The following is a 55,367-nucleotide window of genomic DNA, read 5'->3' as shown; positions in this document are numbered from 1 at the left end:
CGCTTCAGGCTGATCTCGGAGTAGTTGCGCACGAAGTGCGGGAAGATGGCGCGATCCATGTTCCCGTCGACGAGCAGTTCGAGCATGTCGATCGGGTCGGCGTGCTCGTAGAGGTGCGTGAAGGCGAGGTGCCGCACCTCTGCGACGCGTTCGGAGGGGAGCTCGCTGAGGGCTCGGGGGCGGAGTGCGCCTGCGACGAGGGTGTGCAGCCGGAACACGGGGCGCCCGTGCTGCAGGGTGAGGCGACCGAGCTCGAGCGCATCGAAGCGCTCGAGCTCCGACCACGTCGAGGCTCCGCCGAGCTGCTCGGCGAGCGCTGCGTCGATCTCGGGCACCAGGGAGGCGGTGAGCGCGAGCTCGCGGTCCTGCGGTGTCCGGAACTCCGGGGCGAAGCCGGCGAGCATGGCCTCGACGCCGCGGGCCACCTCATCGGAGCCGGGGCGCCGGGCGCCGCTCCGCGACAGGTTCGCCATGACCGACAGTGCGAGACGCACCGCGAGGGGGTGGCCGCGCGTCGTTCTGCGGAGCGCACTGATCTCCGGTTCCGACAATCGATAGGGCAGCGTCGTCGCTGCAGAAGCGATTTCATGCCGCGTGAACGCGAGTTCCTCGGCGTGCAGCGTCGTCACGGCGAGGCCTGCTGCCGTTACGGGAGTCTCGAATCGCGTTCGCGACCGGGAGGCTGCGAGCAGCCGCAGGTTCGGGGAGCGGCGCAGCAGCGACACGAGCTGATCCTGCAGCTCATCGGGAGCAAAGTGCAGGTCGTCGATCACCAGCGTGACCGGGAGGGGGTCGCGCATCGAGGCCGAGAGGAGCAGGGCAGGCGCCTCTTCCGAGGGGACTCGGCCGCTCATGTAGTCGTTCGCGAGTGGTGCGAAGGCTTCGGGGCGAGCTGCGCTCAGGGCCTGCAACAGGCGCAGCCAGAACGCTCGCGGAACGCTCGCACCTGCATCGAGGCCGACCCATGCGAAAGCGGGCGTTCGCTGCTGCGAGAGCCACTGCGACATGAGGTCGGTCTTACCCGCACCCTGCTCGGCGGTGATGACGACGACGCGCCCGGCGTGGTCGAGTCGGTGCAGCAGGCGCTCGCGCCGCACGTGCCCGTGCGTCTCGACCGTGCCGCTCTTCTCGGCCACCATCTCCCCCGGCACTGAGATTCCCCACTTCTTCAGCCCGGTTCGATCCCGCGATCACGGGCTGAGGTGCTTCGCGAATCACCGTCTCCGGCCGAGCCGGTCACAGCTTAACCGGAATGTTACCTCAGGCGGCGCGCTCGAGAAGTCGCGGATTGCTGCGCGAATGCGATTTCAGCGACAGCCGCTCTATGGACCCGGGGAGAGACTCTGTCACAGATCCGTTACCGGAGCGCAGTAGGCTCGGGGTCGAGATTCAGACCGGACTCCCAGTCCCTTCCGAAACATGGAGACATCAATGAAGATTCGTTTCGCACTTCCCGCCCTCGCAGCGGCGGCCGTGCTCACCCTCACCGGTTGTGTGAACAACGCGGAGACCGAAGGGGGTGGAGGATCCGCCGACCCCGCTCCGGCGACCGAGATCACGGCCGACGACGCCGCAGTCGCGCTCCTGCCGCAGGAGCTCAAGGACTCGGGCGAGCTGCGCATCGGCACCGACGCGGAGTACCCGCCGAACGAGTACAAGGATGCGGATGGCAACCCCGTGGGCTGGGGCGTCACGCTCGCTGAGGCGATCGCCGCGAAGCTCGGGCTCGAGCCGAAGTGGGAGATCCTCGGCTTCGACAGCATCATCCCGCGTATTCAGGAGGGCGCGCTCGATATGGGCTCCTCGTCCTTCACCGACAACCTGGAGCGCCAGAAGTCCGTGGACTTCGTCGACTTCCTGAACGCGGGCACGCAGTGGGCCGCCGCCAGCGGATCCGACGTCGATCCCGACGACGCGTGCGGCCTGACCGTCGCGGTTCAGGCGACCACCGTGCAGGACACCGATGAGCTGCCCGCGAAATCGAAGGCCTGCACCGATGCCGGCAAGGAGGCGATCGAGATCCTGCGGTTCGACGGTCAGCCCGAGGTCACTCAGGCCGTCGTCGACGGCCGCGCCGATGCGTTCTCCGCCGACCTCCCCGTCACCGGCGATGCGGTGGCGAAGCTGAGCGACCAGCTGGAGACTGTGGGCGACGTGTTCGACGCGGCTCCGTACGGCTTCGCGACGCAGAAGGACGGCGAGACCACGAAGGCCGTGCAGGCGGCGCTGCAGTCGCTGATCGACGACGGCACGTACCTCGACATCCTCACCGAGGCGGGGATCGAGGACGGCGCGGTCGAGCAGGCCGAGATCAACGCCGGCACGGAGTAGTCGCGCAGATCATGTCGCATACGCACACCCCGGATGCGGGGCCCGACGCCCCGCATCCGGAGTCGGCGCCGATCGAGGCGATCCGACTCCGTCATCCCTGGCGAACCGTGTTCGCCGTCGTGCTCCTGCTCCTCGTGGCGCTCTTCATCTATGACGCCGCGTTCAACCGTCCGGTGTTCAACTGGGGCGAGGTCGGCAAGTACCTCTTCGATGTGCGCATCGTCTCCGGTGCCGGGTACGCGCTGCAGCTGACCATTTATTCGATGATCATCGCCATCGTGCTGGGTGTGACGATCGCGGTGATGCGTCAGTCGCCCAACCCCGTGGTGAAATCGATCGCCTGGGTGTTCCTCTGGCTCTTCCGCGGCACTCCGGTGTACGTGCAGCTCGTCTTCTGGGGCCTGGTGCCTACGATCTACAAGTCGATCAGTCTGGGCATCCCCTTCACCGAGGCCGTGACCACGCTCAACACCAAGGATCTGCTGAGCTACTTCACGCTCGCCGTCATCGGACTCGCGTTGAACGAGGCCGCATACATGGCGGAGATCGTGCGAGCCGGTCTCCTCTCGGTCGAGAAGGGCCAGAACGAGGCGGCGACGGCCCTCGGGCTCGGGTGGTGGCACACGATGAGCCGCGTGATCCTGCCCCAGGCCATGCGCGTCATCATCCCGCCGACGGGCAACGAGGTCATCTCGATGCTGAAGACGACATCGCTCGTGACGGCGGTGCCGTTCACACTCGATCTGTACGGTCGCGCGCGAGACATCTCCGCAGTGACCTACCAGCCGGTGCCGATGCTGATCGTGGCGTCCATCTGGTACCTGGCCGTCACCTCCATCCTCATGGTCGGCCAGTACTTCCTCGAGCGTCATTTCGCCAAGGGCGTGCTGCAGCGGCCCGACGTCATGAAGCCGACCGTCGAAACGCAGTCGGTCGGCGTCGTCGGTGTCGAGGATCCCGCCCACCCGACCTATCCCGGTGCCAGTGGCGGCGAGAACATCGTGCCTCCGCACCATCGACCCGGAGGAGGCGGCGCATGAGCGTGCACGCGACCGATACGCCGATGGTGAAGGCCGAGGGCGTCTCGAAGGCCTTCGGGTCGAATCTGGTGCTCAAGTCGATCACACTCGAGGTGCAGCGCGGCGAGGTGCTCTGCCTCGTGGGCCCGTCGGGTTCGGGCAAGTCGACGTTCCTCCGGTGCATCAATCACCTGGAGACCGTCAACGCAGGGCGGCTCTCGGTCGACGGCGAGCTCGTCGGCTATCGGCAGAAGGGCGACAAGCTCTACGAGATGCATCCCCGTGAGGCCGCGGCGCAGCGCCGCGACATCGGCATGGTGTTCCAGCGATTCAATCTCTTCCCGCACATGACCGCGCTCGAGAACGTGATGGTGGCGCCGACGCTGCTGAAGAAGGGTGACAAGGCGAAGCTGAAGTCCCGCGCGATGGAGCTGCTCGCGCGCGTCGGACTCGCGGAGCGGCACGACTACTACCCGGCGCATCTCTCGGGAGGCCAGCAGCAGCGCGTCGCGATCGCGCGTGCGCTCGCGATGGAGCCGAAGCTGATGCTGTTCGACGAGCCGACGTCTGCGCTCGACCCCGAACTGGTCGGCGAGGTGCTCGATGTGATGAAGGGGCTCGCCGAGAGCGGCATGACGATGATCGTCGTGACGCACGAGATGGGCTTCGCGCGCGAGGTGGCCGACAAGCTCGTATTCATGGACGGCGGCGTCGTGGTGGAGTCGGGGGACCCCGCAGAGGTGCTGTCGAACCCGAAGCGCGAGCGCACCAAGGCCTTCCTGTCGAAGGTGCTGTAGGCGCCCGAGTTTCTGCGCCGATGCTTCGGCGGAGGATCGTGGCGAGTGCCCATCGGGCCCTCGCCACGTGTGCAATACCCGACTGCGCCGGAGTACCTCGGCGCGGTCGGAGTCGATGAGGACTACACGGAAAGGCAACGATGGTTACGAAACGGTCATCAACGGCCATGATCGGTGCGGGGGCACTGGTCGCGGCGTTGTTCGCAGGGGGGATGCCCACCGCGGCCACTGCGGCACCGGGCGATGCGCCCACTCCCATCACCTATGAGATCTCCGACCGCGTGCAGGGGCCGGCGAGTTACCCGATGCAGACGCCGCTCCCCGAGGTGGCGGACGACCCGAACGATCAATCGCTCGTTCGCGGCGCGGTGCCGTACGCGGAGGTGGCGCGTACGGTGAACGATCTCATGGCCGAGAGCGATCGCGTCTCCGCGCAGGTGGTGGGCAGCTCCGTGCAGGGGCGCGACATCCAGCTGGTCACGCTGACGGCGCCCGAGACGGAGGCGGAGACTGCGCAGCAGCGGGCCTGGAAGGAGCGGATCAAGCAGGATCCGGCCGGAGCCGCTGCCGACACCGCCCTGACCGAGGGCTACAAGGTGCCGATCTGGTTCAACGGGAACATCCACGGCAACGAGTGGGAGGGCGCCGACATCATTCTCGAGTACATCGAGAAGCTCGCCACCTCCGATGACCCCGCGATCGTCGAGATGCTCGAGCAGTACCGGTTCTACTTCACGGTGACCAACAATCCCGACGGCCGCGTCAACGGCACTCGCGCGAATGCCGATGGGTTCGACGCGAACCGCGACATGATCACGGGTGCGACGCCGGAGTCGCGCGTGATCCGCGACCTCGCCGGGGTGATCCAGCCCACCTTCTACGTCGACCTCCACGGGTACACCGATGTGCTGCAGATCGAGCCCTGCGGCCCGCCGCACGGCGAGAACTACGAGTACGACCTCTTCCTGCCGCACGCCTACTCTGCGGCGCTCGCGATCGAGGAGGCCGTCGTCGGCGCGAACATCGAGGGCAACACGTACGTCGGCGCCGACGGCAATCCGACGACCGAGAACACGGGCAAGATCCTGATCCCCTACCGCGACATCCGTTCGGGATGGGACGACTGGCCTCCGCTGTTCACGCCGCAGTTCCTCGCCTACCAGGGAGCCGTGACCAACACGGTCGAGCTGCCCCTGGGCCGCGGCGGAAACCCCGACCAGGCCGAGCGCGAGCGCCGCACCGGCGTGAACGTCGAGGTGGGCATGGTCACGGTCGAGACTGCGACGGCCTACTTCGCGGAGAACTCGGGGGCTCTGCTGCAGAACCAGATGGAGATCTTCCGTCGCGGCGACGCCGGCGAGCCCCTCAAGACGATCCCCGCGGATCCGAACCCCGCCGACTACCCGGGCATGCCGCACGAGTGGATCGACATCTGGGATGAGACGGACGTCTACGGGGCGGAGTTCCCCCGCGCGTACGTGATTCCGGCGAACACCGACCAGCAGCGCTCCGTCACCGACGCCGCGCGACTCGTCGATCAGCTGATCGCGAACGGGGTCGAGGTGTCGCGCGCGACCACGCCGGTGACCGCAGGCGACACCACGTACCCGGCTGGAAGCTACGTGGTCGACATGCACCAGCCGCTCCGCGGCATGGCGAACGTGCTGCTCGCCGATGGCTCCGACATCACGGATCGTGTGCCCGACATGTACGACATGTCTGCGTGGAGCCTCGCACTGCTCTGGGGTGCGGATGTCTTCGCCGTGGGCGCGTCGCAGGACGCATCGCTCGACGGCGTGGGTCTCGAGATCGTCGCAGAGGCCGCTCCGACCGGCGTGCTGCCGGAGGAGGCCGGATACCTCGAGCTCGAGGCGCCGGGCGCGGCCGAGTACCAGGCGATCAACGTGCTGCTCGCGCAGGGCGTGTCCGTATCATCGTTCGACGACGGATCCGTCATCATCGGCGACGACGAGGCATCGCGCGCGGCCGCCCAGGCCGTTGCGGAAACGTACGGCGTGCAGTTCACAGCGACGACCGGCGTGCGCCTGCTCACGGAGCCGAGCACCCCGCTCAAGGCGCTGCGCGTCGCGTACTCGGGCACCCAGGACGACCGCGTCACGCTGAACCGCCTGGGCTTCACCGACCAGGTGCGCGTCGACGCGGCTGCACTCGCGGCAGACCCGACGCTGCTCGACGGCGTCGATGTGCTGTGGATCGGCGGAAACCTGGCGTTCACGCCGGAGCAGGCGGCCGGGTCCGAGGCCGTCGCTGCGTTCGTCGCCGCCGGCAATGGTGTCGCGGGCCGCGGCACCGCCGTCGCGAACTTCGCGAACGCGTTCGGGTTGACCGAGGTCACGGCGGGCAGCGGCACGCGGAGCTCCAACGGCATCGTGCGCGTGGAGAACGCCGAGGGCGGCCTGCTCTCGACCTATGCGCAGGACACCGCATTCGTCTCTCCGGCGGTCTGGTACACCGGCCTCGGGGAGAATGCGGAGGTCGAGCAGAGTTACGCGGCGGAGAACCTCTTCGTCTCGGGGCACTGGCGCGACGGCGAAGAGGGAACGAGCACGGGGCGGGCCGACGCGGCGGGTCAGGCGTCCGCAGTGTCGGCGGTCGCGGAGTCGGGCAGCGAGCTCGTCATGCTCGGTACGTCGGTCAACTTCCGTACGCATCCGGTGGGCAGCTACCCGTGGATCGCGCGGGCACTGTTCGAGGTGAACGCGAACCCCGGCACCGCGGTGCCGGTGACGCTCGGCGAGGAGCACCTTACGGACGACACCCGCGGCGGCGTGCAGGTGCCGGAGGAGATCGAGATCGGCGCGTCGTTCGACGTGACGTTCACCGATGTTCCCGACGGCACCGAGGTGGCGCTGCACTACTTCGGCGAAGGCGCCCCGGCGTCGGAGTCGACCGAGCCCTCCGCGCAGTCGCTCGTCGCCATGGCGGCGGTGACCGGCGGCACGCTCACCGTCGATGCGCTCCCCGAGGGCACCGAGCCCGGCGGGCTGCGCATCGCGGCGACGCAGGCCGAGGGCACGGTGCTCATCGGCTGGGATGACACCGTCGTCGTGGCGGCCGAGGTTCCCGGCGGTGACCCCGGTGCGGATGCTGCGGGCACTGCTGATGGCACGCCGGCCGGTGCCGCCGACGGCACCGCGAGCGGAGCGGCTGCCGGCGCGGCCGACGGAAGCGCGACGGCGGGCGGAGGGTCGGCTGCGGCTGATCCCGCGTCGGCCGACGGCGCTGCCGACGGGCGTCAGGGCGAGCTCAGCAACACCGGCGGCATGGAGCTCACCGGGGGCATCGCGCTTGCGCTGCTGCTGGTGCTCGGAGGCGGCGTGGTGCTGATGGCGCGTCGCAAGCGACTCGCGCAGGAGACTGCTGCGTAGTCGGTTCGCAGGATCAGAGCGGGGGTGGAAGCCGAGCTTCCACCCCCGCTCGTCATGTTACGCGCCCTCGCCGAGGTCGTTCTTGATCTTGGTGGTCGAGACGCCCTCGGTGCGGTCGAGGTAGACGACCTCGCAGTAGTCGCGCAGGATCTCGAAGCGCGGGTCGCCCTCCCAGTCGCCGCCCATCACCACGGTGTCGATCTCGTACTTCTGCACGTCGCGGATCTTCTGATCCCACGCATCTTCGGGGATCACGAGGTCGACGTAGCGCACCGCCTCGAGCATGTTCTTGCGCGTCTCGAAGTCGTGATAGGTCTGCTTGCCCTTGCCGGCGTTGAACGCCTCCGTCGATGCTGCGACGACGAGATAGTCGCCGAGCGCGCGGGCGCGTCGCAGGAGTCGAATGTGGCCCCAGTGCAGCAGGTCGAACGTGCCGTAGGTCAGGATCCGCTTCATCCTCCCAGTGTACGGTTCGCGGGGCGGCGGAAGAGAAGCGGCGTCGGTCTCGCCTCGGCGTCAGGCGACGAGCACCCAGACGCCCGCGATCGCTGAGGCGATTGCGATGAGCATGGCGAGGCCGATGAGCACGGCGTGCACGGTGAGGAAGGTGGTGGCGCGCCCCTGCTCATCGCGTGCGCGCGGATCCTTCGAGATGCGCGTCCAGAAGCGCGGCCATACGACCACGTTGTAGAAGGCGTTGACGAGCAGCAGGATTCCGGCGAAGACGACCATCATCTGTTCAGTGTAAATGCGCCGGGTCGCGGATGCAGCGGTCTTCGTCGATGCACCGTACTGACCCCTCACGCCGTTCCGGCCTTGCCGTTAGGCTGACCGCATGGACGAGTACCGCCAGATCGTGCGCAAATGGGTCAAGCCCGAAGACCTGAACCAGCACGGGGCGCTGTTCGGCGGGCGCCTGCTCCAGTGGGTCGACGAGGAGGCGGCCATCGTCGCCGTGGCCCAGCTCGGCACCATCGACGTCGTGACCCGGCACATGTCGGCGATCGACTTCTCCGCACGCGCCGATCGCGGCGACCTGCTCGAGCTCGAGTACACGATCGTCGCCTACGGGCGCACGTCGATCACGCTGGCCTGCCGCGTCGAGAACGCGGTGACCGGCGCCGAGATCCTCACGCTCGATCGCATCGTGTTCGTCGCGGTCGATTCCGCCGGCGCGCCCGTCGTGCACGGTCGCACCGCTCCGACGCCGGGAACCGAGCGCCTGCGCGAGTCGTCGAAGCTGTGAGATCCGCTATTCGGCGGGGCGCAGATCGTACGTCACCCAGGGCGTCTGCGCGGCGACCCGGTCGTAGAGTCTGCGTGCCGTCGTGTTGCTCTCGTCGGTGATCCAGCGCACGAGCGAGGCGCCCTCGTCGCGGGCGATCTCGGCGAGGCGGTGCAGGATCGCGGTGCCCGCTCCCGTGCCGCGCGCATCGGCCGCGGTGAAGAGGTCGTCGAGGTAGATGCCGCTGTCGCCGTAGATCGGTCGGGCATAGGTGCGGTAGTGGGCGATGCCGACCGGGGCGCCGTCGATCTCGGCGATGAGGCCGCGGGTCTGATGCGCGGGGTCGGCGAGCCAGCTCCAGACGGTCGCGAACACGCGCTCGTCGTGCGGCTTCTCGTAGAAGTCGCGGTAGCCGCGGTACAGCGCCGCCCACGCTTCGCGGTCATCCGAGGTGACGTCGCGCACGACGACCGTGCTGCTGCGAGGCGCCCCGCTCATGCGAGTCGCTCCGTCTCCACGAAGACGATCGGCGCGCCGTCGCCGCGGTTCTCGACCCGGTGCTCGGAGCCGGCGGGGCGTGTGTAGCTCTGACCGAACGTCAGCTCAGCCACGATCTCGCTCCCATCGGCGGCGACCACGTGCATCGTGTCGGTGACGAGCGGCACCACGACGTACTCGAAGTCGTGCCGGTGCATGGGGATCGCGCCCCCGGCTTCGATGGTCCATCGCGTCACCCTGAAGAACTCGTTCTCGAGCTGCACTTCGCCCGTCGATCCCGTGCCGTGTGCGTCGCTGCTCATGCATCCTCCTCGATCGTGGTGCGGACTTCACCTTCGGTCGGCGCCGCGGAGCCTGCGTCTCAGCCTACGCCCGGTCGGAAGCGCTCAGGCCGGATCGGATTCCGATGAGTTCGGGATAGAGGGCGAGGATGACGTTCGAGAGCGCGAACGCCGAGGTGATGGGTTGCCCGAGCACCTCCTCGATCCGGGAGAGGCGATACCTCACCGTGTTGGGGTGCACGAAGAGCACCTCAGCGGCCCGAGTGACGTTCTGATCCGCGGCGAGGTATGCGATGAGGGTCTCGCGCAACTGCGGCGCGGCGATGGGTGCGAGCGTTCTGCTGATCCGCTCCTCGAGTTGGCGAGCGTCCACGTGCGAGAGCAACCAGGTGGAGAGGTCGATCCGGTCGATGAGCACGGGGCCGAGCGCCTCGGGCGACGCCGCGGACGCCGCCCACTGGCGGGCGATGCCGAGCCCGGTCTCCGCCTCTCGCACGCATTCCGATATGCGGGAGAGGGCCGAGAACGGGGCCGAGACTCCGACGAGGTAGGTGCGGGACAGGTCGGCGACCCAGCGCTCGCTCGCCGGAGTATCCGGAACGATCGCCGAAAGCGTCGCGGGGGCGTCCATGCCCACGCGGCGGAGCATCGCGAGGAGCGGGAGATCGTCAGACCGCGCCCTCGCGTGAAGCTGCGTGACGTGCGCCTCGGTCGCCGTGGAGCCGTCGAGGGGTGAGGCCTCGACGGAGCGGATGGCGGCGTAGGCCGGGAACCGGAACTGCGCGAGCCGGCTCCAGAAGCGGTGCTCGCGAGCCGGGAGCACCCCGTCGTAGAGCGAGGAGATGAGCTGCTCGTTGTCGCGGCGATCGCGCTGCGTCGCGCCGTACTGGATGCCGTGCACCGCGCCGAGCAGACGTTCGGAGGTGTCGAGGAGGAGCTCGCCGAGTCGGTCGAGCGTCGCCGCGCCGCGGCTGGCGATCGCGATGACGTGCACGCCGTCCCTGAGCGCGACCCGTCGGGTGCGCACCGCCCACCGCCCGATCGTCAGGTGGAGCTCACGGCGGTGAGTCGCCGCGACCTCGTTCCAGATGAGCTGCGTCGGCGCTTCACCCGTGCTCGAGACGATGGCGCCCTCGAAGTCGTAGACCACGGCCGTGCCCTTGCAGAGCGTCGCGATTCGAGACGTCAGGGCGTGCACGGGGTCGGTTGACGCGACCGCCGAGAGCAGAGCGTTCGTGATGTCGAGGGTCGTGCGCAGCCGGTCGACCTCGGTGAGGGGATCGGGCGACGGTTCCATGGCATGCTCCGGGCATTGTGTGAACGGAAGGTTTCAGGAGGTGTTCCGCGATGATTTTTGGAGATTCTACAAGGGGAGGCGGAGAAAGCTTCGTATTCTCCAGTGACCTCGGCGACGACGCGCAGCAAGGTTGAGGCATCCGGAACTCAACGATGAACTCCAGGAGGAGCCTATGAGCAACGTTCGTGTCGCGGTCGATGTCGGGGGCACATTCACCGATGTGTGCATCTTCGATGACGACACGCAGCAGATGCGCATCACGAAGGTGCCGTCGACGCCGAGCGACCCGATGGAGGCGGTGATGCACGGCGTCGAGCGCGGGGAGATCGATCTCGCGCAGGTGGCGCAGTTCTCGCACGGCACGACGGTGGCGACGAACGCGCTGATCACCCGCAACTTCCCGGCCGCCGCCCTCGTCACCACCCGGGGCTTCCGCGACGTGCTCGAGATTCGAGACGGAACGAAAGACGACCTCTGGGATGCGTACAACGACGTCTCGGAGCCGTACATCAGGCGCCGGGATCGCTTCGAGGTCACTGAGCGCATCGACTACAACGGCAACACGATCACCGCCCTCGACGAGGATGAGGCTCGGGCACTCGCAGACCTGCTGAAACGGCGCGGCGTCAAGACGATCGCGGTGTGCTTCCTCAATTCCTACGCGAACGCCGCGCACGAGACGCGCATGCGGGAGATCATCGAGGAGACCATCCCCGACGCGACCGTTTCCACATCCGCGGAGGTGCTGCCCGAGATCTTCGAGTACCCGAGATTCAACACCGCTGTCGCGAACGCCGTGCTCGCGCCTCTCGTCTCGGGGTACGTGAACCGCCTGGCATCACGGCTGACCGAGGGCGGCTATCGGGGCGATCTGCTGCTCCTGCACTCGGGCGGCGGATCCATGACCCCTCGCCTCGTCGAGAAGTTCCCCGTGAGACTCGCCGCCTCGGGCATCGCGGCGGGTGCGATCTCCGCGAAGCACATCGCTCAGCAGTGCGGGTACGACAACGCGGTGAGCCTGGACATGGGAGGCACCTCCACGGACATCGCTCTCGTGGCCGACGGAGAACTGCGCGTCTCGCAGGAGTGGCAGGTCGAATACGGTCATCCGATCATCTTCCCCTCCATCGAAGTACTCACCATCGGTGCCGGAGGAGGATCGCTCGCGCACATCGACATCGCCGGGTCGCTCCGCAACGGCCCTCAGTCGGCGGGAGCGGATCCCGGGCCGGCGTGCTACGGCACCGGGGGGACGCAGCCTACGAATACCGACGCCAACGTCGTGCTCGGCAGGCTCGGAACGTCTCTCGCCGGAGGAGCGAAGCACCTCGAGAAGTCACTCGCCGAGGAGGCGATCCGCGCGACGATCGCCGAACCGCTCGGCATGGACCTCGAGGAGGCGGCTCACGCCATCGTCGCCGTCGCGAACGCCAATATGGCCGATGCGGTGCGGCTGGTCTCGATCCGTCGTGGCTACGATCCTCGCGATTTCGCCCTGCTCGCGTTCGGGGGCGCTGGCGCCCTGCACGGCGCCGATGTCGCCCGCGAACTCGGAATCCCGACCGTGGTCGTTCCGCCGAGCCCGGGCGTCACATCGGCGATGGGCTGCCTGCTCGTCGACATTCAGCACGACTTCGCCCATATGTACACCGGTCTCGCCTCGGGCGCCGATGAGGAGGGCATCGAGCAGGAGTTCGTCGCGCTCGAGAACGAGGCGTCGGCACGGCTTCGGCACGAAGGGGTCGCAGACGAAGACGGGCTGCTGCAGCGCAAGATCTCGATGCGCTACCAGGGCCAGTGGCGCTCGTTGCAGGTGCCGATGGGGTCGGGGCCGGGCGCGCTCGAGCAGGCGGTGCGCACGTTCCACGAGCAGTACGAGCGGGAGTTCGCGTTCCGCCAGGACGACGCGCCCGTCGAGGTGTACCAGCTGCACCTCACGGCGGTCGGCAAGATTCCGAAGCCCTCCTTCCGGCCCGCCGAGGTGGTGGAGCAGAAGCCGGGAGAGCCGGAGGATCGCCGCCGGGTCTACTTCGGATCCGACGGCTGGCTCGACACCCCGGTCTACGAGCGCGACGCGCTCGCCGCGGGAACGGCCTTCAGCGGCCCGGCCATCATCACCCAACTCGATTCCACCACTGTCGTACCCCCGCACACGAATGCGGAGATCGACGAGTGGCTCAACATCCGCATCCACCTCGAGGAGATCAGCTCATGAGCGACACTCTGACCCGCACAGACCGAGCTGCAGCACCGGCTCGAAGCACCCGCCTCGACCCCGTCACCTTCGAGGTGCTGAAGAACGCGTTCGCCACCAGCGTCGACCTCATGAGCGAGCAGATCCTCCGCACCTGCTACTCGTTCGTCATCTACTCGCGCGACTTCTCGTCCGCCCTCTGCGATGCGCGCGGCAACACCGTGATGCAGGGCTCCGGCGACATCGCGGTGCATGTCGGCACCCTGCATTTTCAAGCCAAAGCGGTGATCGAGCAGTTCGAGGGCGACATCCATCCGGGAGACGTGTTCGCGATCAACGACCCGTACCGCGGCGGCACGCACTTCAACGACGTCTCGTTCGTGCGGCCCGTCTTCTCGCAGGGACGGATCATCGCGTTCGCGCAGAACAAGGGGCACTGGGCCGATATCGGCGGCAACGTACCGGGGTCGTTCGACGTCTCGGCGTCCGAGCACTTCGGCGAAGGGCTGCGCATCCCGCCGGTTCGCGTGTGGTCGAAGGGGGTATTCCTGCACGACGTCGCTCAGCTGCTCGTCGCGAATACGCGAGCGCCCGAGCAGGCGCTCGGCGACCTGCATGCGCAGTCGGAGGCCACCGCGGTCTGCGAACGGGAGGTGCTCAGGCTGGTGGAGCGGTACGGCACCGAGACGGTCGAGCTCGCCATGCAGGAGACGCAGGACTACGTCGAGCGGACCGTGCGCCGCAGGCTGGCCGACCTGCCGCAGGGCCGCTGGGAGACCGTCGACTATCTCGACCTCGATCCCGGCAAGCCCGAGGGGCTGGTGCCGGTCAAGATCGTGATGACGCTCGACGGCGAGGGCATTCACTACGATCTCGAGGGCAGCGCCGATGTCGTCGACACGTTCCTGAACTCCGGGTACGGCACGACGTTCTCCGCGATCTACGCCGGCACGAAGACGTTCTTCCCAGACGTGCCGCTGAACTCGGGGTTCTACGCCGCGGTCACCGCTGAGATCGGCCCGGAGGGCACGGTCGTCAACGCCGGCTGGCCCCACGCGGTGACCGGGTTCTGCTCGGGGCCTTACGAGAAGCTGATGAACGGCATCTTCGAGATCTGGTCGCAGATCATGCCCGAGCGTGCGATGGCGTGCGCCTTCAATCTCGAGTACCTGCTCGTGGGCGGCCGGGACTCGCGGCGCGAGGAGAACCCGTACTTCATGTGGTACGACTGGATGGCCGGCGGCTGGGGTGGCCGCTCCTCGAAGGACGGTTCGACCGCCACAGCCCCCGTCTTCGGGGTGGGGCTCGCGGTGCAGGCGTGCGAGGGGCAGGAACGACTCACCCCGGTGCTCACGACGATGCACCGCATCGGCACCGACTCCGGCGGGCCCGGGCGGTTCCGCGGAGGGTGCGGCGTCGAGAAGGGCGGCACGCTCACGGATGCCGACGCGTCGGTGATGAGCTACTGCTGCGACCGCGCTCGTTCGATCACCTGGGGCATCGAGGGCGGGCTGCCGTCGATTCCGCACGGCGTGTGGCTCAACCGCGATACCGACAACGAACGGTTCCTGGGGTCCATCTTCTCCTCGGTGCCGGTGCAGCCGGGGGATACCTTCTACCGCCCGTCCGCAGGCGGCGGAGGGTTCGGGGATCCGCTCGACCGGTCGCCCGAGGAGGTGCTCGAAGACGTCATCGATGATTACGTGTCGGTCGAACGGGCGGAGGCGGATTACGGAGTCGTCGTCATCCCCGTCGACCCCGATCTCGACGCGTACGAGCTCGATCGGGAGCGCACGGCCGAGCGGCGGGCGTACATCCGCGCCCATCGCAGGGCTTGGCTGGAGGAGGACCCGGCACGTATCGCCGAGCAGTATCGAGCCGGTGAGATCGATCTGCTGGATGTGATCCGCAGGCACGGCGTGATTCTCGACTGGGGCACGGGCGAGCTCTTCAGCGAGACGACGCGACAGCATCGGCAGCAGATGATCCGCCGCTCCGCGTCCCACTGGTCGTCATAGACGCGTTCGGGACCGCGTGGCCGGTCCCGAACGCGCGGCACCCGGGCGGGAGGAGTGCCGCGCTCGCAGTTTGTGCAGATGCCAGAGAATCCGGCGATCCTTCCGGCTCCTGCACAGTACTTGATCGCCGCTCGAATAATCACAATGAGATGCGACGCTCACTCACACCAATACCAATGGAGGTACGGACAGTGACTATCAACCTCACCGGGAGCAACGACGACGTCGAAGCGACCGATGCACTCGCGCGCAAGGGCGATGACGACGATCAGATGAGCCGCGGGCGTTTGACGATGGCGTGGTACGGGACGGCGAGCGCCTTCTTCTTCGTGTACATCGGCGCCGCGATGGCTGCGGCGTACGGCACGGTGAACGCCATCATCGGCATCGTGCTGACGATCATCGCCTACGGGCTCATCAACAGCGTGCTATCGCGCTACGCAATCAACAATCGCACCACCGTGGCGCAGTTCTCGCGAACGATCCTCGGCAACGCGGGATCCGCGATCGCGATGATCATCTTCGCATTGATCGCGATCTACTACGCCGTGTTCGAGGGATCCATCGTCGCCTACGCGTTCATGACCGCGTTCGGCGGCGAGATGTGGGTCTGGAGTCTCATCGTCGTCGTCTACTCGACGCCGCTCATCATCGGCGGCGTCCGGCGCTTCCTCGACAAGATCAACGGCATTCTGATGCCGATCTACTTCTTCGGCCTGGTGGCGGCCGTGATCTGGGCGGGGGTGCAGTACGGATTCTCGGATGCGTGGATCACTCACGCACCCGAGGTGCCGGTACCCCTGTCCATGGGCGGCCCCGGCTGGCTGGCGACCTTCGCGGGGTACATGGGCGTCTGGATCATGATGATGTTCACGATGGACTTCGCCTCACTCGGCAAGCGCAAGGACATCGCCTACCACCAGCGCGTCACGTTCGGCCCGCTGTTCTACGTGCTCGCCTACGGATTCTCGGCATTCGTCGGGATCTTCCTGACCTTCACCATCCCCGGCATCGAGGCCTCGGAGACCGGGTTGGCGGGCGGGCTCGTGAGTCTCATGGGTGTTCTCGGGCTGATCGTCGTCATCGCGACGCAGACGCGCATCAACACCGCGAACTACTATCTCGGAGCCGCCAATCTCCGGGCGTTCGGGGAGAAGGTCTTCAGGATCAACATGCCCAACATCGTCTGGGTGCTGCTCTCCTCCGTCATCATCTTCCTCTTCATGCTGCTGCCGGTCGTGGAGTACCTGCTCATCGCACTGGCCTGGCAGGGTGTGCTCGTGACCGCGTGGGTCGCGATCGCACTGACCCACATCCTGCTCGGCCGCTGGCAGAACGAGGAGCATTCGGCGATCGGCGACCAGCACTACAAGGCCTTCAACAACAACGGACTGGTCGCGTGGATCGTGGCGACGCTCGTCGGCATCCTCATGCTGCAACTCGGCACGTTCAATCCGGATCTCGCCGGAATCGGGGCGACATGGGGGCCGATCCTCACCGCGGTCTCGGCGGCGCTCGTCTACGGAATCCTGTGGAAGACGAACCCGGTGAGTCGTACCGGTCTGATCAAGGTGGTCGGCGCATAGCGCCCTGAGCTGCGGCAGCGGGGCTGCCGGTCGAGCGGGCGCCGACCCACGCGGGATCGCGGAGGCCGGCACTCGCTCGTCCTCGCCCGCAGGGAGGCCTAATAGGGTTCGATCTCGACCAGCCTGAGCGCCATCAGACACGTGGCGCGGCCGTCGAGCGTATCGAGAGAGATGCCGAGCAGCTCCTCGATCCGGCGGAGCCGGTAGCTGAGCGAGTTCCGATGGATGTAGAGCTCCTCGCAGGTCCGAGACGGCTGCGCGTCGTTGCGCAGCCAGGTCCGCAGTGTCGGCAGCAGCTCGGTCGCCCGTTGTTCGTCATGGTCGAACAGTGGGGCCAGAAACCGTTCCGCAGCCTCGCGAGCACCCCGGCCCGCAGCCGCGGCGACCACTGCGCTGAGGCCGAGCACCGGCGCCATGACCGGCGCCGAGACATGCCTGATGAGGTTGAGCGCGTGCACGAGAGCGATCCTCAGCTCATCGATCGTGCGAGCGGGCCCGCGCAGCACGAGCGGCAGCACGGGCTCGATGCCCAGGAGGCGCTTCGCGACCTGATCGGACTCCTCACGGGGAAACTGCGCGAGTGCGATGAGTTGCTCATCGAGTTCGGCCACGCGAACGTCATGGAATGCGTCGTGCAGAGCGACCCGCAGTTTCCACGCCGCGGCTGCATGCTCACCGCTCATGTCCGCGACGAGTAGCGTGGTCTCGGCCCGGCGACTCAGGCCGAGCTCGTGGAATGCGTTCGCGACGTCGCTTCGCGTCGCCTCCGACCACGCCACGCAGCGGTTGACGAACCGCAGCATATCCTGATGGCTGCTCGCGTCGACCACGACCGAGCGGTTCAACTGCAGCGCGAGGATCGAGGTGACGGGGGCGAGGAGCGACTCGACATCCGCGGACGAGCCGTAGAGGCGCACCGCGAGCTGGCAGGAGTTGCTGAGTCCCATGGGGAGCGGGACGGTGACGGTGTCGGGCTGGGACGCGCGGGCACCGCCGATTCTCCAGGTCACCGACTCGGGGTACTGCGCGATCAGCGAGTCGAACGCGTCGTACACGGCGATCGGGAGCTCGAGCGCTGCGTACATCGCCGCGAGAAGCGTCGATATCTCCGCGCCCTGACTGGCGAGCCGGGCGCATTCATCCGCGAGCACCCACCCCCGGTCGAGGAGCGCGATGCGCTCCGCCTGCAGCATGCCCTCGACGTGCTGATCGATCTTGAGCAGCGGCACGGTCGTGGGTACCTCGAGGAGGGGGAGGTCGTGCCTCGTGCACGCCGCGACGAGTCCCTTCGGCAAGGAGTCGTGCGCCGCGCCCACTGCGAACGCCAGCGCCGCGACGGGCACGCGGGTCAGGCGCTCGACGTAGCCGTCCCAGATGCTCTCCTCGGAGAAGTTCATGCCGATACCCGACGTGAGCAGAAGCACATTGGCGTCGAGGAACGGGGTGGGATCCAGGTGCTCGGTCGGCGCGCACCGAACGATCTCACGGCTCAGGCGATCGGGGCCTGTCGGGGTCTCCAGGCGGAGCTGCAGGGAGTGTTCGACCAGCAGATCAGCGACGCGCATCCCGCATCCTCTCGCGTTTGCACAAATGAGAACAGAAAATTTTTGCAACTGCATAGTAACGCTCGTCGAGCATGTTGCGTAGCTTGGGCTGCATGACATCACAGCGAAGTGACTCGGTTTCGGTGAACTCGGATATGGGTGAGGCGCTCGGCCTCCACACCTTCGGCAATGATCCTGCGCTGATGTCGCTGATCGATGTCGCGAACGTGGCCTGCGGCTTCCACTCGGGGGATCCGGGAACGATGGACGCGACCGTCGCGCTGGCCCAGCAGAACGGTGTTCGCGTCGGCGCTCATCCCGGCCTCCCCGATCTGGTCGGGTTCGGACGACGGGAGATGAAGCTGACTCCCGACGAGGTGGAGAGCCTGATCCGCTACCAAGTGGGTGCACTCGCCGGCTTCCTGCGCAAGTACGACATGCCGCTGAACCACATCAAGCCTCATGGGTCGCTGTACGGCATGCTGGCGCGCGACGAGGCGCTCATGCTCGGCGCGGTGCAGGTCGCACGCGATTTCGATGTTCCGGTCTTCGGAATCGCGGGCTCGGCCCACCAGCGCGTCGCGGAGCGCGAAGGCGTCGAGTTCATCGGCGAGCTGTACGTGGACCTCGACTACAACTCCGATGGCGGGCTGATCATTCTGCGGCAACCGCATGAGACGAACATCGTCGCCGCCTCCGAGCGTGCCCGTCGCGCCCTCGACTCCGGCACGATCCTGGCGACCGACGGCACCGAGCTCCCCATTTCATTCGGAAGCATCTGCGTGCACTCCGATACGCCGAACGCTGTCGAGGTGGCGACGGCCATCCGCGCCGTCGTCGACAGCTAGGCCCACTGATCCGCGACCCCCGCACGAATCACTGAAGAAAGCAGAATCCATGAGTTCACAGATCATCGCACCTATTCCGGGCGTGTTCTACCGTCGTCCCGCGCCCGACAAGGATCCGTTCGTCGAGGAGGGGGATGCGGTCGAAGCCGGTCAGACCGTTGGAGTCATCGAGATCATGAAGCAGTTCACAGAGGTGCGCAGTGATGCGGCTGGGGTGCTCACCTCGTTCGAGGTCGAGGATCTCGGCATGGTGGGCCCGGGTGACGTGATTGCGACGATCGACTAGGCCCACCCGTTCGAACGTCGAACGCCCACTGACTCGAGTGAAGGACACACCTTGAAGAAACTGCTGATCGCGAACCGCGGTGAGATCGCCGTGCGGATCATCCGCGCAGCGAAGGAGATGGGCATCGCGACTGTCGCGGTGGCGAGTGAAGCCGATCGCGACTCCAATGCGGCGCGGTACGCGGATGAGTGCGCCGTCATCGGTCCCGCGCCGGCGGGGCTCAGCTACCTCAACCAGGAGGCGGTGATCGCCGCCGCGGTCGACACCGGTGCCGACGCCGTGCATCCTGGCTACGGCTTCCTCTCCGAGAACGCGGGCTTCGCGCGCAAGGTGCTGGAGGCCGGGCTGACCTGGGTCGGGCCGAGCCCCGAATCGATCGACCTGATGGGCGACAAGGCGCGGGCGCGGCGGGCGGCGATCGAAGCCGGAGTTCCCGTGCTCGCCGGAACAGACGGCGTGCTGGATGTCTCCGGCGACCTCGAGGCGCTCGCCGAGAGCATCGGGTATCCACTGGTGGTCAAGGCCTCAGCGGGCGGCGGGGGCCGAGGGATCCGCCGCATCAATTCGCGTGAGGAGCTCCGCAGCACCGTCGAGGTCGCGCAGGCCGAGGCGCTCGCCGCCTTCAACTCGAGCGACGTCTACTTCGAGCGCTTCGTGACCCGGGCGCGCCACGTCGAGGTGCAGGTATTCGGAGACGGCGAGAGCTGGGTGCACTTGGGCGACCGCGACTGCTCGATGCAGCGCCGTCAGCAGAAGGTGATCGAGGAGGCCCCGGCGCCCGGTCTGCCCGATGAGCTGCGCGAGCTGATGCGATCGACTTCCGTGGAGCTCGCGCGCCAGACGGCGTACACCGGGGCGGGCACGGTCGAGTTCCTGTACGACCCTCAGCGTCAGGAGATCGCCTTCATCGAGATGAATACGCGGTTGCAGGTGGAGCACCCGATCAGCGAGGCGATCACCGGCATCGACCTGGTGCGCGAGCAGTTGCGCATCGCGGCGGGCGAGAAGCTCGGCTACACCCAGGCCGACATCCGTCTCGACGGTCACGCCTTCGAGTTCCGCATCAATGCGGAGGATCCGAACAACAACTTCATGCCGAGTCCCGGGCGCATCGAATCGCTCGAGCTCTCGGGCGGGCCGGGTGTTCGAGCGGACTTCGGGTTCGGGGCGGGCCAGACGGTGGTGCCGTTCTACGATTCACTGCTCGGCAAGCTGATCGTCTGGGACGTCGACCGCGACCGAGCGATGGCGCGCGCGGCGCGCGTACTCGCCGAGACGGAGATCTCGGGCATCAGCACGACCGTTCCGCTCATGCGCCGACTCGTCGCGCTCGACGACTTCCGCTCCGCGACGCATCACACGACGACCATCGAATCGGTTCCGGGCCTGTTAGGAGAATCCGCATGACGCTCACCGACCACGCACGGTACAGCTGGGGCGGGGACGAGTTCCTGCTCGTCGAGATCGCACCCGACATGTCCCTCGAGGCGAACTTCGTCGCGAACGCCATGGCGGCGGGCCTCGGGGAGCAGGAGCTCGACGGCATCGTCGACATCTGCCCGGCGAACGCGTCGTTGCTGATCCGCTTCGATCCCGACCGGCTCGGCCACGACGCGCTCGAGAGCGCGGTCCGATCCATCGAGGCCGAGGTGAAGCAGGCGACGGTGCAGGAGCTGGAGACCCGCATCATCGAGGTGCCCGTCTGGTACGACGATCCGTTCACCAGCGAGACTGAAACCCGGTTCCGCGAGGGCTACCACCAACGACCCGAGGGGACGGATCTCGACTACTGCGCAGAGGTCAACGGTCTCGCGAGCGCCGAAGAGTTCATTCAGCGACACCATGAGACACCGTGGTTGGTCTCGATGGTCGGGTTCGTCGCCGGCCTTCCGTTCCTGTTCCAGCTGACGCCGCGCGAGCGGCAACTCGAGGTACCGAAGTACTTGAGCCCGCGCACGGACACCCCGCCCCTGACGCTCGGGTACGGCGGCTGCTTCACCGCGCACTATTCCGTTCGCGGTGCGGGCGGGTATCAGATGCTCGGAATCACTCCGAGCCCGATCTTCGATCCGGAGCAGAAGCTCGCAGACTTCTCGGACTTCATGGTGCTGTTCCGAACCGGCGACATCGTGAAGTACCGGCCGATCGACGAGGCCGAGTATCGCGAGATCCAGGCGGAGGTGGAGGCCGGAACCTACCGCTACAAGCAGGCACCGGTGCGCTTCACCCTTGCCGACGCGCTGGCCGATCCCGATGCCTACAACCGCACACTCCTGGAGGCTCTTGATGTCGCTTGAGGTACTCACCCCTGGACTGGCAACCACCGTGCAGGATCGCGGTCGATTCGGCTATTACCGATTCGGGATCCCGCAGGGCGGTGCGATGGATCAGTACGCCGCGACCCTCGGAAACCGTCTCGTCGGCAATACCGCCGATGAGGCTGTGCTCGAGTGCACGTATCTGGGTCCGCAGCTGAGAACGGATGCTGACGCGGTGATCGCCGTCACCGGCGCGCCCGTCGAGGTGCTCGTCAACGGCGAACCCGCTCCGCAGAACGAACGCATCGACCTCAGCGCAGGAGACGAGCTGTCGTTCGGAATGCTTCGAGGCGGGTCGAAGTTCTACATCGCCATAGCGGGCGGAATCGATGTTCCACGCGTACTGGGTTCGAGGTCGACCTACCCCATCGGCAGGCTGGGCGGGTTCGAGGGGCGTGCGGTGCAGGCGGCCGACGTGCTTCCCGTCGGAGCGTCGGCGCCCGGGCGACTGCCCGTGCTGGAGTCGATCCGGGAGGATCTGCTGCCGGCGTACGAGCGGGAGATCTCGGTACGCATCATGCTCGGGCTGTACGACCACAAGCTCACCGCGGCAGGATTGGCGAATCTCACCGAGGCGGAGTGGACGCTGACACCGGTGGCCGATCGCATGGGCCTGCGCTTCGACGGCCCGGGAGCGGAGTGGAAGCGCGAGGAGCAGCCGTTCGGTGCGGGGCAGGATCCATCGAACATCACTGACGCCGGGTACGCGGTCGGGTCGATTCAGATTCCCGGCGGCACGCAGCCCATCGTGCTGCACTGCGATGCCGTGTCGGGCGGGGGATACGCGCAGGCAGCGACGGTGATCAGTGCAGACATGGATGTGTTCGCGCGCATGGCTCCCGGTGCGAAGGTGCGTTTCGCATCCGTCTCGATGGATGAGGCGCTCGCGGCCCGGGCCGAGCGAAACGCCCGCTTCGCGCGGGTGTGGAAGTGAGGAGCGCCTGATGCCACTCGTGAGTGTGAAGATGTTCGAGCACCGCCTGCAGCAGGATCCCGACCTGGCGAGACGACTCGCCGTCGCCATCGACGACGTGGTGGCCGAGCACTGCACCGGCCCCGACGGCAAGCGACCCGACACCTGGGTGACGGTCGAGGGGGTGCCGCGGGAGCAGTGGACGTTCAACGGCGAGACGCGCTGACAGCCGCGACGCACTGAGCCCGCCTCGGCGCCCCGCCTCGGCACCCCTCTGCGAGAGGGGTCGCTTTCCGTGCGTGTCGCGCGGCCGACACCCACGAGAACTGACCCCGCTCGCAGAGAGGGCACCGCAGTGCGTGCCCGGCAGGTCTCGTGCTTTTCGCGTGCATCGGTCATGATGTGAGGCATACCGGCGCGCACCGGCGCCTCGTTCCTCGGTCTTGGAGGCGGTCATGTCCACGGAAACAACTCCCCAGCAGCACCTGCCCGGCGACGGGCTTCGCACCGCGCTCGGCATCGGCGGGCTCATCGCGATCGTGCTCGGCCTGCTCATCGTGTTCTTCCCGGCGGCCTCGGGAGCGGTGACCATGCAGATCGTGGCGGCGCTCGCTGCAGCGTACGCGCTGGTCGTCGGCGTGGTGTACCTCGGCACCGCCGTGTTCACGCGCACGATCGGCGGGTGGGCCCGTACCGGGCGTGTGGTGCTCGGCCTGCTCTACATCATCGGCGGGGTCGTGATGCTGGTGAACCTGGGTGCGACGGCCGCGATCCTCGCAATCTTCCTGTCGGTCACCGTCGGCGCGCTGTGGGTGTTCGAGGGGGCGCTCGCGTTCGCCACGCTCAAGCAGTCGCCGAGTCGGGCGTGGAGCATCGTCCACGGCGTCGTGAGCGTGCTCGCGGGGGCAGTGCTCATCCTCACCCCGCTGCTCGCCGCGGTGACGCTCTGGCTGCTGCTCGGCATCTCGATGCTGGTACTCGGCGTCGTGCAGGCGGTGCGAGCGTTCGGGATGAAGCCGAAGGCCTGAAGCCGGCAGCGCGACACCTCGCCGGCGCCCCTCTGCGAGCGGGGTCGCTTTCCGTGTGTGTCGCGAGTCCGACACCCACGAAAACTGACCCCGCTCGCAGAGTGGGTGCCCTAGCGCATGCCCTCCAGCAGCTCGGCGGTGATCTCATCGTCGCCGGCGGCGAGCGTGATGTACTTGCGCAGCAGCACGAGCGACGCCGAGGCCTTGTCGAATTCGGCGGCCACGAAGCGGTCGGAGCCGATGAGCGAGAGCGCGTCGCGGGCGGGCATCACCGCGCCCTTCACCTGTTCGCTCCGGCTCGCCGGGGCGAGGGCGCGCAACTCCGCCATCGACGTGAAGATCGGCAGCACGGGCTGCCCGGTGGTCGAGCGGATCATGCGCACGCGGTGCCCCTTCTTCTTGGACGGGGCGCCGGTGACATCGACGACGAGGTAGCCCTCGCGCAGTGCGTTCAAGAACGCCGCGAGATGCGCGTAGTCGGGGGTCTGCTGCAGCGCGGTCAGCGCTTCGCGCGCCCCGGCGTTCGCATAGTCGGCGTGCACGTCATCGGGGATGGGCGACTGCTCGGTCATGGAATCCAGCCTACGGGCTCATTCCTCGCCGATGCCCCGCGCTGCGAGGGCTTCCCCGGTGAGCTGAGCATGTGCGACGGTGCGCAGCACGAGCGGTACGACCCGAGCGCGGGGGTTCCGTTCGAGGCCTCGCGCTCGCGCCGCCGCCGCCGTCTCCTGCGCGATGCCGAGGATGCTCGGGATGGCGCGGATCACGAGCGAGAACGCGAGCGCGACGCGCTCGGGCTTCGCCCCGAACCGGCGGAGGGGCGCGAGCGCGCGCGTGATCGTGTCGAGCATGTCCTCGACGGCGGTGCTCGCCGTCACCGCGCTCGCGACGAGCACGAGGGCGAGGAGGTCGCCGATGACGGAGTATCCCCGAGCGAAACCCGCAGCCCACGCGGCGGCCGAGGGGAGGTCGAGGCCGTGGGCCCCCCATGCGCCATCGCGGGCGAACGCGGCGCTCGCCGCGGTGAACAGCAGCAGCGGAACCGCGATGAGGGCGAAGCGCCGCGTCACGCGCCAGAAGTCTCGGCCGCGGAGGCCGGCGATGCCGGCGATGACGACGGCGAGCAGCAGGCCGATCGTCGTCGCCGCGGCGCCGCCGGTCGCCATCGTGAGGATCGCGAACACGAACAGTCCGATGAGCTTGGCTCCGGGGCTCACCCGGTGCAGCGGCCCCGGGCGGGCGATGTACTCGCCGAGCGGCGACGCGGCGGTCACTGCGACGCCGCGTTTCGGTACTGCGCGATGGCCGCTGCAGGGTCGCCATCGAAGACGACGCGACCGCCGTCGATGACGATCGCACGATCGGTGCGGGCGGCGAGCTCGAGGTCGTGGGTCACGATGATCACCTGTTGCGGGAGCGACATGAGCAGGTCGCCGATCATGCGTGCGTTGCGCAGGTCGAGCAGGGTCGTGGGCTCGTCGGCGACGAGGATCGCCGGGTCGGTCGCGAGCACCGACGCGATGGCGAGAAGCTGCTTCTGACCTCCCGACAGGGTGTGCACGCTGTGGTCCGCGAGATCCTGCAGGCCGAAGCGTTCGAGCGTCGCCAGTACCGCTGCTCGGCGGGCTGCGGCGTCGCGGTGGCTGCGGCGGAGTGAGAGGGAGACGTCTTCGACGACGGTCGGCATGATGAGCTGCGCCGACGGATCGGTGAAGACGAAGCCGACTGCTCGCCGCACGGCAGCACCATCTCGGCGCGTATCGAGGGAGCGAGAAGTGCTGCCGCCGCGGAGTTCGACGTTCACGCCGCCCGCGCTCGGCTCGACGAGACCGTTGATGAGCCGAGCGAGCGTCGACTTCCCCGAACCGTTGCCGCCGATGATCGCGATGCGGCGTTCGTCGAGCGTCAGCGAGGTGGGGTGCAGGATCGTCGCATCGTCTTGCGAGGTGGGCGCCGTGACGACGACATTCCGCAGCTCGATCGAACTGTTCGCATCCGAACCCGCTCGAGGAGCCGTCATCGTCGGGGCAGGAGGGCGGGGAATGCCCGGTGCACCGCGGTCGCGACGAGCGCGACGATGAGCGTCTTCACGAGGTCGCCGGGCCAGAACGCCAGGTCGAAGAGGAATGCCGATCCGATGCTCATGTCGGCGCGCCAGGCGAGGCCCAGCGGCCCCAGCGTGTGCACGAATACGAGATTGGCGACGAGCCCTGCGGCGAAGATGAGCGGCACGCTCGTCGCGGTCTTGCGGCGAGGCAGTCGCTCCACGATGAAGCCGATGAGCCACGCGGCGAGCGGGAAGCTGACGAGGTAGCCCACGGTGGGGCCGGCGAACGGAGCGAGCCCGGCCGATCCGCCGCTGAATACGGGAAGGCCTGCGGCTCCGACCGCCATGAAGAGCAGCACTGCGAGCATGCCGCGATTGGCCCCGAGAACTGCCCCGGCCAGCATCACGGCGAGCGTCTGCAGGGTGATCGAGGCGGGACCGAGGCTGATGCCGGGGATGATCGAGCACACGGCGATGAGCGCCGCGAATGTCGCGATGAGTGCGAGGTCCGTGGCCACGTGGCGGCGGTACGGTGCCTGTCGCGCTTCATGCTGCGGGGTGGTGAGGTCTGCAGTGGTCACGGTGCCTCCGGGGTCTGGCCGTCTGACGGCTGGTCGATTCCGATACCGTCTCGACCGGGGCCGACGACGAACCTGAACAGTGTTCTGGTGAACGGTGTTCAGGTTAGCGCTAGGCTGAGGGGATGCGCAACACGCTCGCCGACGTGGTCTCCGCGGCGCTGCGCGTGCTCGACCAGCAGGGGCTCGAGGGCTGCTCGATGCGCAGGGTCGCGGCCGCGCTCGATGTGCAGCCGAGCGCGCTCTATCACCACGTGCCGAACAAGCAGACGCTGCTCGCGCGCATGGCCGACGTCATCGTCGGCGGAGTGGCAGCAGGCGATGCGTTGGCGACCGATGCGGATCCGCGCGCCGAGCCCGGCGCGGAGCGCGCGCGACGCGTGTGCCTCGAGATGCGCAGCGCGATGCTCGCGGTGCGCGATGGAGCCGATGTCGTCGCCACGGCTGCGGCGTTCAGGTTGGGCTCCTCCGACGTCGAGCAGCGGCTCGGCGAGTGGGTGGGTGCCGACGCCGCGCGCGCCCTGCTCTTCTACACGTTCGGGCAGGCGCAATCGACGCAGACGCACCTGCAAGCCGCGTCCCTCGGCGCACTGATCGCGCCGGAGGGCGGGCAGGCGGCGCTCGCCGCGGAAGCGGACGAGGCGGGGCCGGATCCCGCGGCCGAGCTCGACGCATCGTTCGAGCGGGGGCTCGACATCATCATCGCCGGCCTGGCCTCCGAGCGGGCCGGGATCGCGTCGACGAACGATATTCTGCACTGATGACATCGCGAGATCTCACGTACGACCTCGGCCCGGTATCGATGGCGTACACGGAGTCGCGCGAGCTCGCAGGCGGGGTCGATCGCACGTACGTTCTGGTGCACGGCATCGGGATGGGTCGGGTCGTCTTCGACGGGGTCGCCGCTGAACTCGCCCCCGAAGCGCGGGTGCTCGCGATCGATCTGCCCGGCTTCGGCGAATCGCCCGAACCCGGTTCCGCCGCGACGCTCGAGCAGACGGCGGAGGTCGTCGCGCAGTTCGTCCGCGACCGCGCCGCCGGCCCGGCCGTGCTCGTCGGGCACTCCATGGGCACGCAGATCGTCGCCGAGATCGCCTGTCGGCATCCCGAGCTCGTCGAAGCGCTCGTGCTCATCGCGCCGACGGTGAACCCCTGCGAGCGTTCGGCGATCCGACAGGGCCTGCGCATGGCTCAGGATCTGATCGGGGAATCACCGAGAGTGATTCTGCTCGGGCTGAGCCAGTACGTGAAGACGAGTCCGAAATGGTTCTTCAACAAGCTCCGGTTCATGCTGGCGCATCGACTCGAGCGAATCTGCCCGTGTATCCATGCGCCGACGCTCGTGCTCAGCGGTGAATCCGATCGCGTATGCCCGCGCGGATGGGTGGAGCAGGTGGCACGAGCGCTGCCGAACAGCGCGATGGAGCTGATTCCGGATCGCGGCCACGAAGCGATCATCCGCAGCCCCGAGCCCGTCGCCTCGATGATTCGCGAGTTCATGGAGCGCCGATCCCTGGGTGCCGCGACGTGACGCGGTCATTCTCGATCGAGACCCGGCCCCCCGCGGCACCTCTCGTCGTACAGCGGATCCCGATCTCAGCAGTGGAGCCCATCGAGCTTTCTGCCGCCTGAGCGCGGATCGCCTGCATGAGCGTCGGAGGTCGCACCTACGCTGCTGCCCGTGGTGGAACGTTCGAACCTGATCCAAGTCGCGAGTGACGAGTGGATCGTGATGCGGGAGTTCGCGCAGTACCCGAAGGCCGTGATCCGCGGAATTCGCGACACGTCGGGTGACGCCCGATATCTTCTCCTCGCGTGGCATCCGGTGCGCCATCGGCAGCGGATGGTCGGTATCTTCACGACGCGCGAGGAGGCCGAGAACGCGGTGCCCTGGCCGTCGCGCTCGCCTCGGTTGCCCGGCCTTCCGGGCACGAACGGGAGTCGATCCGCGATCCGTGAATCGCGCTGATATCGAGTACTATCGAACATATGTTCGAATCCGTCATTGGCCCGAAAATGCCGCTCCTGGACGAGACTGTGGTCGTCTGGATGGTCGAAGGGCGACCCTCGCGTCTGGTCTTCGAACGAGCTCGATGGCGCGTCGAGGGCGAACCGCGCCCGATCATCGAGGTGCCCGACGGGCACATGCATCCGCTGATCACTCACGTCACCGAGCGTCATACCGGGTGGCGGTGCACGGTGCGTCGAGACGGTGGTGCCGAACGGCTCGAGCTCGCGGTTCGGCGAGAGGGCGTGCGTTGGATCGCGGAGCGCGTGCCCGCCTGACCCCGATGGGCCGAGCGGCGCGAACGCGCAACCCCCTATTCGAGCGTGGCGATATCCCAGAAGCTGAAACTCCAATCGAAAGGAGTGCAGTATGAGCATGCTTGACGATGCGGCGGACAACACGAAGAACGCCGTGAAGCGCGCACGCAACGAAGCCGCGGACGATCGGAAGCAGGACCAGGGTGTGAAGCCGGGCGAGTCGCCGCGCGACGCGGAGTCGGAGACGACCACCGACTGACGTTCAGACCGCGCAGTGCAGTCGATTCACCGTTCACGGAAAGGAGCAGCACGATGTCCACGAACTTGAACGACCCGAACCACTCGGAGGGCGAGGGCGCGCATCTGGGAGCTGAGGGCAATGGTCCCCTGGTCGATCCTGATTCCCCGGAGCAGCCGTTGGCGCAGGAGCACGAGGAGGGCACCGGCCTTGACAGCCCGGTAGCTCCCGGAGTGCCGGACCAGCAGGATCCCGGAGCCGCAACAGAATCCGCGTAGCGCTGCGGCGCTCGCCTCGCGAGCGGCATCAGCGGAACGCATGAGTGAGCCTCCCGTCGACAGCTGTCGATGGGAGGCTCACTGGCGTTCGGCGCTGCACGCGCCGAACGTTCCGCTACATCAGATCCGGGTTCTTCTTCGCGTACTTCTCGGCATCCTCTTCGGAGATCACCACGAGTCCGCGAGGCGTGTGCGACAGCGCCATCAGCGCTTTGAGCCACAGCTGGTTGTACTCCGGCTCTCGGCTTCCGGAGAAGCGGAAGGCGATGACCGCGTACGGCGACATCCAGACGGAGACTCGTCCGCTGCCCTCGTCCGCGCCCCGCTGCCAGCTCAGGAAGAAGCACTCCTGCTTCTTCAGCTTCTGCCCCACCACGAATTTCAGGTGCAGCAGTAATCGGTCTTCGAACTCGAACTCTTGTCCCCCGTGAATCAAATACCCCATGCTCGAAGCATCGCACAGGCGGAGTCGTACGCATACGCGGATGGGCAAACTCGCGTTTCAGCTACCTATATCCATCCTGGAACATGCACTTTGTGGAGCACATTCGCCCGCTGCGCGAGCCCCGGAGCACGGTCTACTGCCGGTTCGAGGCCTTCTCCCTGAGTATTCCGACGATGCCGGTGACGAGGAACAACGCGATGCCGATGACGGCGAGCCAGAAGAGGCCCTTGATGACGAAGCCGAGTACGGCGACGACGATCCAAGCGATGAGGAGGAAGAGGAGGAGCGCGCGCATGTCAGCACCGTACACCGAGGCGCAGACGGGCGGAGCACCCTTGCCATCGACCGCCGCTTGTGTCAGCGGTGTGCGGCGAAAGCCGACTCGGGCGATTTCAGAACAGCGTGTTCTTGTCCTCCATGCCGCGCATCGCGTCGTAATCGAGCAGGAGGCAGCGGATCCCGCGATCCTCGGCGAGGGTGCGCGCCTGCGGTTTGATCTCCTGCGCGGCGAAGACCCCGGTGACCGGCGCGAGCTTCGGGTCGCGGTTCATGAGTTCGAGGTAGCGGGTGAGCTGCTCGACGCCGTCGATGCCGCCGCGTCGCTTGATCTCGATCGCGACTGACGCGCCGTTCGCATCTTTCGCGAGGATGTCGACGGGGCCGATCGCCGTCATGTACTCGCGCCGCACGAGGGTGTGCCCGGCGCCCGCGAGCTCGATCTGATCCGCGAGCAGCTCTTGCAGATGCGCTTCGACGCCATCCTTGATGAGGCCGGGATCGATGCCGAGGTCGTGCGTGCTGTCGTGGAAGATCTCGAAGAGCGAGACGACGAGCTTGTCGGAGGTCTTCTTGTGGGTGACCTCCCAAGCCTCGACGATTCCCGCACCCGTCTGCGTCTCGTCGAGCTCGACCTGAGCATGCGAGCACGGCGGGCTCATCCAGTTCAACGGTTTGTACGAACCGCCATCCGAGTGCACGAGTATGCTGCCGTCGTTCTTCAGCATGAGCACGCGCTTCGCGCGGGGGAGGTGCGCCGACAGGCGGCCTGCATAGTCGACTGAGCAGTCTGCAACAACGATTCGCACCCGCAGGAGTTTACAGCTTCGCGCTCAGTGCGACGTTCCGAAACCGCCTCGAGGCTCTCGGGCTGCGCGGGCGGCGACGAACACGAATGCGGAGAACGCGGCGAGGGGCCAGAACGCCTGGAGGAGACCGAGGTGCTCGCCGAGGAAGCCGATGCCCATGGGCCCGAGCAGGAACGCCGTGTACGCGATCGCGGAGACGGCGGCGACGTCGCGAGTCGCGGTCGCCGGGTTGTCGGCCGCCGCCGAGATGCCGATCGGGAAGCCGAGCGCGCAACCGACGCCCCAGCACACGGCACCGACCACTGACGCCCAGGAGAAGGGCACGAGAATCACCAGGACGAGCCCGGCGAGCACGAGGATCGCGCCGCCGCGGAGCACCTGGACGCGCCCGAAGCGGGTCAGCAGCCAGGAGCCGCCGATGCGCACGAGGGTCATGGAGACGAAGAAGATACCCAGGGTGAGCGCGGCCGATTCGTTCGCGAACCCGCGGCCGTCGGCGAGCGCGAGCGGCAGCCAGTCGCTCGCCGTGCCCTCCGCCAACGCCATGGACATCGCGATGAGGCCGATCACGAGAATGCGCGGTTGACGCCACGGCGAGTACGAGGCATGTGGAACCGGGATGCCGCCCGCCGCGACCGGGATGCTGGTGGGCCCGGTGTGCACGTTCGACGGGCTGTCGGGCGTCGTGTGCTCGACGTTTCCCGACGGCAGGTTCGGCAGCGCGAAGATCGCGATGATCAGAATCAGCGCGTAGGTGCCGCCGAGGTGCACGGGAACGATGATGCCGGAGGTCTCGGCGAGCGCGGAGACGCCCATCGCGCTGACGCTCCCGAGGCTGTACGCGGCGTGCAGGAGCGGCATGCGCGGCTTGCCGAGCGCTCGTTCCGCGCCTGCACCGCTCACGTTCATCGCGACGTCCGACGTGCCGAACGTGAGGCCGTAGAGCACGAGGCATGCGATCGCGGGAGCGGTCGCGTCGATCCAGAAGAGGGTCGCCGCGGTGGGGAGCATCAGGGTCTGCCCCGCGATCCCGATGACCAGTGTGCGTCGCGGCCCGAGCCACGAGACGGTGCGCCCCGAGAAGACGAGCCCGGTGAGCGAGCCCAGCGCGAGCGAGAGACCGAGCCAGCTCATCTCCAGCGTGCTGGCGCCGAGGTGGTCGCGAAGCGCCGGAATGCGTCCGAGCCAGCTGCTGAACCCGAAGCCGAGGAGCGCGAAGATCACCAGCACGCCGTAGGTCCAGCGCACGGCGAGACGGTGGTCGAACGAACGGGACACGGTGCTCCTGTGCATACGGTGCGGGCGGGAAAGGTTCAGGCTATCAACGGGAGGGGTTCGTCAGGGCTGCTGCAGGCGTGTCACACGCCGAGCCGCACCCAGCGGTCTCCTCGTGCCCGGATTCCCAGGGTGACCGCACGCGCTGTCATGAATACGACGGTGAACCCGGCGGTGAGCGCGATGAGGCCGCTCGTGCCTGCCGGGACGAGCACGGTGAGCGCCCAGAGCACGGGGAGGTAGGCGGTGAGGTTGATCAGGCTCGTCCACGCGAGGTAGCGCGCGTCGCCGGCGCCCATGAGCACACCGTCGAGCACGAAGACGTACCCCGCGAGCGGCAGCGAGATGCCGAGTACGAGAATCGCGGCGGGCAGGATCGTCAGTACCGCGTCGTCGTCGGTGAACATCCGACCGACTGCCGGGCTCGCGAGGGCGAGGGCTCCGCCGAAGACGAGGCCGCATCCGATGCCCCAGAACACGCTGCGGCGCACGACCATCCTCGCCCGGTGCGGATCGCCGGAACCCAGAGCGTCGCCGATGAGCGCCTGCGCTGCGATGGCGAGTGCATCGAGTGCGAACGCGGCGGTCGAGAAGATCGTGAAGACGACCTGGTACGCCGCGGTCGCCGCGGTGCCGTGGCTCGTCGCTGCGAACACGGTCGCGAGGAGGGCGGCGCGCAGACCGAGGGTGCGCACGAAGAGCCAGCCGCCGCTCTGACTCGCTCGGCCGAGGCCTGCACGCCGGGGCAGCAGGCGCGCGCCCGCACGTCGCGCGTGGCGCACCACCACGATCAGGTAGACCGCGACCATCGCCCACTGTGCGAGCACCGTGCCCCATGCGCTCCCGGCGATGCCGAAGCCCAGGCCGTAGATGAACCACCAGTTGAGCAGGGCGTTGAGCGCGAATCCCACGGTGGCGACCGCGAGCGGGGTGCGGGTGTCTTGCAGTCCTCGCAGCAATCCGCTCGCTGCGAAGACCACGAGCATCGCGGGAATTCCGAGGCACGAGACCGTGAGATAGGCGAGCGCTTGCCGAGTCGCCGGCTCGTCGGCCCCGAAGGACGCGACGATCGGGCCGCTCGCGAGCCACAGCGCGGCCCCGACCGCAACACCGATGCCGAGCGCGAGCCACAGCCCGTCGATGCCGTATTGCACGGCACCGCGGAGGTCGCCCGCTCCACGTGTGCGAGCGACGAGCGGGGTGGTCGCGTAGGCGAGGAAGATCATGAGCCCGACGGTGGTCTGGAGAACGGCGCTCGCGATCGCCAGGCCCGCGAGCGGGACGGCGCCCAGGTGGCCGACCAGAGCCGAGTCCACGATCAGGAACATGGGCTCCGCGATGAGCGCGCCGAGCGCCGGAATGGCGAGATGCGCGATGCTGCGATCGATGCTCCTCCGCTCCGCGCGCGTGCGATCCGGGGTCATGCCACAACGCTAGCGCCCCCCGCCGACACCACCAGTAGGGTGGTCGCATGAGCAACGCAGCGCCCGCTTCCGGCATCGACCTCACCGAACTCGATCCTGCGGTCCGGCCGCAGGACGACCTCTATCGGCACGTGAACGGCAAGTGGATCGACCGCACCGAGATCCCCTCGGACAAGGCGCGGTACGGCTCGTTCGCAGTGCTGGCCGAGAACGCCGAGGAGGCGGTGCGCGACATCATCACGGGCACCGAGTCGCCCGCACCCGGTGCCGGGGCGACGACGGAGGCCGACAAGGTCGCCGCCCTCTATGCGAGTTTCATGGACGTCGAGCGTGCAGACGCGCAGGGCGCGGAACCGATCGCGGCCGACATCGCCCGCGCGCGCGAGATCGGCACCATCGAGGAACTGCTGACCGTCGTCGCCCAGTTCGAGCGCCAGGGGCTCGGCGGGTTCTACGGCATGTACATCGACAACGATCCGGGAGATCCCGCTCGATACATCGTGTTCGTCATGCAGGGCGGACTCGGGCTCCCCGACGAGTCGTACTACCGCGAGGAGCAGTTCGCCGAGATCCGCGAGCAGTACCGTGCGCACATCGCCCGGATGCTGGGACTGGCGGGTGTCGCCGAGCCGGATCGCCTGGCCGGTCTCGCATTCGACCTCGAGCGCCGCATCGCGGCGACCCACTGGGACAAGGTGGCGAGTCGGGACATTCAGAAGCTCTACAACCTGCGCACGTTCGCGCAGCTGCAGGAGCTGACGCCGAACCTCGACTGGAAGGCGTACCTTCGCGCAATGGGGGCGCCCGAATCCGCGTTCGCGGAGGTCGTCGCCGCGCAGCCCGATGCGATCACCGGCCTCTCCGAGCTGCTGGTCGACGCCGAGCTCGACGCGTGGCGCGCGTGGGTGATCTGGGGGATCGTTCGCTCGTCGGCGGCGCTGCTCTCGCAGGAGATCTCCCGGGCCAACTTCGACTTCTACGGCACGGCGCTCACGGGTGCGCCGCAGCAGCGCGAGCGCTGGCGCCGGGGCGTCTCTTTCGTCGAAGGCGCCATGGGGGAGGCGGTCGGTCGTCTGTATGTCGAGCGCCATTTCGACGAGCGCGCCAAAGCTGCGATGGACGGCCTGGTCGATCACCTCATCGAGGCCTATCGAGACTCCATCGAGCGACTCGCCTGGATGGGTCCCGAAACCCGCTCCCGAGCGCTCGACAAGCTCGACCGCTTCACCCCGAAGATCGGCTACCCGGTCAAGTGGCGCGATTACTCCGCGCTCGACGTCGATGCCGGTGACCTCATCGGCAATTCGCGTCGCGTGTCGGAGGTCGAGTTCGCCAGGGAACTCGGGAAGGTGGGCAAGCCCATCGACCGAGACGAGTGGTTCATGACGCCGCAGACCGTGAACGCCTACTACAACCCGGGCTTCAACGAGATCGTGTTCCCCGCCGCGATTCTGCAGCCGCCGTTCTTCGACGTGAGCTGGGATGACGCGGCGAACTTCGGAGCGATCGGCGCCGTCATCGGCCATGAGATCGGGCACGGCTTCGACGACCAGGGCTCGCGCTACGACGGCGACGGGCGGCTCACCGACTGGTGGACGGAGGACGACCGCGCGGCGTTCGAGCAGCTCACCGGCGCGCTGATCGGGCAGTACAACGAGCTCTCTCCCGAGGGCGCCGACGGGCAGACGGTGAACGGAGAGCTCACGATCGGCGAGAACATCGGCGATCTCTCGGGCCTCGAGATCGCATGGAAGGCCTACCTCAGGTCGCTCGAGGGCGCAGAGCCGCCGCTGATCGACGGCCTGACGGGCGCTCAGCGATTCTTCCTCGCGTGGGCGCAGGCCTGGCAGCAGAAATCGCGCCCCGAGGAGACCGTGCGTCTGCTGACCATCGACCCGCATTCGCCGAACGAGTTCCGCTGCAATCAGATCGTTCGCAATCTCGCGGCGTTCCATGCGGCGTTCGAGACGCAGGAGGGCGACGGGCTGTGGCTCGACCCGGCCGAGCGCGTCTCCATCTGGTAGCCCGGCGTCAGGGAGCGGGCGGCAGCGACGTGATGTCGTAGGCCGCCGTACCGCTGCTGGAGGCGCCGTGCGGCGCGGGCGGTGCGTACCGCTGCTCCGCTGCGGTCGGGACCGCGGGCGCGCCCGCTGCCGGATGCGCCGCCGCGAGGTCGAGTTCGACCGGCAGCGACAGCGGCGCCGGGCCGAACGCCTGGCGCGCCGCCTTGGTGACGCGGCGCGCCAGGAGGTGGTTTCCCGTGCCGCCGACGACCGCGCCGATGCCGAACGGGAGCGCCTTGCCGACCACCGAAGCGCCGCCGATCCCGGCGAGCCGGTGCATGAACGACGTTTTCAGGCGATCGAGCAACGGTCCCATCGCGTACCGCGGAACCGCCGAGGTGAGCATCTTGCCCCAGTACTCGCGGCGCGTTCCGCCGCCTCCGACCGCCTGCATGGTGACCTGACGCACCAGGTCGGCGCCTTCGTTGCCGAGCATGAGTGCGAGCACCAGGGCTCGGGTGCGCTCGCGGTCCGTCATCGTGATGCCGTGCACTTCTGCGACCGAGTGCGCGAACAGCGCCGTCGCCTCGACGAAGCCGAGCGTTTCGGCGCCGGCGAGCCCGAGTGCGATCCCGGTGCCCACCGAAGGAATCACCGCGGCGGCTCCGACACCGGCTCCGCCCGCGGTAACCGTCGCGATGTAGCGCGTTTCGAGCACATGGATGATCTGCTCGGGGGTCGCGTGCGGGTACTTCTTCCGGATCCGTCGGAGGTGGGCGAGCACGGGTGGGCGCTGCACCGCGAGCAGCCCGTCGAGCGAGCGCTCGACGATCGGGCGGGGTTCGCCGGTCGCGCTCGTGCGCGGTTGGGTGATGCGAGCGATCATGCGCTCGCGTCGTGAAGGTCTGGCCATGCGGGAATCGTAGAGCACCGCGCTGCGGAATCAGGGCATGCCCATGCCAGCAGCGAACAGGGCTTGCCAGGGGTCCGTGCGCGTAGGCGGGGATCGGCGCATCAGGAATACCGGCGGACTCCGTGTCGTTCGACTGCAGGAGGGTTCGCGCGCGGAGTTCGAATGCGGGATACTTGCAGATTGTGAATGCGTCGCATTCGTGCAGCTTCGTTTCGCGGCGCGGATCCAAGCGCGAGCGCGAGCGCGTCGAGCGCAGAAGGAGAGTCCCGATGAATGCAGCTTCTCAGCCGGCCGCGGTGCAGACGCCCGAGTCGGCGCACGACGCCTGGCGGGCGGGCCGACACGCGTCGGTGACCGCTCCCACCGGCAACCTGAGTCTGGTCGAAACGCGCTGGTTCGCGGGTGATGTCGATGCGGAGGAAGCGGATCGGCGGGTCGCCGTCGAGCGCGAGGCAGCGCCGGAGGGGGTCGCCGTGACACCGGTCGAGCGGAGGAACATCACGAGCGGCCGCGCAGAGTACGGACTCCGGGTCTGGGACGCGAACGCGCCCGCCATCGGGGCATTCGCCGAGATCGAGACCTTCCCGTTCGACCCGAATTGGATCATCGAGGCCGAGTTCACGCCGGTCTCGGCGGATCGCACCGTGCCCTTCGAGCACATCCGCGACGCCGGCGGCAGCCGCGACCTCGTGGTGCCGGGCGACATCACGTTCGAACGCGACGGGCAGCGCTTCACCCTCGCCGCGTTCGACGACGCTGGGCAGTTGCTGCTCGTCTTCGGCGACCCCACGAACGGGCGCGACGACGCGACGGGAACGTACGGATCGGGCCGCTTCCTGTTCGTGGAGCGCGAGGCCGCGCAGTTCGGTGAAGCCGGTCGTGTGCGCCTCGACTTCAACCGCGCCTTCGTGCCGCCGTGCGGCTTCTCCGCGCAGTACAACTGCCCGATGCCGCCCGCTCAGAACCGACTGCCCTGGCCCGTGCACGCGGGCGAGCGCCTGCCGCGATTCACCGGCGGTTTCGACATCTACACCGTCTGACGGCAGCACGCCCGAGGCCTCACCCATCACGCGAAGGAAGACCATGCCCTCCCTGAAGAACTCAGCGCTCGCCGCGATCGGTGCGCTCGCCGTCACCGCCCTGGCGCTCGCGGGGTGCGCCTCCAACGGCAGCGCCTCGGCGGGCGGCGAGGACGCCACGATCCGCATCGGATCGCTCTACGAACCCGTCAACCTCAGCAATACCGCCGGCGGCGGCCAGGGCGTGACCGAAGCGCTCACCGGCAACGTGTACGAGGCGCTCTACCGCCTCAACGACGACGGCACCACGGAGCCGCTGCTCGCCACCGGCTACGAGGTGAGCGACGACGGTCTGACGTACACCTTCACCCTGCGCGACGACGTGACGTTCCACTCGGGCAAGGCGCTCACCTCGGCCGACGTGAAGTCGAGCGTCGAGCGCGTCATCGCGCCCGAATCGCAGTCGGCGCGGAAGTCGAGCATGGAGGTTATCTCCGACATCGCGACTCCCGACGATCAGACCGTGGTCTTCACGCTGAACCAGCGCTCGATCTCCTTCCCGTACCTGCTCACCTACATCTGGATCGTGAACGCGGAGGCGACCGACCTCGAGAACTCGGAGGACGGCACCGGCCCGTACACGCTCGGCGAATGGAAGCGCGGCAGCACCCTGACGCTCGAGCGCTGGGACGACTACTGGGGCGACGCCGCGAAGAACGCCGAGGTCGTCTACACCTACTTCACGGACGCGACGGCGGAGGACACGGCGCTGCAGAGCGGACGCATCGACCTCATCACGAGCGTGCAGAATCCGGATTCGCTGCCGCAGTTCGAAGACTCGGGCCAGTTCACCATCACCGATGGGCAGTCGACGACGAAGGAACTGCTCGCGTTCAACGACCGGGTCGCGCCGTTCGACGACGCGAAGGTGCGCCAGGCCGTGTACTCGGCGATCGACCGAGAGAAGCTGCTGAACGCGATTTGGGGCGACTACGGCACCGTGATCGGTTCGATGGTGCCGCCGACGGACCCGTGGTACGAAGACCTGAACGACCTCAACCCGTACGATCCCGAGCGCACGAAGACGCTGCTCGAGGAGGCCGGGGTCGGCGACGGGTTCGAGTTCACCCTCGACACTCCGAGTTACGACCCGCATCCGGCCGTCGCCGAGTTCGTGCAGTCGGAGCTCAAGAAGGTGGGCGTGACCGTCAACATCAATACGATCAGCGCCGACGAGTGGTACACGAAGGTGTTCCAGGAGCACGACTTCGAGGCGACGCTGCAGGAGCACGTCAATGATCGCGATGTCGTCTGGTACGGCAATCCCGACTTCTACTGGGGATACGACAACGCCGAGGTCGCCCAGTGGATCGCGGAGGCCGAGCAGGCCGAGACCGAGGAGGAGCAGACCGAACTGCTCAAGCAGGCGAACCGTCAGATCGCAGGCGACGCCGCGAGCGCGTGGTTGTACCTCTATCCGCAGATCGTCGTCGCCGCCGACACGGTGACCGGCTACCCGGTGAACGGTCTGAACTCGCAGTTCTTCGCCTATAACATCGTCAAGGAGTAGTGCTGTCGGCGCCGGGATCCGTCTCGGCGCCGACACGCATGAATGTTCGACGCCGCGCAGTGCGAATGCGCGTGCGCACACCGCAGGGGAGGGGCGATGCTCGGGTACGTGATCCGGCGCGGCCTGCTGCTCATCGGGTCGTTCGCCATCGCAATGGTGCTCATCTTCGTGCTGCTCCGCCTGCTTCCGGGCGACCCCGCGAACGCGCTGCTCTCGGTGAACGCGACGCCGGAGCAGATCGCAGCGGCACGCGCCCAGGTGGGGTCCGATCAGCCGATCCTGGTCCAGTTCGGCGACTGGGTGGCGCAGATGCTCCGATTCGATCTCGGCGAGTCGCTCATCACGGGTGCTTCTGTGGGCGATGAGATCTCCGCTCGGTTGATCGTCACCCTTCCGCTCACGGTGTTCGCCTTCCTCCTGGCCGTCGTGGGTTCGCTCCTCGGCGGCGTCACTGCGGCGGTGCGGGCGGATCGCTGGTACGGCGTCGTGCTCTCGGGTGTGGCGCAGCTCGGCATCGCGGTGCCCGTGTTCTGGGTCGGCATCATCCTCGTCTGGGTCTTCGGCCTGCTGCTGGGGTGGTTCCCGACCGGCGGATTCCCGATCGACGACTGGGGTGATCCAGCGGGCGCGATCTCGTCGCTCGCGCTCCCCGCCATCGCCATCGCCTGCGTGATGGGAGCGTCCCTGACCCGCTATGTGCGTTCGGCGACGCTCGACGTGCTCGGCAGCGACTATCTGCGCACGGCGCGCGCCCACGGATCGGGCTTCGCGGAGGCGCTCTGGCGGCACGGTCTGCGCAACGGCTCGGTGCCGGTCATCTCGGTGCTCGGGATCGAACTGGCCTCGACGCTGCTCGGCGCCGTGGTCGTGGAGAGCGTGTTCGCGCTTCCCGGTCTCGGCAGCTACCTGGTCGACGGCATCGCGCGGCACGATTTCACCGCCATTCAGGGTGTGCTCGTGGTGACCACTCTGCTGGTGCTGCTCGTCGGGTTCGCCGCTGATGTGGCGCAGCGCATCGTCGACCCGCGTCTCCGCCGCACCGTGGGGGTGGCGGCATGAGCGCGCGGCGCAGTGCGACGCTCGTCGCGGGCCTCGTGCTCGTCGGCATCGTGGTGCTCATGGCGCTGGTGTCACTGGTCTGGCTGCCCTACTCGCTCGACGACACGACCGGCGGCCGGCTCTCGGCTCCGAGTGCCGAGCACCTGCTCGGAACCGACAAGCTCGGCCGAGACCTGCTGAGCCAGCTGATGGTCGGCGCGCGCATCGCGCTGATGGTGGGTGCGGGGTCCGTCGCGATCGCCGCCGTGCTCGGCATCGCCATCGGTTTGATCGCAGCGCTCGCGGCTCCCTGGTTCGACGATGCGATCTCGGCGTTCATCGATGTCGCGATCGCGTTCCCCGTCCTGCTCACCGCGATGCTGATCGTGGCACTGCAGCCGCCGTCCCTCGGCTCCGCGATCCTCGCGATCGGTCTCGCCATGTCGGCGATCGTCGCGCGCGTCTCGCGGATCCTCGCCAAGCGCGCGGTCGGATCGCAGTACGTGATCGCGGCGCGCACGAGCGGCACGCGCACGCTCGGCATCATTCGACGCCACCTGCTGCCGAACATGGCGCCGACGCTCGCGGTGACCCTCGCGCTCCAGTTCGGTGCCGCGGTGCTCGCGGAGGCGAGCCTCTCGTATCTCGGTCTCGGGGCGCCGCCGCCCAACGCCTCGTGGGGGCGTCTGCTCCAAGAAGCACAGGGCACGGTGCTCACGGCGCCCATCGGCGCCATCGCTCCCGGCATCGCGCTGGTCGTGCTGGTGCTCGGGGTGAACTTCGTCGCCGACGGTCTGCGCGATGCGGTCGACCCGACTCGACGGGGGAGGCGCTCATGACCGAACCGCTGCTGAGCATGAACGCACTCTCCGTGCGTTCGGGGGAGACCGTGCTCGTGAACGCCACCGATCTCGAAGTCGCGGCGGGTGAGCGCGTCGGCCTGATCGGCGAGTCCGGATCGGGCAAATCGCTGACCTCCCTGGCCGTCACCGGCCTCCTTCCCGAGAGCCTTCGCGCATCGGGATCGGTGCGACTCGCCGGCGTCGAGACGGTGGGTGCCGATGAGCAGGTGCTGCGCCCGCTCCGCGGCCCGGTGGCCGGAGTCGTCTTCCAGGAGCCGCTCACCGCCCTCGATCCGCTCATGCGCGTGGGCCGGCAGATCGCGGAGCCGATCCGCCGTCACCTCGGGCTCCGCGGAAGCGTGCTCGATCGCGCCGTCTCGGATGCGCTCGCCGAGGTGCGACTCGACGAGCAGCGCTTCGCCCGCGCCTACCCGCACGAGCTCTCCGGTGGCCAGCGCCAGCGGGTCGCGATCGCGATCGCGCTTGCGGCTCGCCCGCGGCTCCTCATCGCCGACGAGCCGACGACCGCGCTCGACGTCACCGTGCAATCCGAGGTGCTCGATCTGCTCGACCGGCTCGTCGCCGAGCGCGACATGGGCCTGCTCTTCGTGAGCCACGACCTCGCCGTCGTGGCGCGCATGACCGACCGGGTGCTCGTACTGCAGCACGGCGCCGTCGTGGAGGAGGGTGCGGTGCGGGAGATGCTCCGAGCGCCGCAGCACCCGTACACGGCTCAGCTCGTCGCGCACGCGCGGGTGCTCGACGCGGCACTCGACGGGGCAAGCGGACCGGAGGGCGCGCGATGACGGTACTCGAGGCCAGGGGCGTCGACTTCTCCTACGGCAAGCGACGGATCCTCACCGGCATCGACCTCGCGGTGGAGGCCGGCGGTTCGGTCGGCATCGTCGGGGAGTCGGGGGCCGGGAAGTCGACGCTGCTCTCGCTGCTGCTCGGCCTCGCGGCACCGGGGCGCGGTGAGATCCGCTTCGACGGCGCCCCGCTGGTGCTGCGCGATCGTGCGCTCATGCGACGGTTCCGGAGCAGTGTGCAGGCCGTATTCCAAGACCCGTACTCCTCGCTCGACCCGCGGCAGCGCATCGACCGCATCGTGGCCGAGCCGCTCGAATCGCTGGGCCTCGCCCGGGGCGCGGAGGCGCTCGAGCGCGTGCGAGCGGCGCTGGAGTCGGTCGGACTGCCGGCCGATGTCTCCCGCCGATACCCGCACGAGTTCTCCGGCGGTCAGCGCCAGCGGATCGCCATCGCCCGCGCGACGGTCGTGCGCCCGCGGGTGCTCGTCGCGGACGAGCCGGTGAGCGCGCTCGATGTCAGTACACGCACCCAGGTGATCGAACTGATCAACCAGCTGCGCGCCGACCACGACCTGTCGTTCATCATGGTCTCGCACGATCTCGGCGCGGTGGCTGCGACGTGCGACCGCACCGTGGTGCTCGAGGGCGGGCGCGTGGTCGAGACGGGTTCGACGGGCGGCCTGCTCGCGGCGCCGCGGGAGGCGTATACGCAGCGCCTGATCTCGGCGATCCCCCGCCTTCCGTCCGCCTGACGCCGCCGCCCCGCTCTGTCCTGCTCCGCCGTGCCCCTTCCCCTCCCTTCTCCGGAGCGGGGTCACTTCTGGTGCGTGTCGCGCACCCGACACGCACCGAAAGTGACCCCGCTCGCAGGTTTGGGCGGGGAGGCGACGGCGCGGCGGGAGGGCGAGCTCAGGCCGCCGCGGCGTGCTCCGCGCACGGGGCGCCCGCGTGCTCGTCGCACACCACGAAGCGGTGCTTGCACGAGGGGTCGACGCAGTTCGTCACGCGATTCGAGGGGGCGCCGCACACGCGGCACGAGCCGATGACGGCGGCGCCCGGCGCGAAGTCGAGCGCCTCGCGGCCGTCGAACACGGCGAGCGACCCCTCCCAGAGCCCGTCATTGCCGAACGCCTCACCGTACTTCACGATGCCGCCGTCGACCTGGTACACCTCGCCGAACCCGCGATCCCGCATGGCCGCCGAGAGGATCTCGCAGCGAATGCCGCCGGTGCAGTAGGTGACCACCGGCCGGCCCTTGAGCTCGTCGAAGTCGCCCGCGTCGATCTGCGCGATGAAGTCGTGCGTCGTGCGGGTGTCGGGCACAACAGCACCCCTGAAGCGACCGATCTCGGCCTCCCACGCATTGCGCCCGTCGAAGAAGACCACCTCGTCGCCGCGCTCGGCCACGAGGTCGTTCACCTCCTGGGGTGAGAGGTGAACGCCTCCGCCCACCACCCCGTCGCTGTCGACTCGAGTCTCGTTCGGAATGCCGAACGCGACCAGCTCATCGCGCACCTTCACGCTGAGGCGCGGGAAATCGGTGATGCGCTGCCACCGCGCCCCTCGCTCGACGCCGTGCAGCCGCTCCTCGGGCGCGTCGACGAGCGCAGTGCCCTCGCTCCACTTGGGTTCGAGCGCCGCGAACGGCGGGTACTCGCGCGTGCGCCGCAGGTACTGCTTGCACGCGTCGAGCTCGCCGCCGACCGTGCCGTTGATGCCGTGCGGCGAGACGATGATGCGTCCGCGCAGACCCAGTGACTCGCAGAGCTCCCGCTGCCACAGGCGAACCGCCTCGGGGTCGGCCACGGGCGCGAAGACGTAGTACAGCAGAATCTTGGGCTCGCTCACCCGACAATGCTACGCGCCGAATGCGCTCGCAGAGGCCCGCTGCGATCGCTTGACGTTGACGCAGCGTCAACCCTTACCGTGGCACGTGAACACGGAGGGCACCACGATGAACACGACCGAACCAGTGCTGCACAGCGTGCAGGCGGTGGCGCGCGCCGCGGGCACGACGTCCCGCACGCTGCGGCACTACGACCGCGTGGGCCTGCTGCCGCCGACGCTCGTCGGCGCGAACGGATACCGCTACTATGACGACCGCGCACTGCTGCGGTTGCAGCGCATTCTCCTGCTGCGGGAGCTCGGCCTGGGGCTCGACGCGATCGCTCGGGTGCTGGCGGCGCAGGACGCGCACGGCGGTGCCGAAGCCGATCCGGATCGCGATGCGCCGAGCGACGAAGCCGAGATCCTGCAGACGCACCTCGCGATCCTGCACGGGGAGCGCGAACGCCTTGCTCGGCAGATCGCCGCCGTGGAGCGCACGATCGCGGCTCTGCAGGACACGACCGAGACATCTACGACGAGAGGAGCACTGATGTCGGAGAACATTTTCGACGGATTCGATCATGCGAGGCACCGCGAGGAGGTGGAGAAGCGCTGGGGCGCACGCGCGTACGCGGAGAGCGACCGATGGTGGAACGGGCTCGACGCCGGCTCGCGCACGGCATGGCAGAAGCGCACTGCGGAGCTGGGGGCGGCGTGGGCAGCCGCCGCCGAGCGCGGCTGCGATCCGGCGGGCGCTGAAGCGCAGGGGCTCGCAGCGCGTCACGTCGACTGGTTGCGCGATGTTCCCGGCACACCCGCGGCGGACCCGGATGGAGACATTGCGGGCTACGTCCGCGGCCTCGGCGAGCTGTACGTCGCCGACCAGCGATTCGCCGCGAACTACGGCGGGCAGGCGGGCGCCGAGTTCGTGCGGGAGGCGCTCCGAGTCCATGCCGATACCGCACTGGCCGAGGGCGCGGAGGCGACGGACTAGGCGTCGGTGCTCGCGTCAGCACCCTCCTCCTTGAGCAGAGCCGCCGCCGAGGCGTACGCGTCGTGCTCATCGCGCACGGGGAGATCGAAGACGCGCGTGGGGCCCGTTCCCGCTTCGTCGCGAGGCCATCCGGGAGCGCCGTCGCGCGCGAACCTCACGAGCGCTCCGTGCACGGCATCCGCGAGCTCCTGCGGCGGCGCCCCACCCGATACCCGCTCGACGCCCGGAGCGTCGAGGCGGTCGAAGACGAACGGGACGTCGCTGCAGTGGCCCGCGAAGTGCGGAGCCCCGGCCTGCGACTCGGGGGCGTGCCAGGAGAACCGGGACGTCCAGGTGTCTCCCGCTCGTTCGGACGCGGCGCGCGCACGAGTGATGCGCGGCACCCACGAGCGGAACACGGCGTCCGTCGCGTACCGCCCGACGAGCGCGACGCTGCTCGCCGTGCCGCGAATCTCCGGGGTCGCCAACCAGTGATCGACCTCGGGAGCGGAGGCTCCGAGAGCGCGCAGCACGGCGCGACGCGGAGCACGGTCGAGGATCGGCCGAGGCGTGAACATGCCCATGAGCTCGTCGTCTGCAGTGCTCATCACCAGCGGCACGTGCGCGTTGACGCCGCGGGACGCGCCCTGCAGCGTCTCGGACGGAACCACATCCCCATCAGTCAACGGGCCGATCATCAGCCCGTCGCGCAGCATCCCGTGCACGTCACGGAGCAGACGCGGAGCGGCGGGCGCGGTGATCCTGCGCTGCAGCTCGAGGATCCGCGCCTCCGACAGCGCGGAAATGCCGGTGATTTCGGGTGACACTCCGGCGATCCGGGCGAGATGCCGGGTTCGCGCTGCGGCGGGCTCGATCGAGGGCGCGGCGACCGCTGCGGACATCGCGTAGCCGGCTCTGAACAGCCCGCGCGCGGCCGGAACGCCGAGCAGCGTGAGCACCGCGCCGCCCCCGGCGGATTGGCCGGCGACCGTGACGCGATCCGGATCGCCCCCGAACGCGGAGATGTTCTGCTGCACCCACTCCAGGGCGCTCACCCAATCGAGCACTCCTCGATTCGCAGGGGCGCCGTCGATCCAACCGAAGCCGGTGAAGCCGAGGCGATACGAGATGGTGACGAGCACGAGGCCGTCCCGGGCGAACGCGCGTCCGTCGTACCAGGGGCTCGCCGGCGAGCCCGAGATGAACCCGCCGCCGTGGATCCAGACGACGACGGGCAGCCGAGCCGACGTACCGGGATCGGGCGTCCACACGTTCACGTTCAGGGTGTCGTCCCCGGGCACCGAATGCTCGGGGATCAGGGTGATGCCCGTATCGCCGCGCTGAGGCGTGGGGCCGAAGGCCGTCGCCTCGCGAACGCCCTCCCACGTCTCGACGCGCTTCGGAGCAGCGAACCTCAGGGCGCCGATCGGCGCCGCAGCGTAGGGAATGCCGCGGAACACGGCGGCACGGCGACTCTCCGCAGCATCGGGATCGAGCGGCTCCCACGAGCCGCGAACCGCGCCCGCGGCCGTTCGCACGACGGCGCGCGGCGCCCCGCTGCGGTCGAAGCCGGTGGACACGGGACGAGTCAGGCCCGCGCCCGGGCTTCCGCCTGCGCGAGCACGTGATCCTGGGCCATCTGGGCCTCATCGATGCGCTGCTGCTGTTCGGGCGTGCGAACCAGCGGCGGGATCACCTCGTGCTGGTCGTTGACGATCACCACGTCGTGGTCGACGTGGTTCACCATCGCATGCACGGCATCGATGAAGTCGCGACGGCGAATCGCATCGAGCACGCGCGCGTGGTCGCGCTCCATCTCCGCGCCGGTCGCCACGTTCGCGAGACGACCGCGGTGCTCGGGCGTGCGCAGACGATCGTTGATCCCGGCGTACAACGCCGCGAGCAAGCGGTTCTTCGCCGCGTCGAACACGAGCCGATGAAACCGGCTGTCGAAGGCCGTATCGGCGTCGCCCGCGAATCCGAGCACGGGGCAGCGCGTGCAGCCGACCTCTTCGATCGCGGCCTGCTCGAGCGCCGCGATGTCTTCATCGGTGCGGTGCAGGGCGGCCTGCTGCGCCGCTTCGATCTCGAGAGCGCGGCGGTAGCTGAGGATCTCCTCGAGGGTGAAATCTGTGAGGAACTCGTTGAGCAGCGTGCTCGTCGGAGCGGCGGACCGCACGAAGGTGCCGCGACCCGGCAGCGTCTCGAGCATGCCGATGCTGGCGAGCGAGCGCACGGCCTCGCGAACCGTGGAACGACCCACCCCGGTCTGCTCGGCGAGCTCCGGTTCGATGGGAATGCGGCCGCCGACGGGCCATTCCCCGGTCGTGATCTTGCGACGCAGGTAGGCGAGCGTCGCGCGTGCTCGATCTGACCCTGTGGTCGTTGCCATGATCACTCCGATTCGTCGGGCGCTGTTCGTCGGGAGCAGAGTGCGCCGATGCCGAGAACCAGTATATCGAGCGGGTTCGCGGGTATCCGAGGAGGAAGGCGGCTTCGCGACGACTGTTGGAGCGGCGGCCCGCCGACCGTAGTCTGGAGGTCAGAACACGAGGGGGTGCCATGACGAACAGGAATCCGAGTCGCGGCGACATCGATCCGTACGCGCGCATGCGACAGGTGCCGGCGTTCGCACTGCGCAGCAGCGATATCCAGGATGGCGAGCCGCTCCCCGCGGAGCAGTTCTCCGCGGCGGCCGGCGGGTCGAACCGCTCGCCGCAGCTGAGCTGGGAGGGCTTCCCGGAGGGCACGAAGAGCTTCGCGGTCACCTGCTTCGACCCCGACGCTCCCACGGGATCGGGGTTCTGGCACTGGGCCGTCGCAAACCTCCCCGCCGGTACGCGCGAGCTCCCCGCGGGTGCCGGTGCGCTCGCGGGCACGCCGGGAAGCGAGCTGCTGCCCGACGGGGCGCTCACCCTGCCGAACGAGCGGCGCGAGCCGGCGTTCACCGGCGCTGCGCCGCCGAGCGGCACGGGAGTGCACCACTACTGGTTCGTCGTGCACGCGCTCGACGTCGAACACGTCGATGTCGATCCGGACGCGACGCCGGCGGTACTCGCGTTCACGATGCGGGACGCTGTGCTGGCGCGGGCGATCATCGTCGCCACGGGTGAGTTCGGACAAGTGGACTGACCGACCGATCGGTCAGGAATTACAACGCCTCGGTCACGAAGCCGGCTCCGAGTTGCTCCCGCGGGGGGATGGCGGTCTACGATGCTTGAAGCGGCGGGGCCTCCCGCCGACCCGCTCAGTTCGCCGTAGCACTGACCCGGCGACTCCCCTGCAAAGGATCCGATACCCATGCGACAGACCTCGTTCCGCCGCCGCGCCTTCGCCATCGCCGGCGTCACCGCAGCGGCCGCACTCACGCTCAGCGCCTGCTCCTCATCCGACTCGTCGGGGGAGGGCGGCTCGACCGAGACCTACAACATCGGGATCAGCCAGTTCGTGCAGCACCCCGCGCTCGACTCGGCGACCGAGGGCTTCAAGCAGGCCTTCATCGATGCGGGCTACGTCGAGGGCGAGACGGTCAACTTCGATGAGCAGAACGCGAACGCGGAGCAGGCGACCGCCGTCACCATCGCGCAGGGCTTCGCGACGTCGGACAACGATCTGGTGCTGGCCGTGGCTACGCCGGCCGCGCAGGCCGCGGCGCAGGCGATCACGGACAAGCCGATCCTCTTCACAGCGGTGACCGACGCCGTCTCGGCGGAGCTCGTCGATTCGAACGAGACTCCCGGAGGCAACGTCACGGGAACGAGCGACCTCGCGCCGCTCGACGAGCAGCTGAAGATGCTGCAGGAGATCGTGCCCGACGCGAAGAAGGTCGGCATCGTCTACGCGTCGGGCGAGGTGAACTCCGAAGTGCAGGTCGAGGCCGCCGAGGAGGCTGCCGGCGAGCTCGACCTCGAGATCGTCACGAAGACCGTCACCACCGCGAACGACATCGCGCAGGCGACCGAGGCGCTCGGCGACGTCGACGCGATCTACGTGCCGACCGACAACCTCGTCGTCTCGGGCATCGCGTCGCTCGTGCAGGTCGCGGAGGAGAAGCAGATTCCGGTCATCGGCGCCGAGGCCGGAACCGTCGAGGGCGGTGCCGTCGCGACGCTCGGAATCGACTACGTCGACCTGGGTCACCAGACCGGCGAGATGGCCATCAAGATCCTGGAAGACGGCGCCGACCCGGCCGAGCTGCCCGTCGAGACCTCGAAGAGCTTCACCTACGTGGTCAACCCCGGCGCCGCAGAGCGCATGGGGGTCGAGATTCCGAAGGATATTCTCGATCAGGCGGAAACCGTCGAGTAAACGGGCCCCTTGCCCACGCGGTTTCGCGACTACATGACACGAACAGGATGACCATCGCATGATCGGCGCGCTTGAACTCGGCCTCATCTACGGAGTGATGGCTCTGGGCGTCTACCTGACGTTCCGAGTGCTCAACTTCCCGGATCTCACGGTCGACGGCAGCTTTACCACCGGTGCGGCGGTCGCAGCCGCGTTGATCACGAATGGGCACAACCCCGTCCTCGCCACCCTCGCGGGCGGCGGGGCGGGGATCGTGGCAGGCATCATCACCGGCCTGCTCCACACGAAGGGCCGCATCGACGGGCTCCTCTCCGGGATCCTGACGATGATCGCCCTGTGGTCGATCAATCTGCGGATCATGGGCACGGCGAAAGAGGGCACCGCAGTCGCGGCCAACCTCCCCCTGCTGCGAGCCGATACGGTCTTCACGCCGCTGCGCGACGGCGACCTTCTCGGCACCTGGGGCGGCGTCGCAATCATTCTCGTCGCCGTGCTGGCGCTCAAGTTCATCGTCGACTGGTTCCTCTCCACGAACCTGGGCCTCGCCATTCAGGCGACGGGCGACAACGGTCCGATGATCCGCAGCTTCGGCGTGAACACCGACCGCACGACCATCCTCACCCTCGCGATCTCGAACGGATTCGTCGGTCTGTGCGGAGCGCTCGTGGCTCAGTACCAGGGATTCGCCGACATCAGCATGGGTGTCGGGCTGATCCTCGTCGGCCTGGCGTCCGTGATTCTCGGCCAGGCCATCTTCGGTCAGCGCTTCATCTGGCTCGCGAGTCTCGCCGTGGTGCTCGGCGCGGTGATCTACCGACTCATCATCTTCTTCGCGCTGCGCGCCGGGCTCGATCCGAACGACATGAAGCTCATCACTGCGGTGCTCGTCATCGCGGCGCTGCTGCTCCCGAGGTGGGGGTTCCTGCGGAGGATTCCGATGCTTCGCCGGAAAGACGGCCGCGTGGTGCTCGAAGACGTGACGGCACCGGCCTCGGCAGACACGCCCGCCGCAGGAGCCGCGGGCGCCGACGGGTCGGGCGCTCGCGCTGGTGCGGCCGCCGCCTCGCCGACCTCCGCATCATCGCCGGAACCCGACACCCTCGCCGGAAGGTAGCCGCATGCTCACCATCGATCGCATCGAGAAGACCTTCTTCCCCGGCACCGTCAACGAACGATGCGCCCTCGGGGGCCTCAGCCTGCGCCTCGAAGAGGGAGACTTCGTCACCGTCATCGGCTCCAACGGCGCGGGCAAATCGACGCTGCTCAACGCCATCTCCGGTCGGTACACCGTCGATTCCGGCAGCATCGAGATCGACGGCCAGCGCGTCAACAAGCTGCGGGAGTACCAGCGTGCGAAGTACATCGGTCGAGTATTCCAGGATCCGATGGCGGGCACGGCTCCCGACCTCACCATCGAGCAGAACCTCGCGCTCGCCGAGCGCCGGGGGAGGAGCCGCGGACTCGGGCTCGCGCTCAGCCGCACCCTGCGAGATCGTTTCCGCGAAGAGCTCACCTCCCTCGAGCTCGGCCTCGAGCACCGGCTCACGGCCAAGGTCGGCCTGCTCTCCGGAGGTCAGCGTCAGGCGCTGTCGCTGCTCATGGCCGGATTCACCCGCCCTCGCATCCTGCTGCTCGACGAGCACACGGCTGCACTCGACCCGCAGCGCGCCGCGCTCGTCACCGAGCTCACCGACCGCATCGTGGCGCAGGGGTCGCTCACCACGCTGATGGTCACGCACAACATGGAGCAGGCGCTGCGCCTCGGCAACCGTCTCATCATGATGCACGAGGGCGACATCGTGTTCGAAGCGTCCGCCGAGGAGAAGCGACAGCTCACGGTGCCGCGCCTCCTCGAGGAGTTCGCGAAGATCAAGGGCGCGCAGCTCGACGATCGGGCTCTGCTCGCCTAGAGGCCGCCGTTGTACGGCGCGCGCTCACCCCAAACGCTCGAGACCCTCTTACAGTGGGGTCATGGCAGCTGAACCCATCGCCCCGGCGTCGGTGTGGGGCGCCGTGTCCGAGCGCGCCGAGGGGCTCGTGCGCGGGTGGATCCGGGCACTCGGTGATCGCGCGCCCGACGATGCGGTGGAGCCGCGCGGCTCCGCGCACCTGCTCGAAGGGCTGCGCCGCGACCCCGAGAGCTTCGAGTTCACTCGACGGCTGCTCGAACTCGTGGCCGGAACGGAGGACGCCTTCGCCTCGGCGCTCGGTCTGCACGCCGTTTCGCAGGACGTGCCCGACTCGCTGCCGGCTCGTGATCGCTTCGCGGTGCGCGCGGGCGGGGCGACTTCGCTCGGCCTCCCCTGGGCCGTGATGCCGGTCGCCAGGCGGTGGTTGCGGGATCGCGTGTCCGGACTCGTGCTCGCTACCCGACTGCCGGGTTCCTCGAGCAGCGCCCCCGCTTCCGGTTGGCTCGGGTCGACCGCCGGCTCCGCCCTCGCCGATGCGCATCGGCGCTATACCGACCTGGGGGTGAAGCCGGTCACCCGGCCGCTCGGCAACGGAGTGCATGGCCCAGCCGGTGCGGTGCGGGAAGTGGAGCGACTCGTCGCGCTGGCGGCTCACCCGACGGTGACCCATCTCGTGGTCGACCTGCAGCGCATCGCCCCGGGCGGCACGGACTGGACGTTCGACGACGACGTCGAGCGCGCAGCGGCCGCACTCGAGCCGCTGCTGCGCGCTTCGGTTCAGCACGGAACCACGATTCATCTCTCCGCCCGCGACGTGAGATGGGCGCGGATGCTTCCCGAGGTCGCAGTGCGGGCACTCGTCGATCCCGCGCTCGACCGGGCGCGGATCAGCGTCCAGCTGCTCGCGGAACTGCCCGAGTCGCGCGAGTTCTACGGCCGGTTGAGTCGGTGGGCGCAGCGACGGGTCGCGGAAGGCGGCGCACCGGCCGAGGTCGTCATCGGAGTGGGCGGGGCAGCGGGCATCGAGCGGATCGCCTCGATCGAATCTGGGCTCCCGGTGCCGGTGCTCGAAGACCGTACGGATGTGCTCGCGCAGCTTCTCCGGCTCGTGGAGCTCGCCCTGCACCCGGCGCGCGCGGCGGTGCTGCGGCCGGTACTCGCCACCGAGGACGTGTTCGTGCTCTCCTCAGCGGTCGCGCTGGCCGAGGAGATCGGTTCGCTCGAATTGAGCGCGGTGCAACTCCGCAGCGGCATCGCTCCTGGCCTCGCGGCAGTGCTTCGAGAGACGATCACCGACGTACGTGTCTCAGTTCCCGTCGTCTCGCCGAAGGAGTTCGGCGGTGCCGTCGATCTTCTGGTCGGGATCGCGGCCGAGGCCGCCGATCCTGATTCCGGGATATCGCGGCTCGAAACGCTCATCGCCCGCAGCGAAGCACCGGATGACGGAGCCGTGCACGATCAGGCGAATGCGCTGACCCACGCATTCGCGGAGTTCGGAGCGGCGCTCGCGCGTGCCGGTGAACCGGCGCCGAGCTCGCATCGAACTCAGAACCGTGCGCGGGAATGGGATCCCTCCGAGCGCGACAGCGCGCTCTTCTACCGGGCTCCCGACGAGCCGGCGCGATTCGAGACCGGCGGTCTCACTGCGGCGGTGCTCGGGCTGACGAGGGGATCGACCGGGGAGTTCACCCTCGAAGCCGTCGCACCGCCGCGCGCGATCCCCGCGGTCTCCGAGTCGGGCTTCGCGAACGAACCGGGCACCGATGCGACAGTTGCGGCGAACCGCGAGTGGGCCCGCGAACTGTTCAAGGAAGCCCGTGCCGAAGCGGGACATCATGACGCGGCGAACGACACCATCGCGCTCTCCCCAGCGGATCTGGATCCCGAGCACGTCGCCGACGAGGCCAGGTCGCGCGCCGAAGCGTGGTCGGCGCAGCCGTTCCGCACGCGAGCCTCACGGTTGCGCCGGTCCGCGCTCGCGCTCGTCGCTGCGCGCGACCGGCTCATACAGCTGCTCGCCACTGAAACGGGCGCTCCCATAGCCGAGCTCGATGCCGAGGTGGACGACCTCGTCGATGCGGCGCGCTACAGCGGGCAGCTGGCCGAAGCCCTTGGTGCGGTGAGGGGCGCGACGTTCGTTCCCGAGCCACTGGTCCTCGTTGCAGCCGATGCGCCGACACCGCTCGCCGTGCAGGCAGAAGCCGTCTTCGCGGCGCTCGCCGCCGGGAGCGGGGTGCTCTGGATCGTTCCGCAACGTCTCCACGCATCGGCCGCCGCCGTGGTGGAGGAGTGCGAGGTCGGTGGGCTCACCCCCGGAGTCGTGCGGCTCGAAGCGGCCGTCGTCGGTCGCACCGTCGCCGAGCTCGCCGCGCATCGCAGTGTGGATCGCGCGATCGTGATCGGATCGCGCGACGACGCGATCGAACTCGCGCGCCGTCGCCCCGATCTTCGCGTCGAGGGGCGCTTTCGCGCCCGCGGCTTCGTGCTCGTCACGCCCTCCGCAGATCTCGACCGCGCGATCGCCGATGTGGCCGCTTCGGCGTTCGGCCGCTCCGGCGGTGACCTGCGTGCGGCCCGGGGCGTGATCCTGCTCGGAAGCGTGGCCCGTTCCCGGCGTTTTCGAGAGGGTCTCGCGGATGCGGTGCGCGCGCTCCGCGCGGGCGACAGCGCTCGTGCAGATGATGCCGACGTGCTGGCCCTGAACGTCGGACCCCTGCATCGCGCTCCCGATGCATCGGAGCGACGTGCCCTGACTGAACTGGCACGAGGCGAGGAGTGGGTGGTGCGACCCGAGGCACTCGACTCGGAGGAGCGCGTCTGGAGTCCCGGTGTTCGCGCCGGGGTCTCAGCTCGGTCGACGTTCTGGGATGATGCGCGGACGGTTCCGGTGATCGGCATCACGACCGTGCATTCGCTCCGCGAAGCGTTGACGCTGCAGAACGGGGCGAACACCGGCGCAGTGGCGGCGATCCACTCGAACGATGGCGACGAGATCGCCGCCTGGCTCGACGGCATCGAGGCCGCTGCGGTGTCGGTCAACCGGGCGACGACGCGCACCCGGGTCGAACGTCAGCCCGGTGGCGGGTGGAACGATGCGGGCATGGGACTCTCCGGACTCGCCGGAGGCCCCAACCGTCTCATCGCGCTCGGTTCCTGGCGGCTCCGCGAGGGGAGTCGGAGCGAGACCCTCCATCTGCGCGGGCTCGAACCGGAGGTGCGCATGCTCATCGAAGCACTGCAACCGGTGCTGCAGTACCAGGCGTTCGACGAGCTCAGGCGCGCTGCACTCGCCGATGCGTTCACCTGGCGCACGTCGTTCGGCGTCGATCGCGACGCCATCGGGCTCGGCGTCGAGCGCAACGTTGTCAGGCACCGCCCCGTGGCGACGCACGTACGCCTCGCCGAGGGCGGGGCGGTCGTGTCGTTGGCGCGCGTGATCGCGGCCGCACTCCTCACTCGCACGCCAGTCACGATTTCGACCGGCGAAGTGCTCCCGACCGAATTCACCGGGTTCCTGGAGCGCAGCGACATCGAGGTGTCACTCGAGCAAGACGACGCCTGGCTCGAGCGGCTGGCGGTGTCGGGCCCGGTCGCGGCCGACGGCACACGAGCGATGCGGGTGAGGCTCATCGACGGCGATCGGGTGCGCGCCGCCGAGTGGCTGGGCCATCAGGATCGCGTCGCCATCTGGTCGGAGCCCGTGACGATGGCCGGCCCCGTCGAACTGCTCTCCCTCGTGCGAGAGCAGGCGATCTCTGCACGAGCGCATCGGCACGGACTCGCCATCACGGTGCCCGGGCTCGATGACGCGATCGACCCCTGAGGAGCTATCCGAGTCGCATCGGCGTGTGCGGAATGCCGTCCTCGAGATACTCGGCGCCGCTGGGGGTGAAACCGAATCGCGCATACCAGTCGACGAGATGGGATTGCGCGTGCAGGGCGATCGGATGCCCGGCGCACTGCTCGATGGCGGCTTCCAGAAGCACTGCCGCGACGCCGCGCCCGCGCCACATCGGCGCGGTGACGACACGACCGATGCTGCGCCCCCGCGGGTCTCCAGCCTCCTCCTGGAGTATGCGCACCGTCGCCGCGATCATTCCGCTGGAATCCTCCGCCCAGATCTGCATCGATCCCGCTTCGAGATCACGCCCATCGAGATCGAGGTACACGCAGTTCTGCTCCACGACGAAGACCGCTTGGCGCAGCGCGGCCAGCTGATACAGCGTCGAAGCGGGCATGTCGGAGACGTGTGACGAGCGCAGCACCAGCCCGTCGGGGAGATCAGTCATGCACCGATACTGTCACGACGGCGCCGCATGACCGAGCGCTGGGCGCTGCGCATCCGATTTCCGTTCGAGCAGCCGAGCCGCTAGGGTTGGTTCCTGGTCGCGTTCACGTGATCGACGGCGGGTTACCCGAGCGGCCAAAGGGGGCTGACTGTAAATCAGCTGGCACTGCCTACGGGGGTTCGAATCCCTCACCCGCCACCAGAGACAGGCCCTGAACTCATCGACACAGTGATGAGTTCAGGGCCTGTGGTGTTTCCGCTCCAGGGCGACGTTCCGCGCGCCGTGCGGCTGTTCCGCGGTCTGTTCCCGCGGCTATTCAACGTGCGGCGTCAGACACGCCCGGGATGTGCGCTCCAGTTGCTCGGGGTCGGGATCCCCCGTAATGTATTCCCTTGTCAGCGAAACGGAGAACGGCGCGAAAGCGGCCGAGATTCGAATCGGACATCGGCTCTCACGAAATGCCCGAGAGCAAGACTTGCGAAAGTCTTGCAGGAGCGTGTAAAGTAAGAGACTCGATCTCACCGCGAGGTGGACACCCCGAGGGTGGTCCAGCTGGAGCGCGTATTGCTCCCAGCGGTTGATGACAGGTTGCTGTTCGGAGCTCTCTTGGTTGGGGGTGACGGGTGGTGTCTGGTCTTTGAGAACTCAATAGTGTGCAC

Annotated in this window: 55 protein-coding genes and 1 tRNA gene (1 of these 56 running past the window's edge); 35 read left to right on the top strand and 21 right to left on the bottom strand. The window is 68.3% G+C overall.

The annotated features are described in order from the left end of the window. A protein-coding gene (locus tag PQI23_RS02535; RefSeq protein ID WP_339971251.1) for a LuxR C-terminal-related transcriptional regulator crosses the window boundary here: on the bottom strand, positions 1-1,136 show its 5' end (the start). It extends 1,471 nt beyond the left edge of the window; the window shows 1,136 of its 2,607 coding nt (coding positions 1-1,136); its start codon is at positions 1,134-1,136; its stop codon lies beyond the left edge, outside the window. Positions 1,137-1,431: 295 nt separating this feature from the next. On the opposite strand from PQI23_RS02535, the gene PQI23_RS02530 reads away from it, so the two are divergent. The 4 genes from PQI23_RS02530 to PQI23_RS02515 all read left to right on the top strand — a co-directional run bounded on the left by PQI23_RS02530 (position 1,432) and on the right by PQI23_RS02515 (position 7,536). Beyond that, positions 1,432-2,331 carry an ABC transporter substrate-binding protein gene (locus tag PQI23_RS02530; protein ID WP_339971249.1) on the top strand — a complete coding sequence of 300 codons (900 nt, stop codon included), beginning with the start codon at positions 1,432-1,434 and terminating at the stop codon, positions 2,329-2,331. Positions 2,332-2,342: 11 nt separating this feature from the next. Continuing rightward, positions 2,343-3,371 (top strand): amino acid ABC transporter permease, encoded by a 1,029-nt coding sequence (locus tag PQI23_RS02525; RefSeq protein ID WP_339971247.1) that lies wholly within the window; start codon positions 2,343-2,345, stop codon positions 3,369-3,371. Further along, complete coding sequence (locus PQI23_RS02520) at positions 3,368-4,147, top strand: amino acid ABC transporter ATP-binding protein (RefSeq protein ID WP_339971245.1); 780 nt, start codon at positions 3,368-3,370, stop codon at positions 4,145-4,147. Before PQI23_RS02525 ends, PQI23_RS02520 begins: the two co-directional genes overlap by 4 nt. Before the next feature lie 212 nt (positions 4,148-4,359). Beyond that, the gene (locus tag PQI23_RS02515) at positions 4,360-7,536 is read left to right on the top strand and encodes a M14 family zinc carboxypeptidase (protein ID WP_339971243.1); all 3,177 of its coding nucleotides are present in this window, start codon (positions 4,360-4,362) and stop codon (positions 7,534-7,536) included. A gap of 57 nt (positions 7,537-7,593) precedes the next feature. On the opposite strand, the gene tagD is transcribed toward PQI23_RS02515, so the two are convergent. Both tagD and PQI23_RS02505 read right to left on the bottom strand, forming a co-directional pair. Then, positions 7,594-7,992: a glycerol-3-phosphate cytidylyltransferase gene (tagD, locus tag PQI23_RS02510; RefSeq protein WP_058592957.1), complete on the bottom strand. Its 399-nt coding sequence runs from the start codon at positions 7,990-7,992 to the stop codon at positions 7,594-7,596. A gap of 60 nt (positions 7,993-8,052) precedes the next feature. Then, the gene (locus PQI23_RS02505; protein WP_445238396.1) at positions 8,053-8,271 is read right to left on the bottom strand and encodes an SCO4848 family membrane protein; all 219 of its coding nucleotides are present in this window, start codon (positions 8,269-8,271) and stop codon (positions 8,053-8,055) included. Between the two features lie 100 nt (positions 8,272-8,371). On the opposite strand from PQI23_RS02505, the gene PQI23_RS02500 reads away from it, so the two are divergent. Continuing rightward, the gene (locus PQI23_RS02500) at positions 8,372-8,782 is read left to right on the top strand and encodes an acyl-CoA thioesterase (RefSeq protein ID WP_339971241.1); all 411 of its coding nucleotides are present in this window, start codon (positions 8,372-8,374) and stop codon (positions 8,780-8,782) included. 6 nt (positions 8,783-8,788) lie between these two features. Here PQI23_RS02500 and PQI23_RS02495 read toward each other — a convergent pair whose 3' ends face one another. The 3 genes from PQI23_RS02495 to PQI23_RS02485 form a co-directional block, all read right to left on the bottom strand. Further along, on the bottom strand, positions 8,789-9,259 hold the full coding sequence (locus tag PQI23_RS02495) for a GNAT family N-acetyltransferase (RefSeq protein ID WP_339971239.1): 471 nt from the start codon (positions 9,257-9,259) through the stop codon (positions 8,789-8,791). Then, a complete protein-coding gene (locus tag PQI23_RS02490) occupies positions 9,256-9,561 on the bottom strand; it encodes a cupin domain-containing protein (RefSeq protein WP_339971237.1) in 306 nt (101 codons plus the stop codon). Before PQI23_RS02490 ends, PQI23_RS02495 begins: the two co-directional genes overlap by 4 nt. 64 nt (positions 9,562-9,625) lie before the next feature. Beyond that, positions 9,626-10,837, bottom strand: a complete 1,212-nt coding sequence (locus PQI23_RS02485) for a PucR family transcriptional regulator (protein ID WP_339971235.1) — start codon at positions 10,835-10,837, stop codon at positions 9,626-9,628. Between the two features lie 172 nt (positions 10,838-11,009). Between PQI23_RS02485 and PQI23_RS02480 the strand changes: the two genes are divergently transcribed. The 3 genes from PQI23_RS02480 (at position 11,010) to PQI23_RS02470 (ending at position 16,635) form a co-directional block, all read left to right on the top strand. Continuing rightward, complete coding sequence (locus tag PQI23_RS02480; protein WP_339971233.1) at positions 11,010-13,052, top strand: hydantoinase/oxoprolinase family protein; 2,043 nt, start codon at positions 11,010-11,012, stop codon at positions 13,050-13,052. Then, positions 13,049-15,049, top strand: coding sequence for a hydantoinase B/oxoprolinase family protein (locus PQI23_RS02475; protein WP_339971231.1), 2,001 nt, complete (start codon positions 13,049-13,051; stop codon positions 15,047-15,049). The genes PQI23_RS02480 and PQI23_RS02475 overlap by 4 nt, the downstream gene beginning before the upstream one ends. 191 nt (positions 15,050-15,240) lie before the next feature. Beyond that, positions 15,241-16,635 carry a purine-cytosine permease family protein gene (locus PQI23_RS02470; protein WP_339971230.1) on the top strand — a complete coding sequence of 465 codons (1,395 nt, stop codon included), beginning with the start codon at positions 15,241-15,243 and terminating at the stop codon, positions 16,633-16,635. 98 nt (positions 16,636-16,733) lie between these two features. On the opposite strand, the gene PQI23_RS02465 is transcribed toward PQI23_RS02470, so the two are convergent. After that, the gene (locus tag PQI23_RS02465; protein WP_339971228.1) at positions 16,734-18,200 is read right to left on the bottom strand and encodes a helix-turn-helix domain-containing protein; all 1,467 of its coding nucleotides are present in this window, start codon (positions 18,198-18,200) and stop codon (positions 16,734-16,736) included. A gap of 92 nt (positions 18,201-18,292) precedes the next feature. Between PQI23_RS02465 and pxpA the strand changes: the two genes are divergently transcribed. The 7 genes from pxpA to PQI23_RS02430 all read left to right on the top strand — a co-directional run bounded on the left by pxpA (position 18,293) and on the right by PQI23_RS02430 (position 23,572). Continuing rightward, on the top strand, positions 18,293-19,027 hold the full coding sequence (gene pxpA, locus PQI23_RS02460) for a 5-oxoprolinase subunit PxpA (protein ID WP_339971226.1): 735 nt from the start codon (positions 18,293-18,295) through the stop codon (positions 19,025-19,027). Positions 19,028-19,076: 49 nt separating this feature from the next. Then, positions 19,077-19,313 carry an acetyl-CoA carboxylase gene (locus tag PQI23_RS02455; RefSeq protein WP_339971225.1) on the top strand — a complete coding sequence of 79 codons (237 nt, stop codon included), beginning with the start codon at positions 19,077-19,079 and terminating at the stop codon, positions 19,311-19,313. A gap of 51 nt (positions 19,314-19,364) precedes the next feature. Beyond that, positions 19,365-20,720, top strand: coding sequence for an acetyl-CoA carboxylase biotin carboxylase subunit (locus PQI23_RS02450; protein ID WP_339971223.1), 1,356 nt, complete (start codon positions 19,365-19,367; stop codon positions 20,718-20,720). Further along, the gene (locus PQI23_RS02445) at positions 20,717-21,610 is read left to right on the top strand and encodes a 5-oxoprolinase subunit B family protein (RefSeq protein ID WP_339971221.1); all 894 of its coding nucleotides are present in this window, start codon (positions 20,717-20,719) and stop codon (positions 21,608-21,610) included. The genes PQI23_RS02450 and PQI23_RS02445 overlap by 4 nt, the downstream gene beginning before the upstream one ends. Beyond that, on the top strand, positions 21,600-22,565 hold the full coding sequence (locus tag PQI23_RS02440; protein WP_339971219.1) for a 5-oxoprolinase subunit C family protein: 966 nt from the start codon (positions 21,600-21,602) through the stop codon (positions 22,563-22,565). Before PQI23_RS02445 ends, PQI23_RS02440 begins: the two co-directional genes overlap by 11 nt. 10 nt (positions 22,566-22,575) lie before the next feature. Then, entirely contained in the window at positions 22,576-22,770 is a 195-nt protein-coding gene (locus PQI23_RS02435; RefSeq protein WP_339971217.1) for a tautomerase family protein, read from the top strand. 229 nt (positions 22,771-22,999) lie between these two features. After that, a complete protein-coding gene (locus tag PQI23_RS02430) occupies positions 23,000-23,572 on the top strand; it encodes an HdeD family acid-resistance protein (RefSeq protein WP_339971216.1) in 573 nt (190 codons plus the stop codon). A gap of 110 nt (positions 23,573-23,682) precedes the next feature. Here PQI23_RS02430 and PQI23_RS02425 read toward each other — a convergent pair whose 3' ends face one another. The 4 genes from PQI23_RS02425 to PQI23_RS02410 are packed head-to-tail and all read right to left on the bottom strand — an operon-like array spanning position 23,683 to position 26,200. Further along, entirely contained in the window at positions 23,683-24,144 is a 462-nt protein-coding gene (locus tag PQI23_RS02425; protein ID WP_339971214.1) for an SseB family protein, read from the bottom strand. Positions 24,145-24,162: 18 nt separating this feature from the next. After that, the gene (locus PQI23_RS02420; RefSeq protein WP_339971212.1) at positions 24,163-24,846 is read right to left on the bottom strand and encodes an energy-coupling factor transporter transmembrane component T family protein; all 684 of its coding nucleotides are present in this window, start codon (positions 24,844-24,846) and stop codon (positions 24,163-24,165) included. Beyond that, complete coding sequence (locus tag PQI23_RS02415) at positions 24,843-25,592, bottom strand: energy-coupling factor ABC transporter ATP-binding protein (RefSeq protein ID WP_339971210.1); 750 nt, start codon at positions 25,590-25,592, stop codon at positions 24,843-24,845. Before PQI23_RS02415 ends, PQI23_RS02420 begins: the two co-directional genes overlap by 4 nt. Then, on the bottom strand, positions 25,589-26,200 hold the full coding sequence (locus tag PQI23_RS02410; protein WP_339971208.1) for a biotin transporter BioY: 612 nt from the start codon (positions 26,198-26,200) through the stop codon (positions 25,589-25,591). The genes PQI23_RS02415 and PQI23_RS02410 overlap by 4 nt, the downstream gene beginning before the upstream one ends. Positions 26,201-26,322: 122 nt before the next feature. Here PQI23_RS02410 and PQI23_RS02405 point away from each other — a divergent pair, with 122 nt between their 5' ends. The 6 genes from PQI23_RS02405 to PQI23_RS02380 all read left to right on the top strand — a co-directional run bounded on the left by PQI23_RS02405 (position 26,323) and on the right by PQI23_RS02380 (position 28,978). Beyond that, positions 26,323-26,958: a TetR/AcrR family transcriptional regulator gene (locus PQI23_RS02405; RefSeq protein WP_339971206.1), complete on the top strand. Its 636-nt coding sequence runs from the start codon at positions 26,323-26,325 to the stop codon at positions 26,956-26,958. Further along, positions 26,958-27,728 carry an alpha/beta fold hydrolase gene (locus PQI23_RS02400; RefSeq protein ID WP_339971204.1) on the top strand — a complete coding sequence of 257 codons (771 nt, stop codon included), beginning with the start codon at positions 26,958-26,960 and terminating at the stop codon, positions 27,726-27,728. Before PQI23_RS02405 ends, PQI23_RS02400 begins: the two co-directional genes overlap by 1 nt. A 150-nt stretch (positions 27,729-27,878) precedes the next feature. Further along, positions 27,879-28,166 carry a hypothetical protein gene (locus PQI23_RS02395; RefSeq protein WP_339971202.1) on the top strand — a complete coding sequence of 96 codons (288 nt, stop codon included), beginning with the start codon at positions 27,879-27,881 and terminating at the stop codon, positions 28,164-28,166. Between the two features lie 20 nt (positions 28,167-28,186). Then, entirely contained in the window at positions 28,187-28,483 is a 297-nt protein-coding gene (locus PQI23_RS02390; protein ID WP_339971200.1) for a hypothetical protein, read from the top strand. A 91-nt stretch (positions 28,484-28,574) separates the two neighbouring features. Then, positions 28,575-28,721 carry a hypothetical protein gene (locus tag PQI23_RS02385; protein ID WP_339971198.1) on the top strand — a complete coding sequence of 49 codons (147 nt, stop codon included), beginning with the start codon at positions 28,575-28,577 and terminating at the stop codon, positions 28,719-28,721. Positions 28,722-28,774: 53 nt separating this feature from the next. Then, complete coding sequence (locus tag PQI23_RS02380) at positions 28,775-28,978, top strand: hypothetical protein (protein ID WP_339971196.1); 204 nt, start codon at positions 28,775-28,777, stop codon at positions 28,976-28,978. 115 nt (positions 28,979-29,093) lie between these two features. Here PQI23_RS02380 and PQI23_RS02375 read toward each other — a convergent pair whose 3' ends face one another. The 5 genes from PQI23_RS02375 to PQI23_RS02355 form a co-directional block, all read right to left on the bottom strand. After that, positions 29,094-29,423, bottom strand: coding sequence for a DUF7882 family protein (locus PQI23_RS02375; protein ID WP_339971195.1), 330 nt, complete (start codon positions 29,421-29,423; stop codon positions 29,094-29,096). 133 nt (positions 29,424-29,556) lie between these two features. Then, a complete protein-coding gene (locus tag PQI23_RS02370; protein WP_339971193.1) occupies positions 29,557-29,718 on the bottom strand; it encodes a hypothetical protein in 162 nt (53 codons plus the stop codon). Between the two features lie 97 nt (positions 29,719-29,815). Beyond that, positions 29,816-30,508, bottom strand: coding sequence for an endonuclease NucS (gene nucS / locus PQI23_RS02365; RefSeq protein WP_339971191.1), 693 nt, complete (start codon positions 30,506-30,508; stop codon positions 29,816-29,818). A gap of 24 nt (positions 30,509-30,532) precedes the next feature. Further along, positions 30,533-31,786, bottom strand: a complete 1,254-nt coding sequence (locus PQI23_RS02360; RefSeq protein WP_339971189.1) for an MFS transporter — start codon at positions 31,784-31,786, stop codon at positions 30,533-30,535. Positions 31,787-31,866: 80 nt separating this feature from the next. Further along, entirely contained in the window at positions 31,867-33,207 is a 1,341-nt protein-coding gene (locus tag PQI23_RS02355) for an MATE family efflux transporter (RefSeq protein ID WP_339971187.1), read from the bottom strand. 47 nt (positions 33,208-33,254) lie between these two features. On the opposite strand from PQI23_RS02355, the gene PQI23_RS02350 reads away from it, so the two are divergent. Then, the gene (locus tag PQI23_RS02350; protein ID WP_339971184.1) at positions 33,255-35,231 is read left to right on the top strand and encodes a M13 family metallopeptidase; all 1,977 of its coding nucleotides are present in this window, start codon (positions 33,255-33,257) and stop codon (positions 35,229-35,231) included. A 7-nt stretch (positions 35,232-35,238) separates the two neighbouring features. On the opposite strand, the gene PQI23_RS02345 is transcribed toward PQI23_RS02350, so the two are convergent. Further along, positions 35,239-36,123 (bottom strand): hypothetical protein, encoded by an 885-nt coding sequence (locus PQI23_RS02345; protein WP_339971182.1) that lies wholly within the window; start codon positions 36,121-36,123, stop codon positions 35,239-35,241. Positions 36,124-36,392: 269 nt separating this feature from the next. Here PQI23_RS02345 and PQI23_RS02340 point away from each other — a divergent pair, with 269 nt between their 5' ends. From PQI23_RS02340 to PQI23_RS02315, 6 genes are all read left to right on the top strand, one after another. Further along, positions 36,393-37,163 carry a DUF1684 domain-containing protein gene (locus tag PQI23_RS02340; protein ID WP_339971180.1) on the top strand — a complete coding sequence of 257 codons (771 nt, stop codon included), beginning with the start codon at positions 36,393-36,395 and terminating at the stop codon, positions 37,161-37,163. Positions 37,164-37,206: 43 nt separating this feature from the next. Beyond that, positions 37,207-38,712 carry an ABC transporter substrate-binding protein gene (locus PQI23_RS02335; RefSeq protein WP_339971178.1) on the top strand — a complete coding sequence of 502 codons (1,506 nt, stop codon included), beginning with the start codon at positions 37,207-37,209 and terminating at the stop codon, positions 38,710-38,712. Positions 38,713-38,808: 96 nt separating this feature from the next. Further along, complete coding sequence (locus tag PQI23_RS02330; protein ID WP_339971177.1) at positions 38,809-39,771, top strand: ABC transporter permease; 963 nt, start codon at positions 38,809-38,811, stop codon at positions 39,769-39,771. Then, positions 39,768-40,589, top strand: a complete 822-nt coding sequence (locus PQI23_RS02325) for an ABC transporter permease (RefSeq protein WP_339971175.1) — start codon at positions 39,768-39,770, stop codon at positions 40,587-40,589. The genes PQI23_RS02330 and PQI23_RS02325 overlap by 4 nt, the downstream gene beginning before the upstream one ends. Next, positions 40,586-41,398, top strand: coding sequence for an ABC transporter ATP-binding protein (locus tag PQI23_RS02320; RefSeq protein ID WP_339971173.1), 813 nt, complete (start codon positions 40,586-40,588; stop codon positions 41,396-41,398). The genes PQI23_RS02325 and PQI23_RS02320 overlap by 4 nt, the downstream gene beginning before the upstream one ends. Then, positions 41,395-42,153: an ABC transporter ATP-binding protein gene (locus PQI23_RS02315; RefSeq protein ID WP_339971171.1), complete on the top strand. Its 759-nt coding sequence runs from the start codon at positions 41,395-41,397 to the stop codon at positions 42,151-42,153. The genes PQI23_RS02320 and PQI23_RS02315 overlap by 4 nt, the downstream gene beginning before the upstream one ends. Before the next feature lie 157 nt (positions 42,154-42,310). Here PQI23_RS02315 and PQI23_RS02310 read toward each other — a convergent pair whose 3' ends face one another. Then, positions 42,311-43,249, bottom strand: a complete 939-nt coding sequence (locus tag PQI23_RS02310; protein ID WP_339971169.1) for a tRNA uridine(34) hydroxylase — start codon at positions 43,247-43,249, stop codon at positions 42,311-42,313. 106 nt (positions 43,250-43,355) lie between these two features. On the opposite strand from PQI23_RS02310, the gene PQI23_RS02305 reads away from it, so the two are divergent. Beyond that, positions 43,356-44,222, top strand: coding sequence for a MerR family transcriptional regulator (locus PQI23_RS02305; protein WP_339971167.1), 867 nt, complete (start codon positions 43,356-43,358; stop codon positions 44,220-44,222). Here the strand turns inward: PQI23_RS02305 and PQI23_RS02300 are convergent. Both PQI23_RS02300 and PQI23_RS02295 read right to left on the bottom strand, forming a co-directional pair. Next, positions 44,219-45,781 (bottom strand): carboxylesterase/lipase family protein, encoded by a 1,563-nt coding sequence (locus PQI23_RS02300; protein ID WP_339971165.1) that lies wholly within the window; start codon positions 45,779-45,781, stop codon positions 44,219-44,221. The genes PQI23_RS02305 and PQI23_RS02300 overlap by 4 nt on opposite strands. Positions 45,782-45,789: 8 nt before the next feature. Continuing rightward, a complete protein-coding gene (locus tag PQI23_RS02295) occupies positions 45,790-46,593 on the bottom strand; it encodes a FadR/GntR family transcriptional regulator (protein ID WP_339971163.1) in 804 nt (267 codons plus the stop codon). 170 nt (positions 46,594-46,763) lie between these two features. Between PQI23_RS02295 and PQI23_RS02290 the strand changes: the two genes are divergently transcribed. From PQI23_RS02290 to PQI23_RS02270, 5 genes are all read left to right on the top strand, one after another. After that, positions 46,764-47,333, top strand: a complete 570-nt coding sequence (locus PQI23_RS02290; protein WP_339971161.1) for a YbhB/YbcL family Raf kinase inhibitor-like protein — start codon at positions 46,764-46,766, stop codon at positions 47,331-47,333. Between the two features lie 168 nt (positions 47,334-47,501). Beyond that, a complete protein-coding gene (locus PQI23_RS02285; RefSeq protein ID WP_339971159.1) occupies positions 47,502-48,509 on the top strand; it encodes an ABC transporter substrate-binding protein in 1,008 nt (335 codons plus the stop codon). A 58-nt stretch (positions 48,510-48,567) separates the two neighbouring features. Beyond that, positions 48,568-49,623 carry an ABC transporter permease gene (locus PQI23_RS02280; RefSeq protein WP_339971157.1) on the top strand — a complete coding sequence of 352 codons (1,056 nt, stop codon included), beginning with the start codon at positions 48,568-48,570 and terminating at the stop codon, positions 49,621-49,623. Between the two features lie 4 nt (positions 49,624-49,627). Further along, complete coding sequence (locus PQI23_RS02275) at positions 49,628-50,419, top strand: ABC transporter ATP-binding protein (RefSeq protein WP_339971155.1); 792 nt, start codon at positions 49,628-49,630, stop codon at positions 50,417-50,419. Positions 50,420-50,480: 61 nt separating this feature from the next. Then, a complete protein-coding gene (locus PQI23_RS02270) occupies positions 50,481-54,242 on the top strand; it encodes an aldehyde dehydrogenase family protein (RefSeq protein WP_339971152.1) in 3,762 nt (1,253 codons plus the stop codon). A 4-nt stretch (positions 54,243-54,246) separates the two neighbouring features. Here the strand turns inward: PQI23_RS02270 and PQI23_RS02265 are convergent, their stop codons facing one another. Beyond that, positions 54,247-54,708: a GNAT family N-acetyltransferase gene (locus PQI23_RS02265; RefSeq protein ID WP_339971150.1), complete on the bottom strand. Its 462-nt coding sequence runs from the start codon at positions 54,706-54,708 to the stop codon at positions 54,247-54,249. Between the two features lie 116 nt (positions 54,709-54,824). On the opposite strand from PQI23_RS02265, the gene PQI23_RS02260 reads away from it, so the two are divergent. Then, a tRNA-Tyr gene (locus PQI23_RS02260) sits at positions 54,825-54,909 on the top strand. Positions 54,910-55,367: the final 458 nt, after the last annotated feature.

It is taken from the genome of Leucobacter sp. USCH14, from assembly GCF_037619215.1.
Lineage (GTDB): Bacteria > Actinomycetota > Actinomycetes > Actinomycetales > Microbacteriaceae > Leucobacter.
Note: the sequence above shows the minus strand (reverse complement) of the source record. Positions and strands in the feature narration are given on the sequence as shown.

What these genes read in the sequence shown, in the direction of transcription:
- PQI23_RS02480 (WP_339971233.1), top strand. Translation starts at nt 11,010, where the DNA reads ATGAGCAACGTTCGTGTCGCGGTCGATGTCGGGGGCACATTCACCGAT.
- PQI23_RS02355 (WP_339971187.1), bottom strand. Translation starts at nt 33,207, where the DNA reads ATGACCCCGGATCGCACGCGCGCGGAGCGGAGGAGCATCGATCGCAGC.
- PQI23_RS02390 (WP_339971200.1), top strand. Translation starts at nt 28,187, where the DNA reads ATGTTCGAATCCGTCATTGGCCCGAAAATGCCGCTCCTGGACGAGACT.
- PQI23_RS02270 (WP_339971152.1), top strand. Translation starts at nt 50,481, where the DNA reads ATGGCAGCTGAACCCATCGCCCCGGCGTCGGTGTGGGGCGCCGTGTCC.
- PQI23_RS02275 (WP_339971155.1), top strand. Translation starts at nt 49,628, where the DNA reads ATGCTCACCATCGATCGCATCGAGAAGACCTTCTTCCCCGGCACCGTC.
- PQI23_RS02370 (WP_339971193.1), bottom strand. Translation starts at nt 29,718, where the DNA reads ATGCGCGCGCTCCTCCTCTTCCTCCTCATCGCTTGGATCGTCGTCGCC.
- PQI23_RS02490 (WP_339971237.1), bottom strand. Translation starts at nt 9,561, where the DNA reads ATGAGCAGCGACGCACACGGCACGGGATCGACGGGCGAAGTGCAGCTC.
- PQI23_RS02375 (WP_339971195.1), bottom strand. Translation starts at nt 29,423, where the DNA reads ATGGGGTATTTGATTCACGGGGGACAAGAGTTCGAGTTCGAAGACCGA.
- PQI23_RS02465 (WP_339971228.1), bottom strand. Translation starts at nt 18,200, where the DNA reads ATGCGCGTCGCTGATCTGCTGGTCGAACACTCCCTGCAGCTCCGCCTG.
- PQI23_RS02405 (WP_339971206.1), top strand. Translation starts at nt 26,323, where the DNA reads ATGCGCAACACGCTCGCCGACGTGGTCTCCGCGGCGCTGCGCGTGCTC.
- PQI23_RS02320 (WP_339971173.1), top strand. Translation starts at nt 40,586, where the DNA reads ATGACCGAACCGCTGCTGAGCATGAACGCACTCTCCGTGCGTTCGGGG.
- PQI23_RS02315 (WP_339971171.1), top strand. Translation starts at nt 41,395, where the DNA reads ATGACGGTACTCGAGGCCAGGGGCGTCGACTTCTCCTACGGCAAGCGA.
- PQI23_RS02435 (WP_339971217.1), top strand. Translation starts at nt 22,576, where the DNA reads ATGCCACTCGTGAGTGTGAAGATGTTCGAGCACCGCCTGCAGCAGGAT.
- PQI23_RS02425 (WP_339971214.1), bottom strand. Translation starts at nt 24,144, where the DNA reads ATGACCGAGCAGTCGCCCATCCCCGATGACGTGCACGCCGACTATGCG.
- PQI23_RS02330 (WP_339971177.1), top strand. Translation starts at nt 38,809, where the DNA reads ATGCTCGGGTACGTGATCCGGCGCGGCCTGCTGCTCATCGGGTCGTTC.
- PQI23_RS02350 (WP_339971184.1), top strand. Translation starts at nt 33,255, where the DNA reads ATGAGCAACGCAGCGCCCGCTTCCGGCATCGACCTCACCGAACTCGAT.
- PQI23_RS02440 (WP_339971219.1), top strand. Translation starts at nt 21,600, where the DNA reads ATGTCGCTTGAGGTACTCACCCCTGGACTGGCAACCACCGTGCAGGAT.
- PQI23_RS02475 (WP_339971231.1), top strand. Translation starts at nt 13,049, where the DNA reads ATGAGCGACACTCTGACCCGCACAGACCGAGCTGCAGCACCGGCTCGA.
- PQI23_RS02340 (WP_339971180.1), top strand. Translation starts at nt 36,393, where the DNA reads ATGAATGCAGCTTCTCAGCCGGCCGCGGTGCAGACGCCCGAGTCGGCG.
- PQI23_RS02305 (WP_339971167.1), top strand. Translation starts at nt 43,356, where the DNA reads ATGAACACGACCGAACCAGTGCTGCACAGCGTGCAGGCGGTGGCGCGC.
- PQI23_RS02380 (WP_339971196.1), top strand. Translation starts at nt 28,775, where the DNA reads ATGTCCACGAACTTGAACGACCCGAACCACTCGGAGGGCGAGGGCGCG.
- PQI23_RS02455 (WP_339971225.1), top strand. Translation starts at nt 19,077, where the DNA reads ATGAGTTCACAGATCATCGCACCTATTCCGGGCGTGTTCTACCGTCGT.
- PQI23_RS02345 (WP_339971182.1), bottom strand. Translation starts at nt 36,123, where the DNA reads ATGGCCAGACCTTCACGACGCGAGCGCATGATCGCTCGCATCACCCAA.
- PQI23_RS02495 (WP_339971239.1), bottom strand. Translation starts at nt 9,259, where the DNA reads ATGAGCGGGGCGCCTCGCAGCAGCACGGTCGTCGTGCGCGACGTCACC.
- PQI23_RS02325 (WP_339971175.1), top strand. Translation starts at nt 39,768, where the DNA reads ATGAGCGCGCGGCGCAGTGCGACGCTCGTCGCGGGCCTCGTGCTCGTC.
- PQI23_RS02525 (WP_339971247.1), top strand. Translation starts at nt 2,343, where the DNA reads ATGTCGCATACGCACACCCCGGATGCGGGGCCCGACGCCCCGCATCCG.
- PQI23_RS02520 (WP_339971245.1), top strand. Translation starts at nt 3,368, where the DNA reads ATGAGCGTGCACGCGACCGATACGCCGATGGTGAAGGCCGAGGGCGTC.
- PQI23_RS02430 (WP_339971216.1), top strand. Translation starts at nt 23,000, where the DNA reads ATGTCCACGGAAACAACTCCCCAGCAGCACCTGCCCGGCGACGGGCTT.
- PQI23_RS02290 (WP_339971161.1), top strand. Translation starts at nt 46,764, where the DNA reads ATGACGAACAGGAATCCGAGTCGCGGCGACATCGATCCGTACGCGCGC.
- PQI23_RS02400 (WP_339971204.1), top strand. Translation starts at nt 26,958, where the DNA reads ATGACATCGCGAGATCTCACGTACGACCTCGGCCCGGTATCGATGGCG.
- PQI23_RS02415 (WP_339971210.1), bottom strand. Translation starts at nt 25,592, where the DNA reads ATGACGGCTCCTCGAGCGGGTTCGGATGCGAACAGTTCGATCGAGCTG.
- tagD (WP_058592957.1), bottom strand. Translation starts at nt 7,992, where the DNA reads ATGAAGCGGATCCTGACCTACGGCACGTTCGACCTGCTGCACTGGGGC.
- PQI23_RS02505 (WP_445238396.1), bottom strand. Translation starts at nt 8,271, where the DNA reads ATGATGGTCGTCTTCGCCGGAATCCTGCTGCTCGTCAACGCCTTCTAC.
- PQI23_RS02445 (WP_339971221.1), top strand. Translation starts at nt 20,717, where the DNA reads ATGACGCTCACCGACCACGCACGGTACAGCTGGGGCGGGGACGAGTTC.
- PQI23_RS02500 (WP_339971241.1), top strand. Translation starts at nt 8,372, where the DNA reads ATGGACGAGTACCGCCAGATCGTGCGCAAATGGGTCAAGCCCGAAGAC.
- PQI23_RS02515 (WP_339971243.1), top strand. Translation starts at nt 4,360, where the DNA reads ATGCCCACCGCGGCCACTGCGGCACCGGGCGATGCGCCCACTCCCATC.
- PQI23_RS02335 (WP_339971178.1), top strand. Translation starts at nt 37,207, where the DNA reads ATGCCCTCCCTGAAGAACTCAGCGCTCGCCGCGATCGGTGCGCTCGCC.
- PQI23_RS02530 (WP_339971249.1), top strand. Translation starts at nt 1,432, where the DNA reads ATGAAGATTCGTTTCGCACTTCCCGCCCTCGCAGCGGCGGCCGTGCTC.
- PQI23_RS02385 (WP_339971198.1), top strand. Translation starts at nt 28,575, where the DNA reads ATGAGCATGCTTGACGATGCGGCGGACAACACGAAGAACGCCGTGAAG.
- pxpA (WP_339971226.1), top strand. Translation starts at nt 18,293, where the DNA reads ATGACATCACAGCGAAGTGACTCGGTTTCGGTGAACTCGGATATGGGT.
- PQI23_RS02280 (WP_339971157.1), top strand. Translation starts at nt 48,568, where the DNA reads ATGATCGGCGCGCTTGAACTCGGCCTCATCTACGGAGTGATGGCTCTG.
- PQI23_RS02265 (WP_339971150.1), bottom strand. Translation starts at nt 54,708, where the DNA reads ATGACTGATCTCCCCGACGGGCTGGTGCTGCGCTCGTCACACGTCTCC.
- PQI23_RS02285 (WP_339971159.1), top strand. Translation starts at nt 47,502, where the DNA reads ATGCGACAGACCTCGTTCCGCCGCCGCGCCTTCGCCATCGCCGGCGTC.
- PQI23_RS02295 (WP_339971163.1), bottom strand. Translation starts at nt 46,593, where the DNA reads ATGGCAACGACCACAGGGTCAGATCGAGCACGCGCGACGCTCGCCTAC.
- PQI23_RS02485 (WP_339971235.1), bottom strand. Translation starts at nt 10,837, where the DNA reads ATGGAACCGTCGCCCGATCCCCTCACCGAGGTCGACCGGCTGCGCACG.